We start from the raw sequence: 57671 nt of genomic DNA, 5'->3' as shown, positions 1-57671 counted from the left end.
GAATGCAACCCATCCGCCGCCAACAACTGATCCAGGCCACGCTCACAGCGGTCGATCAGGTCGGTATGGGCGACGCCAGCATTGCTCTGATTGCGCGACTGGCGGGCGTGTCCAACGGCATCATCAGTCACTATTTTCAGGACAAGAACGGCCTGATTGCCGCCACGATGCGGCATCTGATGAACGCCTTGATCCTGAACGTCCGCGAACGTCGGCAGGCGCTGACCGAAGACAGCCCAAGGGCTCATCTGCAAGTGATCATCGAAGGTAACTTCGATGCCAGTCAGGTCAGCGGCCCGGCCATGAAAACCTGGCTGGCCTTCTGGGCGACCAGCATGCATCACCCTTCGCTGCACCGATTGCAGCGTATCAACGACCACCGTTTGTATTCGAATCTGTGCTGTCAGTTCCGCCGTACCTTGCCACTGGAACAGGCACGCAGCGCCGCCCGCGGGCTTGCCGCCCTGATAGACGGGCTGTGGCTGAGAGGCGCGTTGTCAGGCGATGCATTCGACACCGAGCAAGCACAACGGATTGCCTACGAATACATGGATTTTCAACTGGCGAAATCGGCTGGCTGAGAGCTTTCGAAGCCTGCCTGCCGAACGACTGCAAGACCGTGTTGCCCAATGTTTCCGGCACACTGAAATCAGTCATCGCCCCCCCCACTGAATTTGCGAGGACTTTATGGCCCGTTTTGAACTGCAGAAACTTTACATCGATGGCGGTTACGTCGATGCCAGCAACACTGAAACTTTCGATGCCATCAACCCGGCGAACGGCGAAGTACTGGCGCAGATCCAGCGTGCCGGCAAGGAAGACGTCGAGCGCGCAGTCGTTGCTGCTGAAAAAGGCCAGAAGATCTGGGCTGCCATGACCGCCGTCGAGCGTTCGCGCATCCTGCGTCGTGCTGTCGATATCCTGCGTGAGCGCAACGACGAACTGGCTGCGCTGGAAACGCTGGACACCGGCAAGGCCATCTCCGAAACCCGTTACGTGGATATCGTGACCGGCGCTGACGTGCTGGAATACTACGCAGGCCTGGTGCCCGCCATCGAAGGCGAACAGATCCCGCTGCGTGATTCCTCCTTCGTTTACACCCGCCGAGAGCCGCTGGGTGTGGTTGCAGGCATCGGTGCGTGGAACTACCCGATCCAGATCGCCCTGTGGAAATCCGCACCGGCGCTGGCGGCGGGCAACGCGATGATCTTCAAGCCAAGTGAAGTCACCTCGCTGACCACCTTGAAGCTGGCAGAAATCTACACCGAAGCAGGCGTGCCGAACGGCGTATTCAACGTGTTGACCGGCAGCGGCCGTGAAGTCGGCACCTGGATCACCGAGCATCCGCGCATCGAGAAAGTCTCCTTCACCGGCGGCACCGACACCGGCAAGAAAGTCATGGCCAGTGCATCGAGCTCTTCGCTCAAGGAAGTGACCATGGAGCTGGGCGGCAAGTCGCCGCTGATCGTGTTTGACGACGCTGATCTGGACCGTGCTGCCGACATCGCAATGATGGCCAACTTCTACAGCTCCGGCCAGGTCTGCACCAACGGTACGCGCGTGTTTGTACCGAACGCGTTGAAAGCCGAATTCGAAGCGAAAATCCTTGAGCGTGTGAAGCGTATTCGCGCCGGTAACCCGGAAGACGAAAACATCAACTTCGGCCCGCTGGTCAGCTTCGAGCACATGGAAAGCGTGTTGGGTTATATCGCCAAGGGCAAAGAGCAGGGCGCACGCCTGTTGTGCGGCGGTGATCGCTTGACCGGTGGTGTGTTCGACAAGGGCGCTTTCGTTGCGCCAACCGTGTTCACCGACTGCACCGACGAGATGACCATCGTGCGTGAAGAAATCTTCGGCCCGGTGATGAGCATCCTCGGCTACGACACCGAAGAAGAAGTGGTGCACCGCGCCAACGACACCGATTTCGGTCTGGCCGCAGGCATCGTGACCCGTGACCTGAACCGCGCACACCGCGTGATTCATCTGCTGGAAGCCGGTATCTGCTGGATCAACGCCTGGGGCGAATCGGCGGCACAAATGCCGGTCGGCGGTTACAAGCAGTCGGGCGTTGGTCGTGAAAACGGTATCAGCTCGCTGGCGCAGTACACGCGGATCAAGTCGGTACAGATCGAACTGGGCGACTACGCCTCGGTTTTCTAAACACGGTTCAAGTGGCACGCGGCAAACCTCAAGCAGACGCAATCAAAAGCGGCTTGCCGCACCCCATTCTCACAAGTATCGCCTCGCTGCTTCTGCTTGCAGCCGAGGCTTGAGACTTGCAGCTCTATGAGGGAGCCTCTATGACGACTCAATCCGAATACGACTACATCATCATTGGTGCCGGCTCTGCCGGTAACACCCTGGCAGCCCGTCTCACCGAAGACGCAGGCGTCACTGTTCTGCTGCTGGAAGCCGGTGGCCCGGACTATCGTCTGGATTTCCGTACCCAGATGCCAGCCGCACTGGCATTCCCGCTACAGGGACGCCGCTATAACTGGGCCTACGAGACCGAGCCAGAGCCACACATGAACAACCGCCGCATGGAATGCGGTCGTGGTAAAGGCCTGGGCGGTTCGTCGCTGATCAACGGCATGTGCTACATCCGCGGCAACGCGATGGACTATGACGGCTGGGCCAAGGAGCCGGGTCTCGAAGACTGGAGCTACCTCGACTGCCTGCCGTACTTCCGCAAGGCCGAAACCCGCGACATTGGCCCGAATGACTACCACGGTGGTGAAGGTCCGGTCAGCGTGACCACGCCCAAGGCGGGCAACAATCCGCTGTTCCATGCGATGGTCGAAGCGGGCGTGCAAGCCGGTTTCCCGCGCACTGACGACCTCAATGGTTATCAGCAGGAAGGCTTCGGTCCGATGGACCGCACCGTGACGCCTAACGGTCGTCGTGCCAGTACCGCCCGTGGTTATCTGGACGAGGCCAAGAAGCGCTCGACCCTGACCATCGTCACTCACGCGCTGACCGATCGCATTCTGTTCGAAGGCAAGCGTGCCGTCGGCGTGGCGTACCTGGTAGGCGACAGCGACACCCGCATCCAGGCCCGTGCCCGCAAGGAAGTGCTGTTGTGTGGCGGCGCAATCGCTTCGCCGCAGATTCTCCAGCGTTCCGGTGTCGGCCCGGCCGAAGTGCTGAACAAGCTGGATATTCCGGTGGTTCATGACCTGCCGGGCGTTGGCCAGAACCTTCAGGATCACCTGGAGATGTACCTGCAGTACGCCTGCACCCAGCCGGTGTCGCTGTACCCTTCGCTGAAGTGGTGGAACCAGCCTGCCATTGGTGCCGAGTGGATGTTCCTCGGTACGGGTATCGGTGCGAGCAACCAGTTTGAAGCCGGTGGTTTCATTCGCTCCAGCGAAGCGTTCGAATGGCCGAACATTCAGTATCACTTCCTGCCGGTCGCGATTAACTACAACGGTACCAAGGGCGTTCAGGAGCACGGCTTCCAGGCTCACGTTGGCTCCATGCGTTCGCCGAGCCGCGGTCGTGTGCAGGTCAAATCCAAAGACCCGCGCGAGTACCCGAGCATCCTGTTCAACTACATGTCCAGCGAGCAGGACTGGCAGGAGTTCCGTGATGGCATCCGCCTGACTCGCGAGATCATGCAGCAACCGGCTCTGGACCCGTACCGTGGCCGCGAAATCAGCCCTGGTATCGATGTGCAATCTGATGAAGCGCTGGACCAGTTCGTACGTGAGCATGCCGAAACGGCTTACCACCCGTCCTGCTCGTGCAAGATGGGCACCGACGAGATGGCCGTTGTCGATGGTCAGGGCCGTGTGCATGGCCTGCAAAGCCTGCGCGTAGTCGATGCCTCGATCATGCCGATCATCACCACGGGCAACCTGAATGCACCGACAATCATGATCGCCGAGAAAATCGCCGACAAGATCCGCGGTCGTCAGCCCCTGCCTCGCAGCACCGCCGACTACTTCGTTGCAGGCGACAAACCTGCACGTGGCAAGCCGCTGCGCGAAATCAGCCACCAGGCCTGATCTGACGACGGGCGTCCTCCCTGGACGCCTTTCGTTGTGCATGCTCCAGCGTGAATGCATTTCACGGCGGTTCCCGTCGCAAGAGGACGCGGAGCGTCCAGAACGGCATGCCAACGCGGAGCATTGGCACGATAGTTACAAGATTCTCGTTCCTCACGCTCCAGCGTGGGAATGCATTTCCCGACGCTCCGCGTCGCAATGGACGCGGAGCGTCCAGAACGGCATGCCAACGCGGAGCATGGGCACGATAGTTATAAGATTCTCGTTCCTCACGCTCCAGTGAACTGCCCCCAAGAAGTTGGACACCAATCCGACCTCATGGGGTGTTCAAATGGGTAAGTATTCAGAGCAGTTCAAGCTCACTGTCGTCAAAGCGTATCTTGAAGGCAACATGGGCTTTCGTATGGTAGCCCGCCAGTTCTCAATCGATTTCAGTCTGCTTCGACGCTGGGTCGCTAACTACAAGAGTCATGGTCACACCGGCCATCGCAAGCCTGGTCTTCGATACAGCGAAGCTTTCAAGCGCTCAGTGCTTGAACACAGGCGTGAACACAAGCTGTCGCTCCGTCAGGCCGCTGCGCATTTTGGTATCGGGGATCCCGGCCAAATAGTCATTTGGGAAAAGCGGCATTACAGTAGCGGTACAGCCCCGTATGTTCCTGCCAGAAGAAAGCCTGTCGCCATGCCAAAGAAGCCTTATCCCGCCAAACCAGTAACCGCCGACGATACGCAGAAGACGCGCGACCAGTTGATGAGCGAGCTTGAATATCTGCGCATGGAGAACGCTTACCTAAAAAAGTTGGAAGAGCTGAAGGAGCAGAAACGACGGCAACCGAAAAAGCCCTGATCATCAAGCAACTGAGAGGCCGGTTCCCGCTTTGCGCTCTGCTGAGGCTGGCGGGCTTGGCACGCAGCACGTTTTACTACCAGGTTCAGGTGCAATCCAGACCCGATCCCGATGCTGCTTTGAAACAGTTAATCGAAAGCATTTACCACGAGGAGAAAGGCCTTTATGGCGCTCGGCGTATCACGGCGGTCATTCGCAATGCAGGTATTTTGGTCAACAAGAAGGTTGTAGAACGACTGATGGCAGAACTGGGCCTGCGATCAGTGGTGCGCCCCAAAAAATACCGCTCCTATAAGGGCGTAATAGGAACCATTGCGCCGAATTTGCTGGAGCGCAATTTCAGCGCGCAACGCCCGAACCAGAAGTGGGTGACCGATGTGACTGAGTTCAAGGTAGGCAATCGAAAGCTGTATCTCTCACCCGTGATGGACTTGTACAACGGTGAAATCGTGGCGTATGAAGTGTCGACAAGGCCGAGCTTTGAGCTGGTCACCAGCATGCTGGACAAGGCGCTTCAGCAGTTGCAGGACGAGCCGAAGCTTGTGATGCACTCGGACCAGGGCTGGCAGTATCAACACGCGCAGTATCGCCATAAGCTATCGGTACGAGGCGTCAAACAAAGCATGTCCCGTAAGGGCAACTGCCTGGACAATGCGGCAATGGAAAGCTTTTTCGGTACACTGAAATCCGAGTTTTTCTACCTGAAACAGTTTGAAAGCATCGATGAGTTGAAAGCAGGTCTGGATGAGTACATCCACTACTACAACCATGACCGCATCAAGCTGAAGCTCAACGGCCAAAGCCCCGTAAAGTACAGGGCTCAGGCGGCAAGCTAAAACCGTCCAACTTTTGGGGGGCAGTTCACTAGCGTGGGAATGCATTTCCCGACGCTCCGCGTCGCAATGGACGCGGAGCGTCCAGAACGGCATGCCAACGCGGAGCATGGGCACGATAGTTATAAGATTCTCGTTCCTCACGCTCCAGCGTGGGAATGCATTTCCCGACGCTCCGCGTCGCAATGGACGCGGAGCATTGGTACGAGCGCCAACTCGATTCAGACCCTCCTCCCGACAGACGCGAATTGCCACCATCCCTCCGCTCTGCCACAATCGCGAATGATTCTCTTTAGTTAGATCTTTCTCATCGAGGCTATTCGTGTCGTCAGTCCCAAGCACTCATAGCGAGATTGTTGGCGCGCTGTATCGCGATCATCGTGGTTGGCTGCTGGCCTGGCTCAGACGCAATGTCGCCTGTCCGCAGCGTGCTCAGGATTTGAGTCAGGACACGTTCTTGCGTTTGCTCGGGCGTCAGGAATTGCTGACGCCCAGAGAACCGCGAGCTTACCTGGCGGCCGTTGCCAAGGGACTGATGTTCGACTACTTCCGCCGCGCTGCGCTGGAGCAGGCTTATCTCGTGGAGTTGATGCAGGTTCCCGAGGCCGAGCAGCCTTCGCCGGAAGAGCAGTTGCTGATTCTGGAAGATCTCAAAGCGATCGACCGCATGCTGGGCAGTCTCTCCAGCAAGGCACGGGCAGCCTTTCTGTACAGTCGTCTCGACGGCATGAGTCACGCTGAGATTGCCGAGAGGCTGGGCGTTTCGGTCTCGCGCGTCAGGCAATACCTGGCTCAGGCCATGCGTCAGTGCTATGTGGCGCTCTACGGTGAGCCGACATGAACACCAGGCCGGTATCCGCTCATGTTCTGGACGCCGCGATCCAGTGGCAATTGAACATGGATGGCAGCAGCGGCAATGACGCTGAACTTGCTCGCTGGCTGGCCGCCGACGAAGAGCATGCCAGGGCCTGGAGCCAGTTGGGCATGGTCAATCAGCGTTTTTCCTTGCCAGCAGGTCCGGCGCGCAAGGCATTGCAGCAATCGCCCGGTGCCCAGCGGCACAGTTTGCGCAAGCTCGGTGGCGGTCTGGCCGGGGTGTTCATGGCCTTGGGTCTGGCATTGTTCGTCGGCGACCGCTACCTGCCGATAGATTACTGGCTTGCCGACCAGCGCACCGCCACCGGCGAACAGCGTGAAGTACGTCTGGCGGACAACACCCTGATTCGCCTTAACACCCACAGCGCGATTGATGTGCGCTTCGATGCGCAGCAACGTCGGGTGATTCTGCAGGACGGCGAAATACTGGTGCAGACCGGCAATCATGACGATCCGCGGCCCTTCATCGTCGAAACTGCGGATGGAAAGATGCGCGCCCTGGGTACGCGCTTTCTGGTCCGGCGCGAGTCAGACGGAACCCTGCTCAGCGTGCTGCAATCGGCGGTTGCCGCCAATGCGCGCAATGCGTCCGGTGAGCAGGTTCTGCGCGAGGGCCAGCAGGTTCTCCTCACGCGCAATGGCCTTGGCCCGTTGCTCAGCATGCCTTCCGGTGTCGACGCCTGGACGCGCGGCATGCTGGTGGTGGACAACGCCCGGTTGGCGGACATGCTCGCTGAACTGGGTCGCTACCGTACAGGGCATTTGGGTGTCGACTCGACGGTGGCTGATCTGCGTATTACCGGCACATTCCCGCTGGCCGACACTGACCTGGCGCTCAAGGCGTTGTTGCCGACCTTGCCCGTGCAGATCGAACAGCACACCGCGTGGTGGGTCACTGTGCTGGCCAGGGATGAGCAGGCCAGCAGCAATCCGGCAAAACTCTGAAACATACCTCTTCATGCCTGCACCGGATCGCCCTGACACTTTTCCGGTTTCGAGCGGCTTAGTCTTACAAGTCATTTCGGGGGCACGCTCGGTTTTGCGTCCCTTCGCCTGTGGATAAACCATGAAAAGCCAAACCGTGCGCCGCTGGTCCATCGTGCATACCTGGAGCAGCCTGATGTGCACCCTGTTTTTGTTGATGCTCGCGGTTACAGGCCTGCCGTTGATCTTTCATCATGAAATCGATCATCTGCTCGGCGACGCTCCGCATTACCGGGAGATGCCTGCCGACACGCCGCATCTGAACCTGGAGCAACTGGCCAGGGCTGCCGAAGCGCATCGCCCCGGCGAGGTGATGCAGTATTTCGGCTGGGATGACGAAGACCCCAATGGCGTGATGGCCATCACCGCGGCAACCGCAGATACCGAGCCCAACTCATCGCATACCTTCGCCCTTGATGCACGCACCGGTGAAGCGCTGGAAATGCCTTCTGCCAATGGCGGCTTCATGATGGTCATGCTGCGCCTGCACGTAGACATGTACGCCAACCTGCCCGGCAAATTGCTGCTGGCGTTCATGGGTTTGCTGTTTGTGGTGGCGATTGTTTCCGGGACCGTGTTGTATGCGCCGTTCATGCGCAAGCTGGAGTTCGGCCAGGTGCGGGTCAATAAATCCAGGCGTACGCGTTGGCTGGACCTGCACAACCTGATTGGCGTAGTCACATTGACCTGGGCGCTGGTGGTGGGCGTGACGGGGGTGATCAGTGCCTGTGCCGATCTGCTGATTGCCTCCTGGCGCAATGATGCGCTGGCCACCATGATCGCCCCTTACAAGGACGCGCCGCCATTGACCCAGCGCGCCCCGGCGACTCGATTGCTGGAAATTGCTGAATCCGCTGCGCCCGGCATGCAGGCCGATTTCATCGCTTTCCCCGGTACGCGCTTCTCCAGCGAGCATCATTACGCGGTGTTCCTCAAAGGCAACACGCACTTGACTGCGCATCTGGCCACGCCAGTGCTGATCGACGCGCAGACGCTGCAAGTCACGGCCGTGGTCGAGCGTCCCTGGTACATGGATGCATTGGGTATGTCGCAGCCTCTGCATTTCGGTGATTATGGCGGCATGCCGATGAAGATTCTCTGGGCGGTACTGGATGTGCTGACCATCATTGTGCTCGGCAGCGGGGTGTACCTGTGGTGGGTGAGACGGCGTGCCACGCGCTCGGTGAGCGTGATTCGCGCTCAGGCGGCGCAATGAGTTCCAGGCCATCGCGATTCTGGAAGACCTCTGCGATACCCGCCTTGATAGCGCTGCTTATCGGCGTCGGCTTGTTCGCCGCGCTGCTGGGTGATGGCTGGTGGGATACGCTGGCGTGGCTGGGCATGGGGACGGCTGCCCTGTTGAGCATCAAGGGCTTGCTAGTGCGGCGCGGCTGATTGAAACGCTCATTGCAGGCGCGTCACAGGCTGACTAGTCTAGGATCCTGTCTCATTCGAGGAACACCCATGTCAGCGCCCACGATGACGTTGTACTTCAACGCCGCCTCGCCTTTTGCCCGCAAGGTGATGGTGATGCTTCATGAAACCGCTCAGCTCGACCGCGTCGAGTTGCAGACCACAGTGCTGACACCGATCAGCCCGTCTGCCGAGCTCAATGAAGACAACCCGGCCGGTAAACTTCCCGCGCTAAGGCTGGCTGACGGCAACGTCATTCACGACAGCCGGGTGATTCTTGATTATCTCGACCACCAGCACGTGGGCCTGCCACTGATCCCCCGGGAAGGCTCGGCACGCTGGAGGCGCCTGACCCTGGCTTCGCTGGCCGATGCGGTGTTGGATGCAGCGGTAATGATCCGCTACGAAACTGCCTTGCGTCCGCAGGAAAAACACTGGGACCAGTGGCTGGACAACCAGCAGCAGAAGATTGAACGCTCGCTGCATTACTTCGAAAGCGACGCGGTCACCGAGCTCAGCACATCCTTCGATGTCGCATCGATCAGCGTCGCCGCTGCACTTGGATATCTGGATTTCCGCCAGCCGGATCTGAACTGGCGCAGCACTTATCCGCGACTGGCCGCCTGGTATCTGGACGTCAGTCAACGCCCGTCGATGATCGCGACCCTGCCGCCAGTTTGAGTCAATCTGCGCCGCGCCGCACAGTCAAGATAGGACGCGCAGCGTCCTGAACGGCATACCCACGCGGAGCATTGGCACGATGGTGTTCTCGCGTGCGGCTATCGTTCCTCACGCTCCAGCGTGGGAATGCCGTGGGTGACGCTCTGCGTAACAAATCTGTGCCGCGCCACGCCCTCAAGATCGGACGCAGAGCGTCCAGAACGGCATGCGACGCGGAGCGTCGCACGATAGTTGGGGATGAGAGACGCCTCAGCAGTCAGGCTGGTCAGCGGTATAGCGGCGTGCCGGATTAACCGCTGCGTCGAACTCGCGCAGCGCCTTGGCACCGATCAGTAGCGGGAAGTTGAAGTGGCTGCGGTCGACCAGATTGACTTCGACAGTGCGCTTCTTGTTTCCCAGGCACAGTTCCAGGTCTACAACAGGACGCTTGGCAGGGTTGATGCCTTCGTCGTCTTCGTCATCACCTTCTGCACGCCCTTTGATCTTGCTGATCCGCGACACCTTGTGCTCATACACCTTGTTGTCGGCGCCCTTGGTTGCCAGACGGAATCGCACCCAGTCATCGCCATCACGCTGGAACAGCTCGATGTCCTTGGCCGACAGTGAAGCAGTCAGTGCGCCGGTGTCCATCTTGGCCTTGAAAGTCTGGTCTACGTCCAGAACCTTGATGTTCTCATAGCGGCCATACAGCGTCGGTTCAGCAGCCATGACCGGCAGGGCCAGCAACGACAATAGCGCCAGGATCGGTTTCACGTGAGAGGTTCCTCGCAATGGTCAGCGCCTGATTGGCGCGCGTTTTTAGACAGCGAACCTGCAGTAGGTTCGCCAGCAAGAGTGTCAGGCCAGCATAAATGCCCGGACGTGAAACATTTGTAAGCACCTGTGTAATTGGCGTAAAACGCGTGGGTCTTTATTATTGCCGCCCCTGAACCTTCAAGAGTCCGCCATGCGCCGTCTGCTCACCGGCTGTTTTGTTGCTTTGCTGTTACTGATCAATACGCTGGTATTGATAGGTCCGTTATTGGTTTTTGCGTTGCTCAAGCTGCTTTTCAGAGGCCGAATGCGCGATCGCTGTTCAGTCGCCGTTATGTGGATTGCCGAAACCTGGGCCGAGATTGATAAGGTTATCTTCGCAACCTGTGTACCGACGCAATGGGATATTCGTGGCGATGAGGGGTTGCGCAGTGATACTTCGTATCTGGTCATCAGCAATCATCAGTCGTGGGTGGATATTCCTGCGCTGGTCCAGGCACTCAACCGGCGCACACCCTTCTTCAAGTTTTTTTTGAAAAAAGAACTGATCTGGGTGCCCCTGCTGGGTCTGGCGTGGTGGGGGCTGGATTACCCGTTCATGAAGCGCTACAGCAAGGCGTTTCTAGCGAAGCACCCGGAGCTGAAGGGCAAGGATCTGGAGATCACCAAGGCTGCCTGCGAGCTGTTCAAGCGTCAGCCAGTGACCATCGTCAACTATCTGGAAGGCACGCGCTTTACTCCGGGCAAACATGCGACTCAAGCATCGCCCTATACCCATCTGCTCAAGCCCAAGGCCGGTGGCGTCGCATTCGTGCTGGCTGCTATGGGTGAGCAACTGGACGCCATTCTGGATGTCACTGTGGTCTATCCAGGTTCAGGCATTCCCGGGTTCTGGGACATGCTGTGCGGGCGCGTGCCCAAGGTGATCGTCGACATCAAGACCCGCGAAATGGACCCGGCACTGTGGCAGGGCGACTACGAGAACGATCCGGTGTTTCGCGAGAAAATCCAGAGCTGGGTCAACCAGCTCTGGGTGGAGAAAGATGCGCGTATTGCGGCGTTGCGGCTTGAATCAGCTGCCGGTACCCCATAACCCACTCAGGCTCTGCAACGCCGAACCGCTGGCACCTTGCTGCCCGAGGTATTGCAGAATCAGCGGGGCAAACTGGCTGACCATTGTGCTGTCCATGCCCAGTGCCTTGAAGGCGTTATTCACATCACCCATGCTCTGCACGTTGCCCAGTGCGCTGTTGAGCATCGAGTTATCGCCGGACTTGCCACCGAGCAGACTGCCCAGCCCGTTTGCGCCTCCCAGGCTGTCCAGTGCGGAGGTGCCGGACATCTGCTCCAGGCCAGGAACGGATTTGGCCAGTTGCGAGTAATCGGTGCTGGTCAGTTTATTTTTTGCCAGCCCGAGCAATGCGCCTGTTCCGCCAACGGCTTGTTCAGGGGTGACATTGAGCTGGGTGCCAAGGGTATTAAGCAGCCCTGCGACTTCAGGGGCCGCCGTGGCTTTCTGATTGCCACTCGTGGCATTGGAAACCGCATTTGCGGCGTCATTCAGATTGAAGGCAAACACCGGGCTTGCAGCCAGTGCCATCAACGTTACCAAAGCCATACCGCGTGCAGTTTTCATTGCGTCACCCTTATCAAACCTGAACCGCCCATGAGTGGGCGGTAAAGCAGACGGTTTGACTGTGAGCAACAGAGGCTTGTTCCCAACGCGCTGAAGACAGGCAGTTATTTCATTTGCCTGAATCGGCTCTGGCAGACGAGGTGGGCTCCCTAGCATTTCTGCTAGCTGTGCAGCACGAGATCACACGCCCAGAATTACGGTTCTATCATCGATTGCCGAAGGTGATGTTCATGTCTTCTGCCAGCCCTGTGGTGCTCTGCACTTACCATTACGACGCAACGGATCGCTTGGCCGACTGCTCGCCTGCGGGGCAGGGGAGCGCCCGGTTCTTTTATCAGCAGAATCGCTTGGCGACGCAAATTCAGGGGCAGATACAGCACACGCTTCTGCGTACGGACGAGCATTTGCTGGCTCACCTGAGTGTAGAAAACAATCAGAACGATTGTCTGTTACTGGCGACGGACCAACAGCAGTCCGTGATTGCCGCTCAGGGGTTGGAGTTTGCCTACACGCCTTACGGACATCGTCATCCTTCAGGCCCCGCAAGCTTGCCGGGCTTTACCGGCCAGCGAGTTGACCCGGTGACGGGGCACTATTTGTTAGGGAATGGGTATCGGGCGTTTAACCCGGTGTTGATGAGGTTCAACAGCCCGGACAGTCTGAGCCCGTTTGGTGAGGGCGGGGTGAATGCGTATGGGTACTGTGAGGCGGATCCGGTTAATCGGGTTGATCCGGGCGGACATTGGCCAACGTTTTTAGTGAAAATTTTGAAAAGAGCAAGCCGTGTGAAACAGCGTTTACTTGGTCGAAAAGGTAGCCAGGATTCTCTATCTTCCCCGTTGCTTGATCGTTCCGGGTCCACACAGGTAACTACTTCAACTAACTCGGTGAGCTCGCATACGTCTGCACCTGATGTTATCGATGGGTCACAATTTGTTGTCCCACCACCCCGCCCTCCCAAGACAGGACAGCTGAACGGCATTCCGCCGGTCCTTCCTCCCAGAAACGCGCGATCGAGTGTTATCCCACCCAAACCACCCCGTCCTCCCAAAAACATGCCACCACCACCCCTTCCTCCCAAGAACGGGCAGGCCGTTAATTCCCCATCACCCCCTCGTCGAACGATTGTGTCTATAGCAGGTGAAAAAATGGATATTCGTGAAGCCGTTAGAAAGTTGGAACAATGGATCCCGAAAACGTGAATAATTTTCTGGCAAGGGTAAGCAGGTATCGCGCGTTGTAGTTAATTATGTTAACTATTATAAAACGGTCGTTAAAAACTTCGACATGGCAATGGCGCGTTGCACAAGCCGGTCGTTGTGCCAAGTCGATTCGGATAAAGGCCAATCACCCGGTTGGTTAGAGGTTAGGTGGGGGGCTTTTAATCATGAAGGCGATAATAAGGTTGCAGTGCTCAAGTCGTACCCAACAACTTATGCGGATTAATTACAAATTTCTTCGTCACGTCCGCATCAAACTCCACGATGGCGGGCGCTTCGGTCTGAGCGCCGGCATGACTGTGTTCAGCGCCTTTCTGCCTGGCACCTATTAGTTCTGCTAGCTGTGCGGAAGCACGGACTCAGCCCAGACTTGCTGCCCTGGCTGACTTCAAAGGAGTGAAACCATGGCTTCGTCCGGGCAATCCGTGCTCTGTGTCTACCGCTACGATCCATTGGATCGCCTGGCCGATTGTTCGGCTGCGGGGCAGGGCAGCACTCGCCTTTTTTATCAGAAGATACTCTTGGCTACGCAGATTCAGGGGCAGGTCCAGCACACGCTTATGCGCACAGATGAGCATTTGCTGGCGTGCCTGAGTGCAGAAAATAATCAGCGCGACGGCGCGTTGTTGGCGACGGATCAACAGCAGTCAGTGATTGCCGCTCAGGGGTTGGAGTTTGCCTACACGCCTTACGGACATCGTCATCCTTCAGGCCCCGCAAGCCTGCCGGGCTTTACCGGCCAGCGAGTTGACCCGGTGACGGGGCACTATTTGCTGGGGAATGGGTATCGGGCGTTTAACCCGGTGTTGATGAGGTTCAACAGCCCGGACAGTCTGAGCCCGTTTGGTGAGGGTGGGGTGAATGCGTATGGGTATTGTGAGGGGGATCCGGTTAATTGGGTTGACTTGACAGGGAGTACACCAACCTTGATGAAGGGACTTTTAAGAGCTTTTAAAATAATGAAGCCTTCCCGGCGTTTGTCTACGGATGGCGTTATTGGTAGTTCTGTGTTGCGCGGTTCTGACGGGATGAACTTAAGTGCGAGTGCGCCACAGTTAAGTCGCTCTGCAGCGGTGCGACAAGTCAAGTCAGTGAGTGTGTCTGCAAAAAAATTGAATAAACAAGCAGGTCTTGACTATAGAAAATCTGCAAAAGAGTTTAAGGCCAACGATAAGCTTTATAGTCAGTATGTTGAAAGGGCTACACAGCTGAAAAAAGAGGCAAACACTGCGTTAAGTTTGTATGATGAGGATGGTCTCCCTTATGAGTATGATCTGGTTCAACAATACAAGAAATCGCAGAAAAACCTCGCTAACCCTATTCAGGATCTATCGACGCCACCCTCTTACAAATTAGCCCCTAAAATTGCTAGTGCTGAAAAAGAGTTAAGATTAATACGCCAGCAGATGTGAAAGAGCATTCCCCGCTCTTGAATCTGCTGACGTAATTAGTCAATAAACCCATTTGCTGTTAGATGCCTACACAGCACCGAACAACCCATGCGGATCAATCACAAACTTCTTCGGCACGCCCGAATCAAACTCGCCATAACCCCGCGGAGCCTCATCCAGACTGATCACCTCGACACCCACTATGTCGGCGATCTTGATGCGGTCCCACATGATGGCCTGCATCAACTGGCGGTTGTATTTCATGACCGGGGTCTGGCCGGTATGGAAGCTGTGGGATTTGGCCCAGCCCAGGCCGAAGCGAATGCTCAGGCTGCCCATTTTTGCGGCGGCGTCCACGGCTCCCGGGTCTTCGGTGACGTACAGGCCGGGGATGCCGATCTTGCCTGCGACGCGCACCACGCCCATCAACGAGTTGAGAACGGTGGCGGGTGCTTCGGCCTGTGCTCCGGCGTGACCGTGGCCGCGAGCCTCAAAGCCCACCGCGTCGATGGCGCAATCCACTTCAGGCTCGCCGAGCAGGGCAGCGATCTGCTCGTGCAAAGGGGTGTCCTGGGACAGGTCGGCAATTTCGAAGCCCTGAGCCTTGGCATGAACCAGACGCGTCGGGTTGACGTCGCCGACGATCACCACGGCAGCGCCCAGCAAGCGTGCTGACGCCGCCGCAGCCAGGCCGACCGGGCCGGCGCCTGCAACATAAACCGTACTGCCAGGGCCAACCCCGGCAGTCACTGCGCCGTGGTAGCCGGTGGGCAGGATGTCGGACAGGCAGGTCAGGTCGCGGATTTTTTCCATTGCCGCGTCGCGGTCCGGGAGTTTGAGCAGGTTGAAGTCAGCGTAAGGCACCAGCACGTACTCGGCCTGACCGCCGACCCAGTCGCCCATGTCGACGTAGCCGTATGCACCGCCGGGGCGGGCCGGGTTGACCGTCAGGCAGACGCCGGTGTTCTGTTCCTTGCAACTGCGGCAGCGACCGCACGCCACGTTGAACGGCACAGAAACCAGATCACCGACTTTCAGATGTTCCACGTCGCGCCCGGCTTCCAGCACCTCGCCGGTGATTTCATGACCGAGTACCAACCCGGTTTGCGCCGTCGTGCGACCACGCACCATGTGCTGATCAGAGCCGCAGATATTGGTGGAGACCACGCGCAGGATCACGCCGTGTTCGATGCGCTTGCCGCGTGGGTCTTCCATTTTCGGGAAGGGGATTGATTGCACTTCGACCTTGCCAGCGCCGAGATACACTACACCGCGATTACCAGACATACATGTCACCTCGCTTTTATTGTGGTGGAGCAGAGAGAAGCCGTTGCAGCTATAAAACCACCGTCCTGTTGGCGTTGAGAAACACCCGCCGTTCGATGTGATAACCGACCGCACGGGCCAGTGTCAGTCCTTCGATGTCTCGACCTTTGGCAATCAGGTCTTCGGGATAGTGGCTGTGATCAACCACTTCCACGCCTTGAGCAATGATCGGGCCTTCGTCCAGATCGTTGTTGATGTAATGCGCGGTGGCACCCACCAGTTTCACACCCTTGTTGTAAGCCTGATGGTAAGGCTTGGCACCCTTGAAACCGGGCAGCAGCGAGTGGTGGATGTTGATCGCCTTGCCGTCCAGCTTGCGGCACAAATCGGGTGAAAGGACCTGCATGTAGCGGGCAAGAATCACCAGTTCTGCACCAGACTCTTCAATGACCTGCCAGACTTTGGCTTCCTGCGCGGGCTTGTCGTTCGGGTCCAGTGGGAAATGGTAGTACGGAATGCCGTGCCAGCCAGCCAATGGCTCAAGATCCGGGTGATTGGACACCACCGCGACCACGTCCATGGACAGTTGATTGATACGCTGGCGGTAGAGCAGGTCATTGAGGCAGTGATCGGCTTTCGAGACCATGATCACTACTTTTGGCCGGTAGTTGGGCGCCGTGAGTTCGAAGATCATGCCGAACGTTTCACCGCGCGCGCTCAGCCCGGCCCTGAACGCCTGCTCGTCGAAAGCCTCGGGCTGACGAAATTCCACACGGATGAAGAAGCGTCCCGAGAGACGGTCATCGAAGGAGTGATGTTCTGTGACGTAGCAACCCTGCTCGAACAGAAAGCGCGTCACTGCGTCTACCGTACCCAGCATGCTGGGGCAGTCGGCGGTCAAAATCCATGTATCGGGCGCGCGGCTCATTGAATCAATGCTCCAGAGTATTTGTTATCCGCAAATATGACTGACAGTGCCAGCCTGTAGGCTTGGGCAGGACGCAGAGCGTCCGGAACTGCGTTCCCACGCGGAGCGTGGGAACGATAATCCAAGAGTCTTCATTGAGACCGACGCTACGGTTTCAGCCCCGGTTCCCGGCTCTTCACGCCTGAATGCTCAGCCCGTACTCTGCGCTCGCATCCTGCAACCACAGCCACCAGTAATCCGAGAAGCTGCGGCGCACCAGCAGTTCCCAGGTTTCTTCGCCAGTGCGGCGGATCACCAGTTGTGATTTGGCGAACACCGTGCCGACGGCCTTGCCCACCGGGAAGTTGTCCGGGTGCACGTCGTAGCTGGTGGACTTCATCAGCACCTGACGCACTTTCGGCCCGGTCAGTTCAAGTATCGACTGGCCGCCGCTGACGTTGATGATGGAGATATGCAGCCCGGTCAGCGCCTCGCGCAGCTTTTGCTCTGCCGCAAACTCTTCGCCACTCGGCACGATCAGCAGCCATTCATCCGGGCCAAGCCATTGCAGTGAGCTTTCGCCGTTGACCACCAGCATCAGTGCCGCTGGCAGTTCCATGCCCAGCGCCTTGTGCACGCCAGCGGCGAAGGCCTGGTCGTGGGCATCACCGCGAATAGTCAGATGGCCCAACAGCTTTTTCTCGCGCAGGAACACGCCGGGGCTGGCGCGACCCTTGCCGATCAGGCTGTCGAGGTTTGCATGGAACAGCGGCGACTCGGCTTTGACATCGGTGGTCGGGCGCTGCTGGTAAACGTTCGCTGTGGTCATGAATCACCTGCCTTGAATTCTGTGTGCTGCTGATGATCGGCGCTCCGCGTGTTACTCGACATTCTGGCGCTCACCCTTTGGATCGAAGAACACCGAGGAAACGATCTCGGCTTCGATCACGCTGCCGTCTGCCAGAGGCGCGAACACCCGCTCGCCCATACGCGCCAGGCCGCCTTTGACCACGCCCATCGCGAACGAATAGCCCAGCGAGTTGTGTGCATAGCTGGAGGTCACGTGACCGACCATGCTCATCGGGATGGTCTGTTTGGTGTCGAACACCAGTTGCGCACCCTCTGGCAGCCATTTGGTCGGGTCGACAGGCTTGAGGCCGACCAGTTGCTTGCGTTGTTCGCGTACACAGTCTTCGCGATTCATACCGCGCCAGCCGATCCAGGAGAATGGCTTGGTCCGGCCGACACACCAGCCCATGTTCAGGTCGTCCGGGGTCATCGAGCCGTCGGTGTCCTGACCGACGATGATGAAGCCCTTTTCGGCGCGCAGTACGTGCATGGTTTCAGTGCCGTAAGGCGTCAGGTTGTACTGTTTGCCTGCCTCGGCGATCTTTTCCAGAACGCCCATGGCGTAATCGGCCTGAATGTTGACCTCGTAAGACAGCTCACCGGTAAACGAGATACGGAATACGCGTGCCGGCACACCGGCGACCAGACCTTCCTTCCAGGTCATGAACGGGAAGGCTTCACGGCCCAGATCGATATCGGTGACTTCGCTGAGCAGCTTGCGGCTGTTGGGGCCGGACAGCGTCAGGGTCGCCCAGTGATCGGTCACTGAGGTGAAATACACTTTCAGGTCCGGCCATTCGGTCTGCTGATAGATTTCCAGCCATTGCAGGACGCGTGCAGCGCCGCCTGTGGTGGTAGTCATCAGGAAGTGGTTGTCGGCAAGGCAGGCAGTCACGCCGTCATCGAAGACCATGCCGTCTTCCTTGCACATCAGGCCGTAGCGAGCCTTGCCCACGTCCAGTTTGGTCCACGCGTTGGTGTAGATGCGGTTGAGGAATTCGCGGGCATCCGGGCCTTGAATGTCGATCTTGCCCAGCGTCGAAGCGTCCAGCAGACCCACGCTGTCGCGCACAGCCTTGCATTCGCGAGCGACGGCTGCGGGCAGGTCTTCACCGTTTTTCGGAAAGTACCACGGCCGTTTCCACTGGCCGACGTCTTCGAATTCGGCACCGTTTTTGACATGCCAGGCGTGCAGCGCAGTGAAACGCACGGGTTCGAAGATGTGTTTGCAATGACGCCCGGCTATCGCGCCGAACGTGACCGGCGTGTAGTTGGGGCGGAACATGGTGGTGCCCATTTCCGGGATCGACACGTTCAACGAACGCGCGGCGATGGCCAGACCGTTGACGTTGCCCAGCTTGCCCTGATCGGTACCGAAACCCAGCGCGGTGTAGCGTTTTACGTGCTCGACCGACTCGAAACCTTCGCGGGTCGCCAGCTCGATGGCGGCAGCGGTCACGTCGTTCTGCAGATCGACGAATTGCTTGGGTGCCCGAGCGGTGCCTTTCTCGTGCGGCACCTGAAACAGCGCCAGCGTCGGCTCTTCCGTACGGCTGAGGGCTTTGGGCATCACGCCTTCAACAACCTTGAAGCCTGCTTCACTGGCAGCGCGCACGCCGCCTTCGAAACCATCGGCCAGACTGTCAGCCAGACTGTAGACGCCGTTGACGCCGCCTACGCAGATACGTTTCTGCGGTGCTTCGCCCGGTACAAACCCGAGGATGTCCTCACGCCATACCGGCTTGCCACCCAAGTGCGAGGCCAAGTGCACAATCGGGCTGTAGCCGCCGGAACTGGCCACCAGATCGCATTCAAGCCATTCGCCGGGGCTGGTGACGGTGTGCGCCTTGACGTCGATGGCGGCGACGCGGGCAGCTGTCACGCGTTTGCTGCCACGCGCTTCAATCACTGCGCTGCCGGTCAGGATGCGAATGCCTTTGGCACGGGCTTCCTCAACCAGCGGGCCGCGCGGGTTGTGCCGCGCATCGGCAATCGCAACCACATGCAGGCTGGCGTCGAGCCAGTCCAGCGCAACGCGGTAGGCATGGTCGTTGTTCGTGGACAGCACCAGTTTTTTTCCCGGCGCTACGCCGTAACGCCGGACATAGGTCGAAACGGCGCCGGCCAGCATGTTTCCCGGCACATCGTTGTTGCCGTAAACCAGCGGGCGCTCGTGAGTGCCGGCAGCCAGCACCACACGCTTGGCGCGTACCCGGTGCATGCGTTGGCGAACCATGCCGATAGGGGCGCGATCACCGAGGTGATCGGTCAGACGTTCGTGAATGGTCAGGAAATTGTGATCGTGGTAGCCGTTGACCGTGGCGCGCGGCAGCAATGTCACGTTGCGCAGGCTTTTCAGCTCGGCGACCACCGTAGCCACCCATTCGGCAGCGGGTTTGCCATCGAGACTTTCACGGCTGTCGAGCAGGCTGCCGCCGAACTCTTCCTGTTCATCCGCAACGATCACCCGGGCACCACTGCGGCCCGCAGCCAGCGCGGCGGCCAGACCGGCAGGGCCTGCGCCGACGATCAGCACGTCACAGTGCTGGTTCATCGCGTCGTAGCTGTCCGGATCGTTCTCGGTCGGCGAGCGCCCCAGGCCCGCTGCCTTGCGGATGTACTTCTCGTAAGTCATCCAGAACGATTGCGGGTACATGAAGGTTTTGTAGTAGAAGCCCGGTGGCATCAGCTTGCCGCCAACCTTGCCCAGAATGCCCATGACGTCGGTGTTCACGCTTGGCCAGCCGTTGGTGCTGGTGGCTACCAGTCCCGCATAGAGCGCTTGTTGCGTGGCGCGCACGTTGGGGATTTGCGTCGCTTCGGTCGCGCCGATCTGCAACACGGCGTTTGGCTCTTCCGAACCCGCTGCGAAGATGCCGCGCGGGCGGGAATATTTGAAGCTGCGGCCGATGATATCGACGCCGTTGGCCAGCAGGGCAGAGGCCAGCGAGTCGCCTTCAAAGCCCTGATAGGTCTGGCCGTTGAAGGTGAAGTTGAGCACCTTGCTGCGATTGATACGGCCGCCGTTGGGCAGGCGCTGGGTCTGGCTCATACCTTGTCTCCCTGATCCGTGAACTGCGGCTTCGTACCAATCGGATAGGTTTCGAGAATCTCGTAGGTCACGGTATTGCGCGTCATGTTGAAGTACTGGCGGCAACCGGCAGCGTGTATCCACAGCTCGTGGTGCAGGCCGCGGGGGTTATCGCGAAAGAACATGTAGTCGCCCCATTGCTCATCGGTGCAGGCACCGGGGTCCAGCGGGCGCGGGATATGCGCCTGACCGGACGGGTGGAATTCCTCTTCGGAGCGCAGTTCGCCACAGTGAGGACAGAAGATATGCAGCATGGTCGGGTTCTCCTGTTAGTGGGCTACGGCTGCAGCGCCGTGTTCGTCGATGAGCGCGCCGTTGTGGAAACGGTCGATGGAGAACGGTTTGGCCAGCGGGTGCATTTCGCCTTTGGCCAGACTGGCGGCAAACACGTTGCCCGAGCCCGGCGTGGCCTTGAAGCCGCCTGTGCCCCAGCCGCAGTTGAAGAACATGTTCGGCACCGGCGTCTTGGAAATGATCGGGCAGGCGTCCGGCGTGGTGTCGACGATGCCGCCCCACTGACGGTTCATGCGCACACGCGACAGTACCGGGAACATCTCGACGATGGCCTGAATAGTGTGTTCGATAACCGGGTATGAGCCACGCTGGCCGTAACCGACCCAGCTGTCGATACCGGCACCGATCACCAGGTCGCCCTTGTCGGACTGACTGATGTAGCCGTGCACGGCGTTGGACATGATGACGCTGTCGATAATCGGCTTGATCGGCTCGGAGACCAGTGCCTGCAAAGGGTGTGACTCGATCGGCAGACGAAAGCCCGCCAGTTTGGCCATGTGCCCGGAGTTACCGGCGGTTACCACGCCGACACGTTTGGCACCGATGAAACCCTTGTTTGTTTCGACGCCGATGCACACGCCGTTTTCCTTGCGAAAGCCGATGACTTCGGTCTGCTGGATAAGGTCCACGCCCAAGGCGTCGGCGGCACGCGCGAAGCCCCAGGCCACTGCGTCGTGACGGGCCACGCCGCCACGGCGTTGAACGGTTGCGCCGATGATCGGGTAACGGGTGTTTTTCGAGCAGTCCAGGTATGGGATTTCCTCAGCGACCTGCTTGCCGTTGAGCAGTTCGCCATCTACACCGTTCAGGCGGTTGGCGCTGACACGCCGCTCGGAGTCGCGCATGTCCTGCAAGGTGTGGCACAGGTTGTAGACGCCGCGCTGGGAAAACATGACGTTGTAGTTCAGGTCCTGAGACAGGCCTTCCCACAGTTTCATCGCGTGCTCATAAAGGTGGGCCGACTCGTCCCACAGGTAGTTGGAGCGTACGATGGTGGTGTTACGTGCGGTGTTGCCGCCGCCCAGCCAGCCTTTCTCGACCACGGCCACATTGGTGATGCCGTGCTCCTTGGCCAGATAGTAGGCAGTCGCCAGACCGTGCCCGCCACCGCCGACGATGACCACGTCGTAGACCTTTTTCGGGGTCGGCGTGCGCCACATGCGCTGCCAGTTTTCGTGATGGCTGAGGGAATGCTTGAGAAGGCCGAAGCCTGAGTAATGCTGCATGTAAGGCTACTCCTGACTCAGCGATAAACCGGGAAATCGGCGCACAGAGCTGCTACCTGGCTGGCGACGTTGGCCTCGACATCGGCATCACCGAGGTTATCGAGAATGTCGCAGATCCAGCCCGCCAGCTCGACGCATTGGGTCACCTTGAAGCCGCGGGTGGTGACGGCCGGCGTGCCGATGCGCAGGCCGGAGGTCACGAACGGCGACTGCGGGTCGTTGGGCACCGAGTTCTTGTTGACCGTGATGTGCGCACGGCCCAGAGCGGCGTCGGCGTCCTTGCCGGTCAGGCCCTGACGAATCAGGCTGACCAGAAACAAATGGTTGTCGGTCCCGCCTGAAACCACATCAAAACCGCGGTCGATGAATACCTGCGCCATCGCTTGCGCGTTGTCGATGACCTGCTGTTGATAAGCCTTGAAACCTGGCTCCATCGCTTCCTTGAAGCACACGGCCTTGGCGGCGATAACGTGCATCAGCGGGCCGCCCTGACCGCCCGGGAAGACGGCGGAATTGAATTTCTTCTCCAGCTCTTCGTTGGCCTTGGCGAGAATCAGACCGCCGCGTGGGCCACGCAGTGTCTTGTGCGTAGTGGTGGTGACCACATCGGCATACGGCAGCGGGTTCGGATACAGACCGGCAGCCACCAGACCTGCAACGTGCGCCATGTCGACGAACAGGTAGGCACCTACCTTGTCGGCGATTTCACGAAAACGCGGAAAATCCAGCGTCTTGGAATAGGCCGAGAAACCGGCAATGATCATTTTCGGCTGGCATTCGACGGCGATACGTTCGACTTCGTCGTAATCGATCAGCCCGGTGGTGGTGTCGATGCCGTACTGCACGGCGTTGTAGAGTTTGCCCGAGAAGCTGACCTTGGCACCGTGGGTCAGATGACCGCCGTGCGCCAGGCTCATGCCCAATACAGTGTCGCCTGCTTGCAGCAACGCCAGATAGACCGCTGCGTTGGCCTGGCTGCCGGAGTGTGGCTGGACGTTGGCGTAATCGGCGCCGAACAGCTGTTTGGCGCGCTCGATGGCCAGTTGCTCGACCTTGTCGACGTGCTCGCAGCCGCCGTAGTAACGCTTGCCGGGATAGCCCTCTGCGTACTTGTTGGTCAGGCCGCTGCCCTGCGCCTGCATCACGCGCTTGCTGGTGTAGTTCTCCGAGGCGATCAGCTCGATATGGTCTTCCTGACGCTGCTCCTCGGCGTTCATTGCCGACAACAGTGCGTCGTCATAACCCTGGATCTGGTCTTGCTTGCTGAACATCGCGGATCTCCCAGCGGCGGCGCGGCGCCTGACTTGTCGTTAGGGCCGAACAGAGCCCTCTGAGAGCGATGGTAGGGCCGGACCGAAGTCGCCAAATGCCTATGGACGCCACACAAAGGTGCGTTTACGACATGGGGGCCAAGGGAACGGAAATAGCAGAAGAGGCGTTGCGCGGTGACGAGGCCGTAAACGAAAAAGCCCGCTCCCGGCTGGATTGATTCCAGCGCAGGGGAGCGGGCTTGTCGGTTTCAGGCGCTAACGTTCAGGCCTTAGCCGTGGTTTTTGCCCAGCAGCGCGTGATACAGCTCGGTATCCCCGAGAATGCCGACCACTTTATTGCCATCCTGCAGGACCAGCTTGTTGCCGGTCTGGTAGCGGATCTGCAATGCGTCGCGCATGCCGATGTTGGAGTGCACCAGGGTAGGGCGACGGTCCAGCGTGCCGACGTCCTGGCCGGGGGTCCAGTTCTGCAGATCGAGGGGCGTGGCACCTTGCCGTGCGCCCTTGATCACATTGCCTTCGGCCAGGTCGAGCCATGAGTCGCCGCTCGGGTCCAGACACACCGAGCCGTTGACGTGCGTGCACTCATCGACCGTGCGCATCAGGCTGCGACCACACAGCACGTTCAGTGGGTTGGTATGCGCAACGAAGGTACGAACGTATTCATCTGCCGGGTTGAGGACGATCTGTTCCGGCACGCTGTACTGAACGATGCGGCCGTCTTTCATGATGGCGATCCGGCTGCCGAGCTTCAGGGCTTCATCCAGGTCGTGGCTGACGAACACAATGGTCTTGCTCAGCTTGGTTTGCAGGGCGAGCAGTTCGTCCTGCAAACCCTGGCGGATCAGCGGGTCGAGCGCCGAAAACGGCTCGTCCATCAACAGGATGTCGGCATCCATTGCCAGTGCGCGGGCCAGCCCCACTCGCTGCTGCATGCCGCCGGACAGCTCGTCCGGTTTCTTGTTGCGCCACTGGGTCAGGCCCACCAGCTCGAGCTTTTCATCGACCAGCTTGCGTCGTTCCTTTTCCGGGCGACCCTGCATTTCCAGGCCGAAGCTGATGTTCTCGCGTACTGTCAGCCAAGGCATCAGGGCGAACTTCTGAAAGACCATCGCAATGCGTTTGGTGCGCATCATTTTCAGCTCGGCCGCGCTGCAGTTGGCGATGTTGATCTGCGAGCCTTCATGCTCGACGAACAACGAGCCACGGCTGACGGTATTGAGACCGTTGATGCAGCGCAACAGGCTGGATTTACCCGAGCCGGACAAGCCCATCAACACGCAGATTTCGCCTTTCTCGATGTCCAGACTGGCGTTCTCGACGCCGACGATCTGCCCGGTTTTCTTCAGAATCTGGTCACGCGTGAGGCCTTCATCCAGCAGCTTGAGGGCTTCACGCGGGTCCTTGGAGAAGATGACGTCTACCTTGTCGAATTTGATGATACTCATGCGTCGGACCCTACCTTGGCTTCGGGTTGTTTGCAGATACGGTCGAGCATGATGGCCAGCAATACGATTGCCAGACCGGCTTCGAAACCGAGCGCGATGTCGGCCGTGTTCAGCGCGTTGACCACTGGCTTGCCCAGGCCGTCGGCGCCGACCAGGGCCGCGATGACCACCATCGACAACGACAGCATGATGCACTGGGTAATCCCGGCAGCGATGCTGGGCATGGCGTAGGGCAGTTCGATGCGGGTCAGCAACTGGCGGCGCGACGAGCCGAAGGCCTTGCCTGCGTCCAGCAATTCCTGGGGTACATCGCGGATGCCCAGATACGTCAGGCGAATCGGTGCAGCAATGGCGAAGACCACGGTCGAGATCAGGCCGGGCACCACGCCCAGACCGAACAGCGTAAGGGTCGGGATCAGATAGACGAACGTGGGAACAGTCTGCATCAGATCGAGCAACGGCCGGATGATGGTGTAGAACAGCGGCTTGTGCGCGGCAATGATGCCCAGCGGCACGCCGATGACAACACAGACCAGCGTGGCGAAGAGCACCTGCGCCAGGGTTTCCATGGTTTCCTGCCAGTAGTGCAGGTTGAGGATCAGCAGAAACGAAAGGATGACGAAAACCGTCAGGCCCCACTTGCGCTGGATGAAGTGCGCGAGGGCGGCGATAAGGCCGATCAGTACGAATGGATTGAACCAGGTCAGCGCGAAAGTGAACCCGTGGATCATCATTTCCAGTGTCGAGGCAATCGCGTCGAAGTAGTCGGCGCCGTTGGCCGTCAACCAATCGACAAATGCGGCGATGTACTCGCCCAGAGGGATTTTATGGTCAGTCAGCATGATTTCGGGTGTCCGCTTGCGGAAGGTGAAGAGGGCAGCAGGCGGGTCAGCCCCGCCTGCTGTCGGCTTACTGGGTCAACTTGGCTTTGGCTGCCTCCAGGCCTGGCTTGCCATCGACGGTGGTCACGCCGGCGAGCCAGGTGTCGAGTACTTGCGGGTTTTTCTTGATCCACGCCTTGGCGGCGGCATCAGGCTTCATTTTGTCGTCCAGCACGTTGCCCATCAGGGTGCTTTCCATGTCCAGTGTGAAGGACAGGTTCTTGAGCAACTGACCTACGTTGCTGCATTCCTGACTGTAGCCTTTGCGGGTGTTGGTGTAGATGGTCGCCTGGCCATAGTTGGGGCCGAAGAAGTCATCACCGCCAGTCAGATATTTCATCTTGAAACGCGTGTTCATCGGATGCGGTTCCCAGCCGAGGAACACGACGTCGTTTTTGCGTTTCACGGCGCGGTCAACCTGCGAAAGCATTGCGGCTTCGCTCGACTCTACAACCTTGAAGCCTGCGTCCTTCAGGCCGAAGGCGTTCTTGTCGATCATGCTCTGGATCAGGCGATTGCCGTCGTTGCCGGGCTCGATGCCGTAGATCTTGCCGCCCAGCTCCTTCTTGAATTTGACGATGTCGGCGAAGTCATGCAGGCCTTTGTCGTAGAGCGCTTCCGGGACGGCCAGGGTGTACTTGGCGTTCTCCAGGTTGGCACGCACGGTTTCGACGGTCCCGGCTTCGCGGTAAGGCTTGATGTCGTTTTCCATGGTCGGCATCCAGTTGCCGAGGAACACGTCCATGTTCTTGCCGTCGGCCAGCGACTTGTAGGTCACCGGTACGGAAATCATGGTGGTCTTGGTCTTGTAGCCCAGTGACTCGAGTACAGCGCTGGTGACCGCAGTGGTAACGGTGATATCGGTCCAGCCTACGTCGGAGAAGTTGACCGTATGACAGGCCTCTGGCTCGGCTGCCTGAGCAAGCACCGGCATACAGAGCGTAGCGGCCAACAGCAACGATTTGGAACCTTTCATGGGTGGAGACTCCTGTGAGTTTCTTCTAGTCATCAGCAGGTGAACGCTGACGCGGCTTATGGGTTGGCGAGGCTTTTCGCGAAGCTCCATCACTGCGCCGGGCGATCGAGTCGGAACCGATCATGTAACAGGGAAAATCAAACGCCTACAGGGGGCGTCGTATCCAGTGCAGGAGGCGTCGTATCCAGTGCGCGCAAGGTCGCTTACAGATTCGTTGCATCGTACACACGCCCGGTTGCAGTGTTGGAACTGCTGAAAAGCGGCCAGTACGTTACACAGTCGCTGCGCAGGTCGGCAGCGGTCGGTTGGCAGGTCGGTGCCTGCGCGAACGCGGTCTTTTGGAGGGGGGTAACGCCGACAAGTTCATTATCGGGTCAGCCCATGCGGTCGTGACGCCAGGTCTGACCATCACTTTTGATGGCTGCGCGGTTTTTGATCACACGTCTCGGTGGCCGCCACCTTTTAGCGCGAAAACCTGCTGACGACCTGATTTTTCAGGGCGTGCCTTGAGTAGCACTCGTGGCACCTTGGGGCCCCATGGCGTTTCCCAGTGTGCTACCGAATTGCTCATCAGGAGTACGGCTAGCGCGCCTTGGCGTCGCAAACAGACACTCGGGTCGCTGCCGGATAGACACTTCGCGACGTCGTTTTCAGGTGTTATTGAATGGCTGATCAATTTCCGGCATGGGATTTGCGATGTCATCACAAAGCCCATCAATGACGAGGGCTATAAGAAGAGCCTGTCCTGGGGCCAACCTATGCCATATGTGAGGAGATAGTGTGATGACATCGTTCAATCAAGGGGCTCAACCTCAGAACCGCGCGCCACAATCCATCGGCTTTCTGCTGCTGGATAACTTCACCCTGATCTCCCTCGCATCGGCGGTAGAACCTCTTCGCATGGCCAATCAGCTGTCGGGCCGCGAGCTGTATCGCTGGACCACGTTGAGCGTGGACGGCGGTCAGGTGTGGGCCAGTGACGGTTTGCAGATCACACCGGATGCCGCCATGCACAAGGCCCCGGCACTCGACACCGTCATCGTCTGTGGTGGTGTCGGCATTCAGCGCACCGTGACGCGTGAACACGTGAGCTGGCTGCAGAGCCAGGCGCGTCAGTCACGTCGCCTCGGCGCGGTGTGCACCGGCAGTTGGGCGCTGGCGTGTGCCGGCTTGCTGGATGGCTTCGATTGCAGTGTGCATTGGGAGTGTCTGGCTTCAATGCAGGAAGCCTTTCCACGCGTGTCGATGAGCACCCGGCTGTTCACCCTGGACCGCAACCGCTTCACCAGTTCGGGTGGCACCGCACCACTGGACATGATGCTGCACCTGATCAGTCGCGATCATGGTCGTGAATTGTCGGCCGCGATTTCCGAGATGTTCGTCTACGAACGCATTCGCAACGAACAGGATCATCAGCGCGTGCCGCTCAAGCACATGCTGGGTACCAATCAGCCAAAGCTGCAGGAAATTGTGGCGCTGATGGAGGCCAACCTCGAAGAGCCGATCGACCTTGACGAGCTGGCGGTGTATGTCGCTGTATCACGCAGGCAACTGGAGCGACTGTTCCAGAAATACCTGCACTGCTCGCCGTCGCGCTACTACCTGAAACTGCGCCTGATCCGCGCCCGGCAACTGCTCAAGCAGACACCGATGTCGATCATCGAAGTGGCGTCGGTGTGCGGCTTCGTATCGACGCCACACTTCTCAAAATGCTACCGCGAATACTTCGGCATTCCGCCGCGTGACGAGCGCGTAGGTTCCAACACCGCACAGCAGGTCGCCATGATGCCGATCCCGCAGGCAATGGTGCTCGCCCCGTTGTCCGGACCGATGTCAGCGTTGAGTCAAGCGCGTAATGAGTCGACGTTTGCGAGCGTGAGGCTTTAGTCGCCCTACGTCACAAGAGGACGCGAAGCGTCCAGAACGGCATGCGACGCGGAGCGCCGCACGATAGTCGAGATGATCGTTCCGCACGCTCCAGCGTGGGAATGCAGTTCTCGACGCTCTGCGTCGCCAAGAGGACGCTAAGCGTCCAGAAAGGCATGCGACGCGGAGCGCCGCACGATAGTTGCGATGATCGTTCCCACGCTCCAGCGTGGTAATGCAGTTCGCGACGCTCTGCGTCGCCAAGAGGACGCGGAGCGTCCAGAAAGGCATACGACGCGGAGCGCCGCACGATAGTTGCGATGATCGTTCCCACGCTCTGCGTGGTAATGCAGTTCGCGACGCTCTGCGTCGCCAAGAGGACGCGAAGCGTCCAGAACGGCATGCGACGCGGAGCGCCGCACGATAGTTGCGATGATAGTCCCCACGCTCCAGCGTGGTAATGCAGTTCGCGACGCTCTGCGTCGCCAAGAGGACGCGGAGCGTCCAGAAAGGCATACGACGCGGAGCGCCGCACGATAGTGGCGATGATCGTTCCCACGCTCCAGCGTGGTAATGCAGTTCGCGACGCTCTGCGTCGCCAAGAGGACGCAGAGCGTCCAGAACGGCATGCGACGCGGAGCGCCGCACGATAGTTGCGATGATCGTTCCGCACGCTCCAGCGTGGTAATGCAGTTCGCGACGCTCTGCGTCGCCAAGAGGACGCAGAGCGTCCAGAACGGCATGCGACGCGGAGCGCCGCACGATAGTTGCGATGATCGTTCCCACGCTCCAGCGTGGTAATGCAGTTCTCGACGCTCTGCGTCGCCAAGAGGACGCGGAGCGTCTAGAAAGACATACGACGCGGAGCGCCGCACGATAGTTGCGATGATCGTTCCCACGCTCCAGCGTGGTAATGCAGTTCTCGACGCTCTGCGTCGCCAAGAGGACGCTAAGCGTCCAGAAAGGCATGCGACGCGGAGCGCCGCACGATAGTTGCGATGATCGTTCCCACGCTCCAGCGTGGTAATGCAGTTCGCGACGCTCTGCGTCGCCAAGAGGACGCGAAGCGTCCAGAACGGCATGCGACGCGGAGCGCCGCACGATAGTTGCGATGATAGTCCCCACGCTCCAGCGTGGTAATGCAGTTCTCGACGCTCTGCGTCGCCAAGAGGACGCGGAGCGTCCGGAACGGCATGCGACGCGGAGCGCCGCACGATAGTCGGGATTCAGCGTGGTAATGCAGCTCTCGACGCTCTGCGTCGCAAGAGGACGCGGAGCGCCGGGACGCTAGTTGAGTTTTCGCGTGTTTAAAGCGCGAAGCGCGACACCATGCTGTTGAGGTCCACGGCCAGGCGTGACAGCTCGGTGCTGGCCGCGCTGGTCTGGTTGGCGCCGGTGGTGGATTGTGCGGACAGGTCGCGGATGTTGACCAGATTGCGGTCCACTTCGCGAGCGACTTGCGCCTGCTCTTCGGCAGCACTGGCGATGACCATGTTGCGTTCGTTGATCTCTTCGACCGCGACGTTGATAGTGTTCAGCGCCAAGCCTGCGCCCTTGGCGATGTTCAAGGTCGATTCGGCGCGTTCTGTGCTGTTGCGCATCGAGCTCACCGCCTGCTCCGTACCGCTCTGAATGCTACCGATCATGCGTTCGATTTCACTGGTCGATTGCTGAGTACGGTGCGCCAGGGCGCGGACTTCGTCGGCGACTACAGCAAAGCCACGCCCGGCCTCACCGGCGCGTGCAGCCTCAATGGCGGCGTTGAGGGCGAGCAGGTTGGTTTGGTCTGCCAGGCCGCGAATCACATCCAGCACCTTGCCGATATCACGCGATTCACTGGCCAGGTTGATGATCAGTTCAGCAGTATCTTTCACATCGCCGCTCATGCGTTCGATGGCGCTGACGGTTTCCTGAACCAGATCACGACCGTCGCCAGCAGATGTCGCAGCATTGCGCGACGCTTGGGACGTGCTGACGGCATTGCGTGCGACTTCTTCCACGGCGCTGGTCATCTCGTTGACCGCGGTTGCCGCCTGCTCGATTTCGTTGTTCTGCTGCACCAGCCCGCATGCACTTTCGTCGGTGACAGCATTGAGCTCTTCAGCAGCCGAGGCCAGTTGCGTGGCCGAACCGGAAATGCCCTGCAACGTGTCGCGCAGCTTGTCCTGCATGGTTTTCATGGCCAGCAGCAAACGACCTGCTTCATCGGTGCCGTCGATCTCGATCGGCCGGGTCAGGTTGCCCTGCGCGATGGTCTCCGCTGCATGCAGAGCTGTGGCAATCGGCGTGGTAATACTTTTGATCAGCATCCAGGCAAACACGATGGTCAGCAGGGTGGCAGCGATCAACAGTCCGATGACCAGATTGAATGCCGAGTCGTACTCGCTGGACGCATCCTTCTTCACCTGGTTCAACTGAGCCGTGTTGAACTCCACCAGTTTGCTCAGCACAACGTTCATCTGGTCAGAGTTGTTGAGCATTTCGTTATTGAGCAGGCCCTGCAACTCATCGATCTTGTTGGCGCGGGTCAGGGTCTTCAGGCGCTCTTCAAGCTGGCGATATTGTCCCAGCAGTTGTACGTACTGGCTGTAGAGATTGCGCTCATCGGGATCGCTGATGAGCTTCTCGTAAATCGCCTGAGCGTCAGTGATCTGCTTGTTGCGCATCGCCATCAAATCGATGGTTTTCTGCTGGGTTTCCGGGTCGCGGTTGACCAGCAATCGGTAGGACAGAACGCGCAACCGGATGCTGACTTCAGCAAATCGGTCAAGGCTCTTGATGCTCGGCACATTGTTGTCGGCCAGCACTTCAGTGGCGCCACGGATCTTGCTCATCTGTGACAGTGCAAATACACCCAGAATCAACATGAGTGTGCCGATTGTGGCAAATCCAAGAAACGCTCGGGGCGCGATGTTCATATTTCGCAGGGACATAGAAAGCTTCCAGGGTCAGGTACGCGATCCATGCGATTGAAAGACGGAGATAGAGCCGTGAATGGGGGGCCTATCGGTCATGCGACTAACGTCTTGAGTCAGTAGGCACTAAATATTGACGACTTATTACTGACGGTTATCTTTGGATATGGCTGACATTCGCACAAACCCTTGAAAAGACTGGGTTGAGGGGGATTAGGGTGATGTCAGTTTGCCCATTGGCTGTGCGCATTTGTCGCAGTTCGGGGCGGTCTGACGAACAGCAGGAACCGGATTCCGAATACGTAGTCACAAGCCCCCTACGCGTCTACGTTATGGACATGTCAACGTCATGACAGATCAGTATCAAAGCCTGAGCGCTGGCATGCGCAGCGACTTTTCTTTATCGTACGCGCCCGTTGAAATTTGCTCGAGAAATCAAAATGTTGGAAGCCTCCCTTAGCCAATTGGAACAACTTGTCGGTGATCTGGTGCAACAGAACCAGGCCCTTCAAGACACAAATGCACAGCTCGGTGCCGAGCTGGCAAAAGCCAAGGACGAGAACGAGAACTTGCAACTGAGCCTGATGGAGCAGGAAGAGAAGCAGGGCAGCACCGCCGCCCGTATCCAGGCACTGGTTGACCGCGCGACCAGCGCAAGTGCTGTTGGCGCATGAACGTCGATGGCAACGGTGTAACCGTTCTCACCATTCTGGGTAATGAGTACTCGGTCAAAGCCCCGGCCGGTGAAGACCTGACCCTCATGAAAGCCGCCGCGATGCTCAACGCGTCGCTGGCCGACACCAAGCGCAAATACCCGACGTTGATCGGTGACCGTCTGCTGGTTCTGGCAGCGCTGAACCTCTGTTCGCAGCAAATCGAGCTTGAGCAATTGCACAAGGTCGAGCTCAAGCGTTACCGCGAGCAGGTGGACGCGACGGTGGATGTAATCGCCAAGACCATTTCCCAGAGCTGAGCGCAGGTCGCAGTCAAAACGAGTGCGATTGTTTACGTCTGCGCCATTGCCCAAGGCGCTCTTCCAGTAGCCGCGGGCTGTCGATCTGCTGACGACGTGCGTGGCTGAACAGGATCAGCGCCAGTTCTGCGGTGACCAGTGCATCAGCGCTGGCGTTGTGACGCTCTTCGGCATGCAGGCCAAAAAACTGCGTCCAGTCGTCCAGCCCTGCGTGACGCAGATTGGCTTGCTCGCAGAGCATCGGGGCGATTTCGGCGGCATCGAAAAACGGATGCTGCAAGCGGTAGTCCAGGCTTTCTTTCAGCGCGCGCGACAGCATGTGCTGATCGAACGGCGCATGAAAACCTAGAATCGGGCTTTCGCCGACGAACTCCATGAAGTCCAGCAACGCCTCGGCCGGCTCGCTGCCCGCGGCAATCGCACTCGGCGCCAAGCCATGAATAAGCACGGCCGGGCTGACCTTGTGATCGACGCGCAACAGCGTGCGCTCGAACTGCTGGCCCAGATCGATGGCACCGTCTTCAATCACGACCGCGCCGATGGACAGCACTTGATCGCGGTTCATGTTCAGGCCACTGGTTTCAAGGTCCAGCACTACCCAGCGCTGTTGGCGCAGCGGCTTGTCGCTGAGGTTCGCGCAGACCGGCAGCTTTTTGAGGCGATCCAGTTGATGCGCTTGCAAGGGTGTCTTTTTCGCGCGCGGCTTGAGCCATTCGAATAGGTTCATAGTTGGTAACGCAGGGTCAGGCTGGTTTGCAGTCGCTGCGCCTGGCGAAACGATTCGCGCAGAATGCGTCTGTCCAGATGGTTGAGCGTGTCAGGGTCGATGCGATTGGAGTAGGGAAGGTTCTGGCGGCTTTGCAGTTGATGTTGCTGCATGCGGGTCTGCTGAATGAAGTGGTAAGCCTCTTCATACGCAGCGCCATCCAGCGGGTCGATGACTTCACGTTCGACCAGTTGGCGCAGGCGTTCCTGGGTATTGTTGACACCGACACCGTTGGCCAGCGCCAACAGGCGCGCCCCGTCGACAAAGGGCGTCAGGCCTTCGGTCTTGAGGTCCAGGGTGTCTTTTTCGCTGCCTTTGCGCGCCAGCACGAAATCCTTGAAACGGCCCACCGGCGGCCTTTGACGCAGAGCGTTCTCGGCCATCATGCGCTGGAACAGCTTGTTGTCTGCCACCTGATCAAGAATGCCGCGGCGCAGTTGCTCGCCGCCACTTTCATCGCCCCAGACCACGCGCAGATCGAAATAGATACTCGATGCCAGCAGGTTCTCCGGAGTTGCTTCGCGGATAAAGGCTGCAAAGCGCTTTGACCATTCGAGCCGGGACAGGCACAGGTCGGGGTTACCGGCCATGATGTTGCCCTTGCACAGGGTAAAACCGCACTGCGCCAGGCTTTGATTGATGCGCTCGGCAATCGGTAGCAGTAACGTGCGGATCTGCTCTGCTTCTGCCGCATCGCTGGCTTCAAACAGAATGCCGTTGTCCTGATCGGTATGCAGCGTCTGTTCGCGACGGCCTTCGCTGCCAAAGCACAGCCAGCTGAATGCAATGCCGGGGTCGCCTTTTTCTGCAAGCGTCAGCTCGATCACGCGGCACACGGTGTGGTCATTGAGCAGGGTGATGATCTGGGTTATCTGGGTCGAAGAGGCGCCGTGGGCCAGCATGCGGTCGACCAACTGGACGATATCGCCTCTCAAACCGGCGAGCGCTTCGATACGCGGTGCATTGCGGATGGTCCGCGCCAGGTGGACCAGGTCGACCCGTTGCAAGGAAAACAAATCGCGCTCCGACACCACGCCACACAATCGCCCGTCTCTGACCAGGCACACGTGGGCGATGTGACGTCCGGTCATGGCGATAGCCGCGTCGAATGCGCTGGCGTCCGGGCTCAGATGGAACGGTGACAGGCTCATGGTGTGTCTGACCGGCGCGCTGAAATCGGCATTCACATCGGCAACCGCTTCACGCAGGTCGCGCAGGGTAAAAATCCCCAGCGGGGCCTGCTGCTCGTCGACAATCACGATGCTGCCTACCTGCTGTTCATGCATCAGTTTCACCGCGTCGCGCATGGGTGTTTCAGGGCTGCACATCACCGGGTGACGCATGGCCAGTTCGCCGAGACGTGTATTCAGTGAATACTGCGTGCCCAGGGTTTCAACGGCGCGCTGCTGAACCTGCTGATTGACCTGATCCAGCAGGCTGCTGACACCGCGCAGGGCAAAGTCGCGAAACGTTGTGGAAAGCGCGAACAGCTTGATGAACGCCTGCTTGTTCAATTGCAGGCAGAAGGTGTCCTCGGCAGCCAGGTGTTCGGTACGAGTGGCACGCTCGCCCAGCAGGGCCGCAAGTGGAAAACACTCGCCAGTGGTGATTTCAAATGTTGTTTCTGTGCCGCCTTTGGCAGAATGCGGACGTTCACCGACGATTCGCCCCTGCTTGACGATGTAAAAGTGCTCTACCGGGCCATCGCCAGGCTTGATGATGCTTTCATCCGCGGCATAGAACCGGAGCTGACACTGCTCTACGAGGTACGCCAGATGCGCGTTTTCCATCTGGTTGAAAGGCGGGAATTTTTGCAGAAACTGCATGGTGCCGTGTATGTTCTGTAGCACGGCTGTCTTGCCTGCCTGGGTGAAAGCATCTGCCTTGCTCATGGCCTGTTCCGCGTTCTTGTTATTGGTGCTCATGGTCGGCCGCTTGCAGCCAGGTGCCCATTGGACGTAAGTCTTACGCTTGAACCGAGTGACAGTGCCGTGCCTGCTGCGGCGTAACTGATTTGACGAACGCAATGGATTGCGAGCGAAGACTGGCCAGGATGCCGACGAAATGCATCGCAGATTTATCCATATCTGCTGTCGGATTAGTTCAGGGAATGATGAGATTGCAATGATTGATCACGATATTTTGAGCGACGAAGAGCGTAATGCCCTCCATGAGGTCATGCTCACGCCCGCCCGTGACGCACCGCAACGAGTTCTGATCGTCGATGACGACAGCGACGCGCGAGAGCTGCTGGCCGAAATTCTGAGCCTCAATGACATCAGTTGCATGACCGCACCCGGTGGCGACAGCGCGCTTGAAATGATCCAGACGCGTCAGTCCATCGGACTGCTGATCACCGATTTGCGCATGGCGCCTTTCGACGGGCTGGACCTGATCCGCAAGGTAAGGGAGTCGGATCGCGCCGAACTGCCGATCATTATCGTCTCCGGCGATGCCAACGTGCGCGATGCCATCGATGCCATGCACTTGAACGTGGTGGACTTCCTGCTCAAGCCGCTTAACACCAAGCAACTGGTGAAGCTGGTGAAGCGGGAGTTGGGGATAAGTTGAAACGGTGAGCCTTTGCGGATTGCTCATCCGGCAAGGACAAGCACCCGCAATGGCTCAGACGACTCGTTACAGACCTTTACTAGCCTTGAACTCACGACGGCGACGGTGCAATACCGGCTCGGTATAGCCGTTAGGCTGCCGCGTGCCTTCGATCACCAGTTCTACGGCTGCCTGGAAGGCAATGTTGCTGTCGAAGTCTGGTGCCAGTGGGCGATACAGCGGGTCGTTGGCGTTCTGGCGATCCACAACGGGTGCCATGCGCTTCAAGCTTTCCAGCACCTGAGCTTCGGTGACAACGCCATGACGCAGCCAGTTGGCCATGTGCTGGCTTGAGATGCGCAGCGTTGCGCGGTCTTCCATCAGACCGATGTCGTTGATGTCCGGTACTTTCGAGCAACCCACGCCCTGATCGATCCAGCGCACTACATAGCCAAGAATGCCCTGTGCGTTGTTGTCCAGTTCGTTCTGGATTTCTTCGGGCGTCCAGTCGGTGTTCGGCGCCAGGGGAATGGTCAGAATGTCATCCACCGATGCCTGCTCGCGCTGAACCAGTTCGGCCTGGCGAGCGAACACATCGACCTTGTGATAATGCAGGGCGTGCAGCGCGGCCGCTGTAGGCGAGGGCACCCAGGCCGTGTTTGCGCCAGCCAGCGGGTGGGCAATTTTCTGTTCCAGCATGGCAGCCATCAGGTCGGGCATGGCCCACATGCCTTTGCCGATCTGCGCACGACCTTGCAAGCCGCATTTCAGGCCGATGTCGACGTTGGAGTTCTCGTAGGCAGCGATCCACTTCTCGGCTTTCATCTGCGCCTTGCGCACCACCGGGCCTGCTTCCATGGAGGTATGGATTTCGTCACCGGTGCGGTCGAGGAAGCCGGTGTTGATGAACACCACGCGCTCGCTGGCTGCCTGAATACAGGCTTTGAGGTTGACCGTGGTACGGCGTTCCTCGTCCATGATCCCGACCTTCAAGGTGTTACGCGGCAAACCCAGTACCTGCTCGATGCGCCCGAACAGTTCGTTGGTGAATGCAGCTTCCTCCGGGCCGTGCATCTTCGGTTTGACGATGTACATCGAGCCGCTGCGGCTGTTGCTGCGCGAGGTGTTGCCGTTGAGGTTATGGATGGCTGCAAGGCTGGTCAGCAGGCCATCGAGAATGCCTTCCGGCACTTCATTGCCATGCTTGTCGAGTATCGCGTCGATGGTCATCAAGTGACCTACGTTGCGAATGAACAGCAGCGAACGACCGTGCAGCGTGGCTTCGCCGCCTTGTGGCGTGGTGTAGACCCGGTCCGGGTTCATGGTGCGGGTGAAGGTCTCGCCGCCTTTGGACACCGATTCCGCCAGATCGCCTTTCATCAGGCCCAGCCAGTTACGGTAGACGACCACTTTGTCGTCGGCATCGACGGCCGCAATGGAGTCTTCGCAGTCCATGATGGTGGTCAGCGCGGCTTCCATGAGGATGTCTTTCACGCCTGCCGCATCGGTTTGGCCAACCGGGCTGGAAGCGTCGATCTGCAATTCGAAATGCAGCCCATTGTGCCTGAACAGCACGGCGAACGGCGCTGAGGCATCACCCTGGAAACCCACCAGTTGTGCATCGTCGCGCAGGCCGGTGTTGCTGCCGCCCTTGAGGCTGATGACCAGTCTGCCGTCGATCAACTTGTAAGCAGTCGAATCAACGTGCGAGCCAGCCGCCAAAGGGGCAGCCTGATCGAGGAACGCGCGGGCGAAGGCGATCACCTTGTCGCCACGCACCTTGTTGTAGCCCTTGCCTTTCTCCGCGCCACCTTCTTCGCTGATGGCATCGGTGCCATAGAGCGCGTCATACAGCGAGCCCCAGCGGGCATTGGACGCATTGAGCGCAAACCGTGCGTTCATCACCGGCACGACCAGTTGCGGTCCGGCCATGGTGGCTATTTCTTCATCGACGTTTTGCGTGGTGATCTGGAAGTCCGCTGCTTCTGGCAGCAGGTAGCCGATCTCCTGAAGGAAGGCTTTGTAAGCCGAGGCGTCGTGAGCCTGTCCGGCACGCGATTGGTGCCACGTGTCGATCTGCGCCTGCAATTCATCTCGTTTGGCGAGCAGTGCCTTGTTCTTTGGCGCAAGGTCGTGGATCAGTTGGTCCGCACCGGCCCAGAACGCAGTGGCGTCGATGCCGGTTCCGGGTGTGGCTTCGTTCTGCACGAAGTCGAACAGGACTCTGGCGACTTGCAGGTCACCGACTTGAACGTACTCAGTCATTGCACTTGCCTCACTCTGCTCAGCAGGGTCGAGCACACTCGGGGAGCGCTCTGTTATTGATCTTGGTGTCATGTAGTGCGAGATTTCGGATACTACATGAGCCGCCGTCGCGTGAAAACGTCGCTGAATATGTCACTAAACGACTGGATATTCATATCGGGTCACGATGATATTCATTGTGCTCCCAAAAGCGCTCGGGATTGTTCCATAAAGCGTGGTAAACGGTACACGATTTACCGCGCACGGGCTGCCCTCGGGTCTGTCTATACTCGTGCGACCGACGCCGTTTTCAAATCACCTGCACAGAGAGAGGAATTGACCGTGGATCATCTCGTCGTAACGCTGGTTGCTCCCGACAAACCGGGTCAGGTCGAACGTATCGCGCAGTGCATTGCCGAGCAGGGCGGTAACTGGCTGGAAAGCCGCATGTCGCGCATGGCCGGGCAGTTTGCCGGGATCCTCAAGGTGGGTGTCGAGCCGGAAAAGTACGATGACCTGATCAAGGCGTTGAACGCACTGTCAGCCCACGGCATTCGCATGCTGTTGGCTGAAAGCGTGATCGAGACAACTGCCCCGACCCAGTTGATCAGCATGCAACTGGTCGGTAACGACCGTCCCGGCATTGTGCGCGACATCACCCGCTTGCTGGCCGGGCAGGGCGTTAACGTCGAACACTTGATCACCGACGTTTCCCCTGCGCCCATGAGCAGCGAGTTGCTGTTTCACGCCGATGCCGTGCTGGGCTTACCGCTGGGCTTGTCGCTGGATGACCTGCAGGCAGGGCTTGAGACCCTGGCTGATGATCTGATGGTGGAGTTGGTGTTGGGTACCGAGGACTAGATCCGCTTTCAGGTTATCCAAGTTAACCGTGCACCTGCCTGTGGATAACCTGGGGGAATAGCCTTGCGCGCCACGTTAGCCGTGGCTTGGCGAAAGTTGATCAAAAAACCAACAGTTTCAAGGGCTTGTGCACAGATAAGGTTAGCCTGCCTGTGGATAACCCTTGGAGAACGTCTTGCAGGCCACGGGGAGCGTGGCCTGCAAGGGTTTGTGTGTTTTTTGATCAGCTGCGACCGCGGGATTTCAGCCAGATATCCACACTGTAGATTGCCAGCCCCGCCCAGATAAAGGCGAAGGTGATGATGGTGCTGGTGGTCAGATGCTCGTCATACAGCAGTACGGCCAGCAGCAGGACCAGCGTGGGCGCAAGGTATTGCAGGAAGCCCAGGGTGGTGAAGGGCAGGTGGCGGGCTGCGGCGTTGAAGCACACCAGCGGGATCAGCGTTACCGGGCCTGCGGCTGCGAGCCAGAGGGCCTGGGTGGTGGTCCAGAATTGTGCTTGTGCGCTGATGGCTGTCGGGTTGAGTGCCAGCCAGATCAATGCCAGTGGCACCAGCATCCAGGTTTCCACCACCAGGCCAGGGAGGGCGGCAACCGGGGCTTTTTTACGGATCAGGCCGTAGAAAGCGAAGGTCAATGGCAGCGCCAGTGACACCCAAGGCAGGCTGCCCACGTGCCAGACCTGTTGGGCGACACCAATGGCGGCGAAAGCGACCGCCAGCATTTGCAGGCGCCTGAGCCGTTCGCCCAGTAACAACATGCCCAGCAGTACGTTGACCAGCGGGTTGATGTAATAGCCGAGACTGGCTTCAAGCATGCGGCCGTTGTTCACGGCCCACACGTAGACGATCCAGTTGGCCGCGATCAGCGTGCCGCTCAGTGCCAGCACGGCCAGTCGCTGTGGGTTGTTGCGCAGGTCACGCCACCAGCCGGGATGCTTCCAGAACATCAGCACAATCGAGCCGAAGAGGGCTGACCAGAGCACACGATGGATGATGATCTCGATGGCCGGAACGGCGGAGATAGCCTTGAAGTAGATGGGGAACAGGCCCCAGATGATGTAAGCACTCAGGCCCAGAATGTATCCACGGCGTGGATTGGCAGCTTGCATGGAGCGTCCCTTTAATACAGAAATTTCCGGTTTTATTGTGGGGTGATGCGGTTGATGGTTTTGATCGTACTCACGCTGGAGCGCTCGATGTTATACACAGGTTCGGCTGATTCACGACATCTGTGCCGCGCCGCTTGCTCAGGATCGGACGCGGAACGCCGCACGATAGTTGAGATTATCGTTCCTCACGCTCCAGCGTGGGAATGCCTTGGGTGACGCTCCGCGTCACAGATTTGCGCCGCACCGGACATTCAGGATCGGACGCGGAGCGTCCAGAACTGCATGCGACGCGGAGCGCCGCACGATAATCTGTGTTGTCGATCCTCACTCCGGCACCGGAATGCCTTGGGTGACGCTCCGCGTCACAGATTGGCGCCGCACGATAACCTGGGGCTCATCAGGTCAAAACAGTTTCAACGGCTCTTCATTCAGCGCTGACATCTGCTCACGCAGGGCCAGGATATGGTCGCCCCAGTAACGCTCGGTGCCGAACCATGGAAAGCTGTGCGGGAACGCAGGGTCGTCCCAGCGACGGGCGAGCCAGGCGCTGTAGTGCATCAGGCGCAGGGCACGCAGTGGTTCGATCAGGGCCAGCTCGCGTGGATCGAAATCATGAAATTCGTTGTAGCCGTCCATCAGTTCCGACAACTGACCGAGCCGTTCCTGACGATCACCGGCCAGCATCATCCAGATGTCCTGAACGGCAGGGCCAAGGCGGCAGTCGTCCAGGTCGACGATGTGGAACATCTCGTCGCGGCACATCATGTTGCCGGGGTGGCAGTCGCCGTGCATGCGAATGTTGGTGTGCGGCGTGGCGGCGTAAACGTCTTCGACACGCTTGAGCAGATCGCGGGCTACCGACTCGTAAGCCGGAAGCAGGCTGCGCGGGATGCAGTCGTTTTCCAGCAGGTAATTGACCGACGCATGGCCGAAGTTCTTCACGCCCAGTGCCTCGCGGTGCGCGAACGGTTTGGTCGAGCCGACCGCATGGATACGCCCCAGTAACTGGCCCAGGCGATACAACTGATCCAGATTGCCCGGCTCCGGCGCGCGTCCGCCCCGGCGCGGGAATAGCGTGAAACGAAAACCGGCATGTTCGAACAGGGTTTCGCCGTTATGCACCATGGGCGCGACGACGGGCACTTCGACCTCGACCAGCTCGTAAGTGAAGCTGTGTTCTTCAAGGATGGCTTCGTTGGTCCAGCGTTGTGGACGATAGAACTTGGCGATCAGCGGCTGACCGTCTTCGATACCGACCTGATACACGCGGTTTTCGTAACTGTTGAGCGCCAGGATGCGGGCATCGCTGAGAAAACCGATGCTTTCGACAGCATCCAGGACCAGATCGGGAGTAAGTGTTGCAAACGGGTGAGCCATGACTACTCCTGCGCGCAGCAGGTTGCCGCGTCGGACCGCTGATGGTAACGCAGACCGGTCCCGGTTCGCTAAACCCCTTCAGTTTAAAGTGCCCAAGGGTCGAGTTGTCACCAAACGGTCATCCTCCGGTCGCTGTTTAGCCATGTTCGCCACTTAGAGTTGCCGCCAATGAGATCGATCTCAAGCGAGCGACCATGACTGATTTGAAAGAAGTTGCACGACTGGCCGGGGTTTCCCGGGCCACCGCTGCACGTGCCTTCGCAAACCCTGAGGTGGTGCGAGCCGAGACCCGCGAGCGAGTATTCGTCGCTGCCCGTGAACTTGGCTTTCGCCCCAATCGGTTGGGCAGACAGTTACGTCTGCAAACCACCAATCTGATTGGCGTCATCGTGCCAAACCTGCTCAACCCGGTGTTCGCCGAGCAGTTTCAGGCCATGGAGCGAGCGGCGCGGGCGAGGGGCTACAACCTGTTGCTGGCGACCACCGACTACAGCGCCGAGCGTGAAAGCGCCGTGGTTGAAGAATTGCTGCGCCAGCGGGTCGACGGGCTGGTGCTGACCGTAACCGACGCCGAGCACAACCGTGTGCTGGAGAGCCTGGCCATCGAGGACACGCCGTTCGTGCTGGCTTATCACCAGACCGACAATGAGGATTACAGCGCTGTGTCTGTGGATAACCGCGCAGGCATGGCGCTGGCGACGCGGTATCTGATCGACGCCGGCCACCGGCGTATCGCCATGGTCGCAGGCCCGGTCATGCAGTCCGACCGCGCCCGTCTGCGTTACGAAGGCTATCGCGATGCCATGAGCGAGCATGGGCTTGAGACGCGGCCGGTGATTGAAATGCCCGCCCATACCAACGCCGATTTCGCCGCGCTCGAACCGCTGTTACGTGGACCGACCGCGCCCAGCGCGCTGGTCTGTTCCAACGATCTATTGGCCATCAGCCTGATTGCCGAATTGCGTCGCAACGGCTGGGGCGTTCCCGAGCGCCTTTCGGTCATCGGCTTCGATGGCATCACGCTGGGCACGCAGATGCACCCGACGCTGTGCAGTGTGGTTCAGCCGATTGGCGAACTGGCGGACATCGTCATCGACCAGTTGCTGTCGCGAATTGCCGGCGCGGCACCGGTTTCTCATTGTCTGCCGTGCCATATCCGGCCCGGCGAAAGCACCCAGCCCTACCAGGAGATGCTTCATGCTCAGCCTCAGTAAAACCCTCGCGGCACTGCTGTTATGTGGTGCGGCCAGCCTCGCCCAGGCCGCCGAAACCGCCATCTGCTACAACTGCCCGCCCGAATGGGCTGACTGGGGAACGCAGCTCAAGGCGATTGCCGACAGCACCGGTGTACAAGTGCCCCTGGACAACAAGAACTCAGGGCAGGCGCTGGCGCAGATCGTCTCCGAGCAGGCCGCGCCGGTCGCAGACGTGGTGTATTACGGCGTGACCTTCGGTCTGCAAGCGCAGAAGGCCGGCGTGGTCGATACCTACAAACCCAAACACTGGGACGACATTCCCGCAGGTCTGAAAGACCCTGAAGGGCACTGGTTCGCCATTCATTCCGGCACGCTGGGCATCATGGTCAACGTCGACGCGCTGGGCGGTCTGCCGGTGCCGCAAAGCTGGGCGGATCTGCTCAAGCCCGAGTACAAGGGCATGGTCGGCTACCTCGACCCCTCCAGTGCATTCGTCGGTTACGTGTCCGCCGTTGCGATCAATCAGGCCATGGGCGGCACACTGGACAACTTCGGCCCGGCCATCGACTACTTCCAGAAGCTGGCGAAGAACTCGCCCATCGTGCCCAAACAAACCGCGTATGCCCGCGTACTGTCCGGTGAGCTGCCGATTCTGGTCGACTACGACTTCAACGCCTATCGCGCCCGTTACAAGGACAAGGCCAACGTTGCTTTCGTGATTCCCAAGGAAGGCACCATCGGCGTTCCGTACGTGATGAGCATGGTTGCCAAGGCACCGCACCGCGCCAATGCCGAGAAGGTGCTGGATTTCGTCCTGTCTGACGAGGGCCAGGCGCTGTGGGCCAAGGCTTATCTGCGTCCAGTGCGCTGGAAGATGCCTGCCGACGTGGCCGCGCAGTTCCTGCCCGACAGCGATTACGCTCGTGCCGGCGTGGTGGATTACCAGCACATGGCCGCCGTGCAGGAAGCCTTTGCTGCCCGTTATCTGCGTGAGGTGAAGTAATGTCAGCCTCGCCGGGACACGCGCTGGCTCTGCACAAGGGCGGATTTATGAGGCTGCGGCTGCGCCCGACCGCTGCGCTGGCGCTTGCTCCGGCGCTGGCGGTATTGCTGGCATTCTGGCTGCTGCCGCTGACCCGCCTGATCCTGCTCGGCGCGCAAGGCGCTGACGGCAATGGCAGCGGTTACTGGCAGGTGTTGAGCAGTGCTCAATACCTCGGCAGCCTGGTGCAGACCTGTCTGTTGGCACTGGTGGTCACTCTTGCAGCGTTGCTGGTTGGCGGTATCAGCGGTGTGTTTCTGGCCCGTAACCAGTTTTTTGGGCGCTCTGCGCTGGTGGCGCTGCTGACCTTTCCGCTGGCGTTTCCTGGCGTAGTGGTGGGCTTTCTGGTGATTCTGCTGGCCGGTCGCCAAGGTATCTTCGCGGCACTCGGGCTGGAGCTGACTGGCGAACGCTGGATATTCGCCTATTCGCTGACCGGTTTGTTCATTGGCTACCTGTATTTCTCGATTCCGCGCGTGATCCTCACCGTCATGGCCGCTTGCGAAAGCCTGGACCGCAGCCTCGAAGAAGCTGCGCATTCGCTGGGTGCGGGTCATTGGCGGGTGGTGTGCGATGTGATCGTTCCGGGGCTGGCACCCGCGCTGGTGTCCTGCGGTGCGATCTGTTTCGCCACGTCGATGGGCGCATTCGGTACGGCATTTACGCTTGGTACACGCCTGAACGTCACGCCGGTGGCGATCTACAACGTGTTCACCAATTACGCCAACTTCACCGTAGCCGCCGCGCTGTCGGTGATCCTCGGGCTGGTGACGTGGGCGGTGTTGTTACTGGCTCGTCGCATGGTCGGGACATCAGGGGTTGCCCTTTGAAACGCTCTCCATTGTTTGCTGCGCAGCTGGTGTTCACGTTGCTGGTTTGTGCGTTCATGCTGGTCCCGGTAGTGCTCTCGCTGCTTGCCGGGCTGACCCGCAATTATTTTCTGGGCCTGTCGAGCGGTTTGACCTTCGACTGGCTGGTGCAGGTCTGGCAGGCCTATTCACCGACCGTCTGGTTGTCGCTGCAACTGGCTGTGGCGTGCGCGATCTGCGTATGCCTGGTTGGCGTTCCTGCGGCGTATGCGCTGGTACGCATGAACAATCGCTTCAGCCGGGCCTTTGAAGAACTGATGGTTCTCCCCGTCGCCATGCCCGGCCTGGCCAGCGCCCTGGCGTTGCTGCTGACCTACGGCCAGTTCGGCAGCTTTCGCAGCAGCTGGTTGTTCATTCTGGTGGGCCATGTGTTGTTCACATTGCCGTTTCTGGTGCGCCCGGTCATGGCGGTCATGCAGCGTCAACAGTTGCCGGTGCTTGAAGAGGCTGCCGCCAGTCTGGGCGCTGGCCCGATCAAGCGCTTTTTCAGCGTAGTAGTACCGAACTGCCGGGCCGGAATTCTGGCCGGTGTGCTGATGGTTGTGACCCTGTCGCTGGGCGAGTTCAACCTGACATGGATGCTGCACACGCCGATGACCAAGACCCTGCCGGTCGGTCTGGCCGACAGCTACGCCTCAGCCCGACTGGAAGTCGCCAGCGCCTACACCCTTCTTTTTCTGTTGCTGATTGTGCCGCTGCTGATTGCGTTGCAGGCCATCAGTGCGCGTCTTGCCCGTGGAGAGAGCCGATGAGCGGAACCACCATTCGCCTGAAAGGCTGCCGCAAGGCATTTGCCGACGGCACCGTTGCTGTACAGGATCTGCACTTGACCATCGAGCCTGGCGAAACGCTGGCGATTCTCGGTCCGTCCGGTTGCGGCAAGACCACCACCTTGCGTCTGATCGCCGGGCTGGAGCGGCCGGACGTCGGTCAGGTGTTGTTCGATGATCAGGACGTGACACGTCTGCCTATCGAGCGGCGTGACGTCGGGATGGTGTTTCAGAACTATGCGCTGTTCCCGAATCTCGACGTCGCCGGCAACATTGTTTACGGCCTGAAGATTCGCGGCCTGTCGCCTGTCGAACGAAGCAAGCGTTGTGATGAGTTGCTGGAACTGGTTGGCCTGACCGGTCACGGCAATCGTCGTGTCAACGAACTCTCCGGCGGTCAGCGTCAACGGGTCGCGTTGGCCAGAGCGCTGGCACCGCGTCCTCGGGTGCTATTGCTCGACGAACCGCTGGCGGCACTGGATGCGCAGCTGCGTGAGCGCTTGCGCAGCGAGCTCGACCAGTTGTTACGTGGGTTGGGCATCACCTCGGTGTTCGTCACCCACGATCAGGGCGAAGCCATGGCCTTGGGCGACCGGATTCTGGTCATGGAAAAAGGCTGCGTGTCGCAGTTGGCAACGCCCAGAGAAATCTATCAGCAGCCGGCCAATGCGTTTGTCGCAGGGTTTGTCGGCAACCTCAACGCGTTCAGCGTGGTCGAGCGCACACCTGCCGGTCTCAAGGTAAGCGGCGGCGAGCTGCCATGGAGTGGCGCTGATCTGCCGGGCACGGTGTATTGCCGCCCGGAGCATCTGCGTTTGATGCCGGAGCGCGGGCACCTTCAGGGTCGCCTGGTCGGGCAGTTTTTTCAGGGGGCGCAAAGCCGCTTGCTGGTCGATGTCGGTGGTCCGCAACCACTGTTGGTAGACAGCACCGACAACGTTATTCACGCCGCCAACGCTGCCATCGCCCTGAGTGTTGAGCCGCAGGCGCTGTTCACCCTGCATTCGTAACATCGTTTCCGTAGAGAGCTTATTTTGAATCGTCCGTTTCTTATTGCCCAGATCAGTGATTTGCACCTCAAAGCCGACGGGCGCCTGACCTATGGCGTGGTCGATACCCTGGGTGCATTGCGCCGCGCAGTCGAACACATCAACGCCAGCAAGCAGCGCCCAGACATCGTGGTGATCAGTGGTGATCTGGTCGACTTCGGGCGTGAGGACGAATACGCCGTGCTCAAGCCTGAGCTGGAACGCCTGCACATGCCGTTCTATCTGGTGCCCGGCAATCATGATGATCGACACAACCTGCTGGCGGCGTTTGCCGAACAGGTGTACCTGCCATTGTCGGCCAGCGGACCTCTGGACTGGGTTGTGGAAAAGTACCCGGTGCGGCTGATCGGTATGGACACGACCATTCCCGGCGAACATGGCGGGCAACTGGATTACTGTCAGCTGGACTGGTTGCACGCGCAGCTGTCACGTCGTCCTTATGTGCCGACGGTGATCATCCTGCACCATCCACCGTTCATTTCCGGCATAGGGCACATGGACCGCGAACCCTTCGGCAACGCGTCGGCGCTGGAGCGTGTGATTGCCCAGCATCCGCAAGTGGAGCGTTTGTTGTGCGGGCATTTGCATCGCCCCATGCAGCGGCGTTTTGGTGGCAGCGTGGCAAGCATCTGCCCTGGCACCTCACACCAGATCGTGCTGGACCTCGACGACGCCGCGCCTGCCCATTTCAACCTGGAACCGGCCGGCTACGTGCTGCATCGCTGGCATTCGGAACAGGGGTTTGTCAGTCATAACGCCGTGTTCGGCGACTATGAAGGGCCATACCCGTTCTACGATGTGAACGGGTTGATTGATTGATTGTTCATTCGCTATCGCTCCCACGCTCTGCGTGGTAGCGCTGTTCTGGACGCTCTGCGTCCTCTTGTGACGCAGAGCGTAGGCACGCTTATCGTCTGTCAGGCGCCGATAACGCCGCCATCTTCCCGGGTAATCACCATCACCGATGAGCGCGGTTTGCCGTCTGGCAAATGCTCGGGGAACGTGGAGCCACCGTTTTCACCGGGATGCTGGATGCCGATGAACATCGTCTTATAGTCCGGCGCAAAGCTGATGCCGGTGATTTCGCAACCGATCGGCCCGACCAGAAAGCGACGAATTTCGCCGCTGGCAGGGTCGGCGCAGAGCATCTGGTTGTTGCCCATGCCTGCAAAATCGCCCTTGTTGCTTGAGTCGCCATCGGTCTGAATCCACAGCCTGCCGGCTTCATCAAAGCTCAGGCCGTCGGGGCTATTGAACATGTTCTGCGCGTTGATATTGCTCGACCCGGCTTGCGGCGTACCGGCATGCACAGTCGGGTTACCGGCGACCACGAACAGGTCCCAGTCGAAGGTCATCGCTGAAGGATTGCTGTCTTCTTCGCTCCAGCGCAGGATCTGCCCGTACTGGTTCTTGGCGCGCGGATTCGGCCCGCCTACAGGCTGACCCTCTTCGCCGCGTTTGACGTTATTGGTCAGTGTGCAATAGACCTGACCGTCCTTGGGACTGACTACGATCCACTCCGGGCGGTCCATGCGCGTGGCTTTTACAACGCTGGCCGCCAGGCGCGCGTGAATCAGCACTTCTGCCTGATTATTGAAACCGGCAGCCGCGTCCAGGCCATTCTTGCCATGAGTCAGTTCGACCCACTGGCCCTTGCCTTTTGGATGATCCGGATTGCTGTCGCCTGCATCGAACTGCGCCACGTACAAGGTGCCGTGGTCAAGCAGGTTACGGTTGGCTTTGGGGTTCTGATGATCGATCTTGTCGCGGCTGATGAACTTGTAGATGAACTCGCCACGCTCGTCGTCGCCCATGTACACCACGGCGCGGCCACCCTTGGTTTGGGTGAACGCCGCGTTCTCATGTTTGAAGCGACCGAGTGCGGTGCGTTTGACCGGTGTGGACTTGGGATCGAACGGATCGATCTCGACCACCCAGCCATGACGGTTGACCTCATTGGGGTTTTTCGCAACGTCGAAGCGTGGGTCGTGCGGGTGCCAGTTGATCTCCTTGCTGGCGGCAACCACGCCATAGCGCTTCATGCCGGCGTCGAACTTCTGCTCAGCGTTGCTGCTGCCGAAGCAATCAGTGAAGTTCTCTTCGCAGGTCAGGTAAGTGCCCCACGGCGTCTGGCCGCTGGAGCAGTTCTGAAATGTGCCGAGCGCCTGGGTGCCGGTCTTGTCGGCGTCCGTTTTGAGCCAGTCGTGCCCGGCTGCCGGACCACTCAGGCTGATCGGCGTGTTGCCGTGAATGCGACGGTTGTAGCGCGAGTCCTGAACGAACTGCCATTTACCATTGTGCTGCTGCACTTCGATCACGGAAACGCCTTCTGCAGCCAGTGCCTTTTGCACTTCTTCAGCTGATTGCGGCTCTTTGCCGTGATCGAAAAGGTAACGGTAGTTGGTGTATTCGTTGTTGATCGCCATCAGTGCGCGATCCTTGTGGCCTGGCATCGGGAACAGGCACATGCCGTCGTTGTTGTCGCCGAACTGCACTTCCTGAGCCTGGGCTGTGCCCTTGCCGCTCGGGTCGAAAGCCGGGCCGCCTGCCTGCAAAGGCTGGCCCCAGCTGATCAGAACCGATGAGGTGTAGCCTTGCGGCAGGCTGATGCTGTCGGCGGTGGCGGCAGGGATGCTCTGGAAGCCCAACAATGTGCCGGACGCTGCGCTGATGCTGTTCGCGAGAACCGTGCGGCTCAACAGGTTGCCACCCAGAAACATCGCTGCGCCGCACAGGGCACCTGCGCTGATGAAGCCGCGGCGGGTGAGGCCGACCTTGTCTGTGCCGACCAGGTTTTCCAGATCGGTGGTTTGATTTTCTTCTAATAGTTTCATTATCACGGCTCCCTCGAATATGGCAGCCACCTTAGTGCGCGCATATGACGGAATTGTGTCGCGGTAATGACTTGCCGACGCTTACATCGGTATACCCAGCAACACCAGTGAAGCGGCAAATCTTGCCTGCACCGTGGCACCGGTTTTCAGCTGCTGTGCATGCAGGTGCTCAGGTGTCGCCAGGGCGCACAGCGTCTGGCCGCCGGGGAGTAAGATGCGTACTTCGCTTGGGCCATCTTCGGCGTCGGTCACGCTGTCGATTCGGCCGATCAGGCAATTGTTTCCATTTGTTTCTTCGCCGTTGTCTGCATGCAGTTCCAGCCAGCCGGCCTTGATCAGTGCAACCACCTCCGTGCCGTTTTCCAGCTGCAGACGCAGGGTGCTGTCATGGGTGACCTGTGCTTCGATAAACACCTCACCAGCCAATTGCAGGCGAACCTGATCGTTGTGCCCATGACGGGTGATGCTGACGATCCGCCCCAGCAACTGGTTGCGTGCGCTGGTGCGCAAGGTCAGACGATTGAGCAGGTCAAGGTCGCTGCTGTCTTCGGTCGCTTCCAGCACCTGCGCCTGCAATGCCTGCACCCGCTGATAAAGACGCAGCACTCGCTCGCCCTCTACCGACAGCTTTGCGCCGCCACCGCCACGTCCGCCGACACTGCGTTCTACCAGCGGGCTTTGCGCCAGATTGTTCAGCTCATCAATGGCATCCCAGGCAGCCTTGTAGCTCAAGCCTGCGCTTTTCGCGGCACGGGTGATCGAGCCCTGTTCGGCAATGTGCTGCAACAGCGCGATACGTTGCGGGCGGTGAACCATGTGTTGCGTCAGCAGGGTGGGTAGCGACATGGCGATCTGCGATGGTCGAGTAGGAGAGGGCAGTATGATCGCTCTCGTGCATGACGTCGAAACCGGACGCGGAGCGTCCCGCGATATTATTTCAATTGACTATCGTGCCAATGCTCCGCGTTGGCATGCCGTTCGTGACGCTCTGCGTCACAATTCTGCGCCGCACTGCACGCTCAGGATCGGAAGTGGAGCGTGGAAGCGATGAGCGTCTTGAGGTTCCTGAGCATAGCGCCCAATCAATCGCCCGGCTTCGGCGTTCTGGCCAGGCAATACACGTCCACTCTTTGTGCGCCGGCCTTGTTAAGGAGTCGCGCAATGACCTCTGCCGTCGAACCGGTGGTCAGAACATCATCGACCAGTGCCAGGTGCTTGCCCTGCACCCATTCGGGATCAACCAGGGTGAAGGCGTCGCGCAGGTTGCGTTTGCGTGCCTTGGCGTCCAGCCCCTGTTGCGCTGCTGTCTCCCGGCTGCGCAACACATGGTGTTCGTCAACGGGCAGTTGCAACTGTTTACCCAGCCACCCGGCCAGCATCGCCGCCTGGTTATAGCCGCGCTGGCGTAGGCGTTTGTTGGCGAGAGGAACTGGAATCAGGTAATCGGGACGTGGCAGGTCTTCCTCGAAACGGTGTTGTAGAAACTGCCCACACAGTTCGGCCAGCAGGCGTCCCATCGGCCATTTACCGTTATGTTTGAAACGGGTGATCAGGCTGTCCACCGGGAAGTCGTACAGCCACGGCGCGATCACCTGAGCAAATCCGGGAGGGCGCTTGCAGCATTGCGCGCAGCTCATGCCGGAGATGGGTAACGGCAGCGCACAGCAGTCGCACTGGCTGCCCAGCCACGGCAACTCGGCTTCGCACGGCACGCAGACAGGCATGGGCACCTCGCTGCGCTCATCGCATAACAAGCAGATTTGTTTGTTTTTTAACCAGATGTAAACCTCGTATTGGCGGTTGGGTTGACAGCGCATGGCTCTTCCTTAAATATGCCCGACATCCGTGTAGCGCATGGTGCCTTTACGCCCTCGCGCATTGCCCAGAAACACCAAGGAGCCGCCCGATGAGCGCCAGCACCACCGCCACTTTGCGTCACGACTGGACTTTAGCCGAGGTCAGGGCGCTGTTCGTACAGCCATTCAATGACCTGCTGTTTCAGGCGCAAACGGTGCACCGCGCTCATTTCGACGCCAACCGTGTGCAGGTTTCCACGCTGCTGTCGATCAAGACCGGCGCGTGCCCGGAAGACTGCAAGTACTGTCCGCAGTCCGGTCACTACAACACCGGCCTCGAGAAAGAAAAACTGCTGGAAGTGCAGAAGGTGCTTGAGGAAGCTGCGCGTGCCAAGGCCATTGGTTCGACCCGTTTCTGCATGGGCGCGGCCTGGAAGCATCCTTCCGCCAAGGACATGCCTTACGTGCTGGAGATGGTCAAAGGCGTGAAAGCCATGGGCATGGAAACCTGCATGACCCTGGGCCGTCTCGATCAGGAGCAGACCGAAGCGCTGGCCACTGCGGGCCTGGATTACTACAACCATAACCTGGACACTTCGCCGGAGTTCTACGGCAGCATCATCACCACCCGTACGTACAGCGAGCGCCTGCAAACCCTGGCCTACGTGCGCGATGCCGGGATGAAGATCTGCTCTGGCGGTATTCTGGGCATGGGCGAGTCCCTCGACGACCGCGCCGGGCTGCTGATCCAGCTGGCAAACCTGCCGGAGCACCCGGAGTCGGTGCCGATCAACATGCTGGTCAAGGTTGCCGGTACGCCGCTGGAAAACGCTGAAGACGTCGACCCGTTCGACTTCATCCGCATGCTCGCGGTGGCACGTATTCTCATGCCGCAGTCCCATGTGCGTTTGTCTGCCGGGCGTGAAGCGATGAACGAGCAGATGCAGGCGCTGGCATTCTTCGCCGGTGCCAACTCGATTTTCTATGGCGACAAGCTGCTGACCACCGCCAACCCGCAAGCCGACAAGGACATGCTGTTGTTCTCGCGTCTGGGCATCAAGCCCGAAGCGGGCGAAGGCCATGCCGACGAAGTGCATCAGGCTGCCATCGAACAGGCGCTGGTCGAACAGCAAAGCAGTTCGATGTTCTACGACGCTGCCTCTGCCTGACCCCTTGAACGGGCCGGCCTGCTCCGGCCCGTTTTGAACTGCCATCTTTCGGACCGGGGCCTGCATGTCTTTCGATCTCCGCACGCGCCTCGACGCACGTCGCGCCGAACATCTCTACCGTCAGCGCCCTTTGCTGCAAAGCCCGCAAGGCCCGCAGGTGGTTGTCGACGGTCAGCCATTGCTGGCGTTCTGCAACAACGATTACATGGGCCTGGCCAACCATCCGGAAGTGATCGCCGCCTGGCAGGCGGGAGCCGAGCGCTGGGGCGTGGGTGGCGGGGCGTCGCATCTGGTGATCGGCCACAGCACGCCGCACCACGAACTGGAAGAAGCGCTGGCCGAGCTGACCGGTCGTCCTCGTGCCCTGTTGTTCTCCAATGGCTACATGGCCAACCTCGGCGCGGTGACAGCCTTGGTGGGGCAGGGCGATACAGTTCTGGAAGACCGCCTCAATCATGCCTCGCTGCTGGATGCCGGTCTGCTCAGCGGCGCACGGTTCTCGCGCTATCTGCACAACGATGTGACCAGCCTGACAAGCCGCCTGGAGAAATCCGTGGGCGATACGCTGGTGGTCACTGACGGCGTGTTCAGCATGGATGGCGACATCGCTGACTTGCCTGCGCTGGCGCAAGCTGCGAAGGCCAAGGGTGCCTGGCTGATGGTGGATGACGCCCACGGCTTCGGGCCGCTGGGTGCAAACGGTGCCGGAATCGTCGAGCACTTCGGCCTGAGCATGGAGGATGTGCCGGTACTGGTCGGCACCCTCGGTAAATCGTTCGGCACCTCTGGAGCATTCGTGGCCGGCAGTGAAGAGTTGATCGAAACCTTGATCCAGTTCGCCCGGCCCTACATTTACACCACCAGCCAGCCACCTGCGCTGGCCTGCGCGACCTTGAAAAGCCTGCAATTGCTGCGTAACGAACATTGGCGTCGCGAGCATCTGGCGAGCATGATCCAGCAGTTTCGTCAGGGTGCCGAGCAGATCGGCCTGCAATTGATGGACAGCTTTACGCCGATCCAGCCAATCATGATCGGCGATGCCGGACGGGCTCTGCGTCTGTCGCAGTTGCTACGTGAGCGTGGCTTGCTGGTGACGGCGATTCGTCCGCCGACCGTGCCTGCGGGCAGTGCCCGATTGCGCGTAACGTTGTCTGCCGCGCACAGCGAGGCCGACGTACAGCTATTATTAGAGGCTCTGGAGCAGTGCTACCCGCTGCTGGATGCAAGTGAATCCATGGAGCCCGTCCATGCGTGATCGTTTGATTCTACTGCCGGGCTGGGGCTTGGGCGTTTCGCCGCTGGAGCCGCTTGCCGCCGCGTTGCGCGGGCTTGACGAGCATTTGCGGGTCGAAATCGAGCCGTTGCCGGACATCGACAGCTGCGACCTGCCTGACTGGCTCGACGAACTGGATGCCAACCTGCCGGATAACGTCTGGCTGGGCGGCTGGTCGCTGGGCGGCATGCTTGCCGCCGAGCTTGCAGCACGGCGTGGCGAAGGTTGCTGCGGGCTGCTGACCCTGGCCAGTAATGCCTGTTTCGTCACCCAGGGCGCGTGGCCGAATGCGATGCCCGCGCAGGATTTCGATGCGTTTCTGGCTGGCTGTTCCGCTGACCCTGACGCGACCCTCAAGCGTTTCAGCCTGTTATGTACGCAAGGCGCAGAAGACTCACGCGGTCTCGCCCGGTTGCTCAAGGCTGGCGCGCCGCACAGCTCCAAAACCGCTTTGGTCGATGGCCTGAAGATACTCCAGCAACTCGATACACGTGGCGCGCTGCAAACCTATCGCGGCCCGCAACTGCACCTGTTTGCCGGACTCGATGCATTCGTGCCGGCTGAAGCAGCAAGTGATCTGCTGGCCTTGTTGCCGGATGTCGAGGTCGGTCTGATCGAACAGGCCAGCCATGCATTCCTTGTGGAAAATCCCCATGGAGTAGCCGCTGCGATCCACGCCTTTCTGCACGAGTTGGACGATGACTGATCTTTCTATGCCCAAGCCGCCCTCTGTCCTGCCTGACAAACGGCAGGTCGCCGCGTCCTTTTCCCGGGCCGCGGGCAGCTATGACAGCGTGGCCGAACTACAGCGCAGCGTCGGCAGCGAGCTGCTGTCGCGTCTGCCTGCGCAGTTCAGTCCGACTCGCTGGCTGGATCTGGGGAGCGGCACTGGCTATTTCAGCCGGGCACTGGATCAAGTTTTCAGTGGCAGCGAAGGTATTGCACTGGATATCGCCCAAGGCATGTTGCGGCATGCGCAGCCATTGGGTGGTGCACAGCACTTTGTGGCAGGTGATGCCGAGCACCTGCCACTGCGTGATCAGAGTTGCGGGCTGATTTTCTCCAGCCTCGCCGTGCAGTGGTGTGCGGATTTCGCCGCGGTGCTCCGTGAGGCTCACCGGGTATTGCAACCAGGCGGTGTGTTTGCCTTCGCCAGCCTGTGTGTCGGCACGCTGTACGAGTTGCGCGACAGCTGGCAGGCAGTCGACGGCCAGGTGCATGTGAACCGCTTTCGTCACGAAGATGATTATCGTCAGTTGTGCACCGCCAGCGGTTTACAGGTGCGCAGCCTGGACGTGTGCCCGCAGGTGTTGCATTACCCCGATGTGCGCAGCCTGACGCATGAACTGAAAGCGCTCGGGGCGCACAACCTCAACCCTGGGCGGCCCAGTGGCCTGACCGGACGCGAGCGGATCAAGGGCATGGTTCAGGCCTACGAAGCCTTCCGTCAGGAAGCCGGTCTGCCCGCTACCTATCAAGTGGTGTACGCAGTGCTTGAAAAAGCCTGACGGCTCCACGTTATAAGGAAGATTACCGAGATGAGCGCTGCTTATTTCATCACCGGAACCGATACCGATGCTGGCAAGACCACGGTAGCTGCCGGTTTGCTGCATGCCGCCCGCTTGAAGGGCTTGAGCACCGCAGCGGGCAAGCCTGTGGCATCCGGTTGCGTAGTGACTGCACAGGGACTGCGCAATTCCGACGCGCTGGCGTTACAGGCCGAGTGCTCTGTCGAGCTGGATTACGATGAAGTCAATCCGCTGGCTTTCGAACCGGCCATTGCGCCGCATCTGGCCGCGCGCGAGGCAGGTGTCGTGTTGACGGTCGACTCGTTGCTGAAGCCGATGCAGCATATTCTGGATAAACAGGCCGACTTCACCTTGATCGAAGGCGCAGGCGGCTGGCGCGTGCCCTTGGCCGGGCAGAGTAACCTGTCCGATCTGGCCATTGCGCTGGATCTACCGATCATTCTGGTGGTGGGCGTGCGTCTGGGCAGTATAAATCATGCGCTGCTGACTGCCGAAGCCATCGCCCGGGACGGTCTGCACCTGGCAGGCTGGGTGGCCAACGTCATAGACGCAAACACCTCACGGCTTGAAGAAAACCTCGCCACGCTGGTCGAGCGTCTGCCTGCACCCTGTCTTGGACGCGTGCCACGATTGAATGTGGCGAGTGCCGAAAATGTGGCGCAATACCTTGAATTGGGGCAACTGCGCTGACAGTGTCGCTATCTTGCTGGCAGGCAACGTTGTTTTGGTTTTTTCAAGAGTCAGGCTATCATGCGGCCTAGTGCCATTAGTCTATTTGTCGAGTATTTCTGCGCAAATGCTGGTTCAATGACACGTGTTCGTTTTTTGAACTGAGGATCGGCTTATGCAAATCACCATGAACAACACCCTCTACCCGGGCCTGAGCGCTATGCAGGTCGGGCAAGGTCGTGTGGATCAGGCGGCCACCCAGATCGCCAGCTCCAACATCGAAGTGTCGGGCAGAAGTCAGTCTTCTGACTTTCAGCTCGAAAACCTGCGCTCTGTTGATCGCAGCCAGCGTTCTGACCTGTCTGCCAATATTGTCGAGCTCAACGCCGGCAAGACTCAGGTCGAAGCCGGGGTTGCGGTTCAAAAGGCCAGCGACGAAGCGCTTGGCACTCTGATCGACACTTACGCTTAACATCCTGTGTTCTAAAGCTTCGTGTAACGCCCACGCCGTGCCACACCTGCACGGCGTCGTTTGCTGAATTGCCCGCCATCACCCTCCTGTATCGCCCCCGTAACACCTTCCGCCCTCGACTAAACTTGCGCTTACGTTTTTCCTGCGCCTGATCCTTTTGCCTGCGCGGTCTGTAGAGCAGGGTGGACGAATGGTGCGCGCTTCGCTATTGACAAGGTTTAGGCGTAAACGTATGTTTCAAACACCTGTTTGACCGCAAGGCATACGAGATTGTCTGGTGCTTGAGGCTATGCTTTCAGCGACCGCCCGGTCATTCGTTCCAGGATTCATCAGCAGAGGTTTATCGCTATGCCTGACTACAAGGCCCCCTTGCGTGATATTCGTTTCGTCCGTGATGAGCTGCTCGGTTATGAAGCGCACTATCAAAGTCTGCCAGCCTGTCATGACGCCACCCCCGACATGGTCGACGCCATTCTCGAAGAGGGTGCCAAGTTCTGCGAGCAGGTTCTGGCACCGCTGAACCGGGTGGGCGATACCGAGGGCTGCACCTGGAGCGAGTCGGGCGTGAAGACTCCGACCGGTTTCAAACAGGCTTACAAGCAATTTGTCGAGGGCGGCTGGCCGAGTCTGGCGCATGACGTTGCGCATGGCGGCCAGGGCTTGCCCGAGTCGCTGGGTCTGGCGGTGAGCGAGATGGTCGGCGAAGCGAACTGGTCGTGGGGCATGTACCCTGGCCTGTCGCATGGTGCGATGAACACCATTTCCGAGCACGGCACCCCCGAGCAGCAGGACGCCTACCTGACCAAGCTGGTCTCCGGCGAATGGACCGGCACCATGTGCCTGACCGAATCTCACTGCGGCACTGACCTGGGCATGCTGCGCACCAGGGCTGAACCTCAGGCTGACGGGACTTACAAGGTTACCGGCACCAAGATTTTCATTTCCGCCGGCGAACACGACATGGCCGATAACATCGTCCACATCGTGCTGGCGCGCCTGCCGGACGCACCGGCTGGCACCAAAGGCATTTCGCTGTTCATCGTGCCCAAGTTCCTCTCAGCGGCTGATGGCAGCATCGGTGAGCGCAACGCGGTTAACTGTGGCTCCATCGAACACAAGATGGGCATCCACGGCAACGCTACCTGCGTGATGAACTTCGACGGCGCTACCGGCTACCTGATCGGCCCGGCGAACAAGGGCCTGAACTGCATGTTCACGTTCATGAACACCGCGCGTCTGGGCACTGCACTGCAAGGTCTGGCGCATGCCGAACTGGCTTTCCAGGGTGGCCTGCAATATGCCCGTGACCGTCTGCAGATGCGTTCGCTGACCGGCCCTAAAGCACCGGACAAGGCCGCTGACCCGATCATCGTCCATCCAGATGTGCGCCGCATGCTGTTGACCATGAAGGCCTTTGCCGAAGGCACGCGTGCCATGGTGTATTTCACGGCCAAACAGGTCGATATCGTCAAGTACAGCGAAGACCCGGA

General features: G+C 59.4%; 51 protein-coding genes and 1 pseudogene (2 of these 52 only partly in view). 30 read left to right on the top strand and 22 right to left on the bottom strand.

All coding sequences use genetic code 11. The features are described 5' to 3' along the window. The 9 genes from betI to KP808_RS23500 all read left to right on the top strand — a co-directional run. Nucleotides 1–581, top strand: partial view of a transcriptional regulator BetI gene (betI, locus tag KP808_RS23540; protein WP_057403222.1) — the 3' portion only. 13 nt of this gene lie to the left of the window's left edge; 581 of the gene's 594 nt are visible here — the last part of the coding sequence; the start codon falls outside the window, past its left edge; it ends in the stop codon at nucleotides 579–581. 106 nt (nucleotides 582–687) lie between these two features. Then, nucleotides 688–2160 carry a betaine-aldehyde dehydrogenase gene (betB, locus tag KP808_RS23535; protein ID WP_230017027.1) on the top strand — a complete coding sequence of 491 codons (1473 nt, stop codon included), beginning with the start codon at nucleotides 688–690 and terminating at the stop codon, nucleotides 2158–2160. 140 nt (nucleotides 2161–2300) lie between these two features. Continuing rightward, nucleotides 2301–4007 (top strand): choline dehydrogenase, encoded by a 1707-nt coding sequence (gene betA / locus KP808_RS23530; protein ID WP_005758134.1) that lies wholly within the window; start codon nucleotides 2301–2303, stop codon nucleotides 4005–4007. A 331-nt stretch (nucleotides 4008–4338) separates the two neighbouring features. Continuing rightward, a protein-coding gene (locus KP808_RS23525; protein WP_122259038.1) for an IS3 family transposase occupies nucleotides 4339–5690 on the top strand; the annotation gives its coding sequence in 2 pieces (ribosomal slippage) (nucleotides 4339–4798 and nucleotides 4798–5690; 1353 coding nt in all). 319 nt (nucleotides 5691–6009) lie between these two features. Beyond that, complete coding sequence (locus tag KP808_RS23520) at nucleotides 6010–6528, top strand: RNA polymerase sigma factor (protein WP_122259550.1); 519 nt, start codon at nucleotides 6010–6012, stop codon at nucleotides 6526–6528. Next, a complete protein-coding gene (locus KP808_RS23515; RefSeq protein ID WP_122259551.1) occupies nucleotides 6525–7508 on the top strand; it encodes a FecR domain-containing protein in 984 nt (327 codons plus the stop codon). Before KP808_RS23520 ends, KP808_RS23515 begins: the two co-directional genes overlap by 4 nt. A 121-nt stretch (nucleotides 7509–7629) precedes the next feature. Further along, entirely contained in the window at nucleotides 7630–8763 is a 1134-nt protein-coding gene (locus KP808_RS23510; protein ID WP_058408307.1) for a PepSY-associated TM helix domain-containing protein, read from the top strand. Further along, entirely contained in the window at nucleotides 8760–8942 is a 183-nt protein-coding gene (locus tag KP808_RS23505; protein ID WP_230017026.1) for a hypothetical protein, read from the top strand. Before KP808_RS23510 ends, KP808_RS23505 begins: the two co-directional genes overlap by 4 nt. Before the next feature lie 69 nt (nucleotides 8943–9011). Next, nucleotides 9012–9641: a glutathione S-transferase family protein gene (locus tag KP808_RS23500; RefSeq protein ID WP_230017025.1), complete on the top strand. Its 630-nt coding sequence runs from the start codon at nucleotides 9012–9014 to the stop codon at nucleotides 9639–9641. A gap of 249 nt (nucleotides 9642–9890) precedes the next feature. Here KP808_RS23500 and rloA2 read toward each other — a convergent pair whose 3' ends face one another. After that, complete coding sequence (rloA2, locus tag KP808_RS23495; RefSeq protein ID WP_002555611.1) at nucleotides 9891–10394, bottom strand: retropepsin-like aspartic peptidase RloA2; 504 nt, start codon at nucleotides 10392–10394, stop codon at nucleotides 9891–9893. A 193-nt stretch (nucleotides 10395–10587) separates the two neighbouring features. Between rloA2 and KP808_RS23490 the strand changes: the two genes are divergently transcribed. Continuing rightward, entirely contained in the window at nucleotides 10588–11487 is a 900-nt protein-coding gene (locus KP808_RS23490) for an acyltransferase (RefSeq protein WP_058401201.1), read from the top strand. On the opposite strand, the gene KP808_RS23485 is transcribed toward KP808_RS23490, so the two are convergent. Beyond that, nucleotides 11467–12030, bottom strand: a complete 564-nt coding sequence (locus tag KP808_RS23485; protein WP_058401202.1) for a DUF2780 domain-containing protein — start codon at nucleotides 12028–12030, stop codon at nucleotides 11467–11469. The two genes, KP808_RS23490 and KP808_RS23485, sit on opposite strands and share 21 nt — an antisense overlap. A 230-nt stretch (nucleotides 12031–12260) precedes the next feature. On the opposite strand from KP808_RS23485, the gene KP808_RS23480 reads away from it, so the two are divergent. Together KP808_RS23480 and KP808_RS23475 are read left to right on the top strand one after the other, a co-directional pair. Continuing rightward, on the top strand, nucleotides 12261–13232 hold the full coding sequence (locus KP808_RS23480) for an RHS repeat-associated core domain-containing protein (RefSeq protein ID WP_230017024.1): 972 nt from the start codon (nucleotides 12261–12263) through the stop codon (nucleotides 13230–13232). A gap of 422 nt (nucleotides 13233–13654) precedes the next feature. Further along, nucleotides 13655–14662: an RHS repeat-associated core domain-containing protein gene (locus tag KP808_RS23475; protein WP_230017023.1), complete on the top strand. Its 1008-nt coding sequence runs from the start codon at nucleotides 13655–13657 to the stop codon at nucleotides 14660–14662. Between the two features lie 66 nt (nucleotides 14663–14728). Here the strand turns inward: KP808_RS23475 and fdhA are convergent, their stop codons facing one another. The 10 genes from fdhA to KP808_RS23425 all read right to left on the bottom strand — a co-directional run bounded on the left by fdhA (nucleotide 14729) and on the right by KP808_RS23425 (nucleotide 26850). Continuing rightward, a complete protein-coding gene (gene fdhA / locus KP808_RS23470) occupies nucleotides 14729–15928 on the bottom strand; it encodes a formaldehyde dehydrogenase, glutathione-independent (protein WP_058408302.1) in 1200 nt (399 codons plus the stop codon). A gap of 49 nt (nucleotides 15929–15977) precedes the next feature. After that, nucleotides 15978–16835: a formyltetrahydrofolate deformylase gene (gene purU, locus KP808_RS23465; RefSeq protein ID WP_003432560.1), complete on the bottom strand. Its 858-nt coding sequence runs from the start codon at nucleotides 16833–16835 to the stop codon at nucleotides 15978–15980. A 175-nt stretch (nucleotides 16836–17010) separates the two neighbouring features. Further along, nucleotides 17011–17643 carry a sarcosine oxidase subunit gamma gene (locus KP808_RS23460; RefSeq protein WP_230017022.1) on the bottom strand — a complete coding sequence of 211 codons (633 nt, stop codon included), beginning with the start codon at nucleotides 17641–17643 and terminating at the stop codon, nucleotides 17011–17013. 51 nt (nucleotides 17644–17694) lie between these two features. Beyond that, complete coding sequence (locus KP808_RS23455; RefSeq protein WP_230017021.1) at nucleotides 17695–20715, bottom strand: sarcosine oxidase subunit alpha; 3021 nt, start codon at nucleotides 20713–20715, stop codon at nucleotides 17695–17697. Next, nucleotides 20712–21008: a sarcosine oxidase subunit delta gene (locus tag KP808_RS23450; RefSeq protein ID WP_002555603.1), complete on the bottom strand. Its 297-nt coding sequence runs from the start codon at nucleotides 21006–21008 to the stop codon at nucleotides 20712–20714. The genes KP808_RS23455 and KP808_RS23450 overlap by 4 nt, the downstream gene beginning before the upstream one ends. Nucleotides 21009–21023: 15 nt before the next feature. Beyond that, nucleotides 21024–22274, bottom strand: coding sequence for a sarcosine oxidase subunit beta family protein (locus KP808_RS23445; RefSeq protein ID WP_002555602.1), 1251 nt, complete (start codon nucleotides 22272–22274; stop codon nucleotides 21024–21026). A gap of 17 nt (nucleotides 22275–22291) precedes the next feature. Further along, nucleotides 22292–23545, bottom strand: coding sequence for a serine hydroxymethyltransferase (glyA, locus tag KP808_RS23440; RefSeq protein ID WP_004655925.1), 1254 nt, complete (start codon nucleotides 23543–23545; stop codon nucleotides 22292–22294). A 269-nt stretch (nucleotides 23546–23814) separates the two neighbouring features. Then, the gene (gene choV, locus KP808_RS23435) at nucleotides 23815–24993 is read right to left on the bottom strand and encodes a choline ABC transporter ATP-binding protein (protein ID WP_230017020.1); all 1179 of its coding nucleotides are present in this window, start codon (nucleotides 24991–24993) and stop codon (nucleotides 23815–23817) included. Then, nucleotides 24990–25838: a choline ABC transporter permease subunit gene (gene choW, locus KP808_RS23430; protein WP_170846044.1), complete on the bottom strand. Its 849-nt coding sequence runs from the start codon at nucleotides 25836–25838 to the stop codon at nucleotides 24990–24992. Before choW ends, choV begins: the two co-directional genes overlap by 4 nt. Nucleotides 25839–25902: 64 nt before the next feature. Continuing rightward, nucleotides 25903–26850: a choline ABC transporter substrate-binding protein gene (locus tag KP808_RS23425; protein ID WP_058401207.1), complete on the bottom strand. Its 948-nt coding sequence runs from the start codon at nucleotides 26848–26850 to the stop codon at nucleotides 25903–25905. Between the two features lie 783 nt (nucleotides 26851–27633). Here KP808_RS23425 and gbdR point away from each other — a divergent pair. Next, nucleotides 27634–28737 (top strand): choline metabolism transcriptional regulator GbdR, encoded by a 1104-nt coding sequence (gene gbdR / locus KP808_RS23420; RefSeq protein WP_002555597.1) that lies wholly within the window; start codon nucleotides 27634–27636, stop codon nucleotides 28735–28737. A 1286-nt stretch (nucleotides 28738–30023) separates the two neighbouring features. On the opposite strand, the gene KP808_RS23415 is transcribed toward gbdR, so the two are convergent. Both KP808_RS23415 and KP808_RS26260 read right to left on the bottom strand, forming a co-directional pair. Continuing rightward, nucleotides 30024–31154: a methyl-accepting chemotaxis protein gene (locus KP808_RS23415; protein WP_407692688.1), complete on the bottom strand. Its 1131-nt coding sequence runs from the start codon at nucleotides 31152–31154 to the stop codon at nucleotides 30024–30026. Continuing rightward, nucleotides 31155–31583, bottom strand: a pseudogene (locus KP808_RS26260) (MCP four helix bundle domain-containing protein); the annotation flags it as partial. Nucleotides 31584–32071: 488 nt separating this feature from the next. Here KP808_RS26260 and KP808_RS23410 point away from each other — a divergent pair. Continuing rightward, on the top strand, nucleotides 32072–32305 hold the full coding sequence (locus tag KP808_RS23410) for a hypothetical protein (RefSeq protein ID WP_002555595.1): 234 nt from the start codon (nucleotides 32072–32074) through the stop codon (nucleotides 32303–32305). Then, the gene (locus tag KP808_RS23405) at nucleotides 32302–32604 is read left to right on the top strand and encodes a cell division protein ZapA (protein WP_005735052.1); all 303 of its coding nucleotides are present in this window, start codon (nucleotides 32302–32304) and stop codon (nucleotides 32602–32604) included. Before KP808_RS23410 ends, KP808_RS23405 begins: the two co-directional genes overlap by 4 nt. A 13-nt stretch (nucleotides 32605–32617) precedes the next feature. On the opposite strand, the gene KP808_RS23400 is transcribed toward KP808_RS23405, so the two are convergent. Together KP808_RS23400 and KP808_RS23395 are read right to left on the bottom strand one after the other, a co-directional pair. Next, complete coding sequence (locus KP808_RS23400; RefSeq protein WP_058401032.1) at nucleotides 32618–33331, bottom strand: 3'-5' exonuclease; 714 nt, start codon at nucleotides 33329–33331, stop codon at nucleotides 32618–32620. Continuing rightward, nucleotides 33328–35262 carry a putative nucleotidyltransferase substrate binding domain-containing protein gene (locus KP808_RS23395; RefSeq protein WP_058401036.1) on the bottom strand — a complete coding sequence of 645 codons (1935 nt, stop codon included), beginning with the start codon at nucleotides 35260–35262 and terminating at the stop codon, nucleotides 33328–33330. The genes KP808_RS23400 and KP808_RS23395 overlap by 4 nt, the downstream gene beginning before the upstream one ends. A gap of 232 nt (nucleotides 35263–35494) precedes the next feature. Here KP808_RS23395 and KP808_RS23390 point away from each other — a divergent pair, with 232 nt between their 5' ends. Next, complete coding sequence (locus tag KP808_RS23390; RefSeq protein WP_057403209.1) at nucleotides 35495–35941, top strand: response regulator; 447 nt, start codon at nucleotides 35495–35497, stop codon at nucleotides 35939–35941. A gap of 66 nt (nucleotides 35942–36007) precedes the next feature. Here the strand turns inward: KP808_RS23390 and KP808_RS23385 are convergent, their stop codons facing one another. Then, on the bottom strand, nucleotides 36008–38185 hold the full coding sequence (locus KP808_RS23385; protein ID WP_219170426.1) for a malate synthase G: 2178 nt from the start codon (nucleotides 38183–38185) through the stop codon (nucleotides 36008–36010). A gap of 321 nt (nucleotides 38186–38506) precedes the next feature. On the opposite strand from KP808_RS23385, the gene KP808_RS23380 reads away from it, so the two are divergent. Further along, complete coding sequence (locus KP808_RS23380) at nucleotides 38507–39025, top strand: glycine cleavage system protein R (protein ID WP_230017018.1); 519 nt, start codon at nucleotides 38507–38509, stop codon at nucleotides 39023–39025. 223 nt (nucleotides 39026–39248) lie between these two features. Here the strand turns inward: KP808_RS23380 and rarD are convergent, their stop codons facing one another. Both rarD and KP808_RS23370 read right to left on the bottom strand, forming a co-directional pair. Next, entirely contained in the window at nucleotides 39249–40136 is an 888-nt protein-coding gene (rarD, locus tag KP808_RS23375) for an EamA family transporter RarD (protein WP_230017017.1), read from the bottom strand. Between the two features lie 402 nt (nucleotides 40137–40538). Then, nucleotides 40539–41513 (bottom strand): serine/threonine protein kinase, encoded by a 975-nt coding sequence (locus KP808_RS23370; protein WP_058409553.1) that lies wholly within the window; start codon nucleotides 41511–41513, stop codon nucleotides 40539–40541. Between the two features lie 194 nt (nucleotides 41514–41707). On the opposite strand from KP808_RS23370, the gene KP808_RS23365 reads away from it, so the two are divergent. From KP808_RS23365 to KP808_RS23340, 6 genes are read left to right on the top strand one after another with little or no spacing between them, the layout of a single operon-like run. Further along, nucleotides 41708–42727 (top strand): LacI family DNA-binding transcriptional regulator, encoded by a 1020-nt coding sequence (locus tag KP808_RS23365; RefSeq protein ID WP_058409552.1) that lies wholly within the window; start codon nucleotides 41708–41710, stop codon nucleotides 42725–42727. Continuing rightward, entirely contained in the window at nucleotides 42711–43712 is a 1002-nt protein-coding gene (locus KP808_RS23360) for an ABC transporter substrate-binding protein (RefSeq protein WP_230017016.1), read from the top strand. The genes KP808_RS23365 and KP808_RS23360 overlap by 17 nt, the downstream gene beginning before the upstream one ends. Then, nucleotides 43712–44581, top strand: a complete 870-nt coding sequence (locus KP808_RS23355) for an ABC transporter permease (protein ID WP_122280280.1) — start codon at nucleotides 43712–43714, stop codon at nucleotides 44579–44581. Before KP808_RS23360 ends, KP808_RS23355 begins: the two co-directional genes overlap by 1 nt. Then, on the top strand, nucleotides 44578–45372 hold the full coding sequence (locus KP808_RS23350) for an ABC transporter permease (RefSeq protein WP_219170422.1): 795 nt from the start codon (nucleotides 44578–44580) through the stop codon (nucleotides 45370–45372). The genes KP808_RS23355 and KP808_RS23350 overlap by 4 nt, the downstream gene beginning before the upstream one ends. Then, nucleotides 45369–46400 carry an ABC transporter ATP-binding protein gene (locus tag KP808_RS23345; protein WP_058401024.1) on the top strand — a complete coding sequence of 344 codons (1032 nt, stop codon included), beginning with the start codon at nucleotides 45369–45371 and terminating at the stop codon, nucleotides 46398–46400. Before KP808_RS23350 ends, KP808_RS23345 begins: the two co-directional genes overlap by 4 nt. 24 nt (nucleotides 46401–46424) lie before the next feature. After that, nucleotides 46425–47258: a phosphodiesterase gene (locus KP808_RS23340; RefSeq protein WP_230017015.1), complete on the top strand. Its 834-nt coding sequence runs from the start codon at nucleotides 46425–46427 to the stop codon at nucleotides 47256–47258. A gap of 98 nt (nucleotides 47259–47356) precedes the next feature. Here the strand turns inward: KP808_RS23340 and KP808_RS23335 are convergent, their stop codons facing one another. The 3 genes from KP808_RS23335 to KP808_RS23325 all read right to left on the bottom strand — a co-directional run bounded on the left by KP808_RS23335 (nucleotide 47357) and on the right by KP808_RS23325 (nucleotide 51090). Further along, nucleotides 47357–49273, bottom strand: a complete 1917-nt coding sequence (locus KP808_RS23335; RefSeq protein ID WP_230017014.1) for a PhoX family protein — start codon at nucleotides 49271–49273, stop codon at nucleotides 47357–47359. Nucleotides 49274–49354: 81 nt separating this feature from the next. Beyond that, nucleotides 49355–50119 (bottom strand): TOBE domain-containing protein, encoded by a 765-nt coding sequence (locus tag KP808_RS23330; RefSeq protein ID WP_230017013.1) that lies wholly within the window; start codon nucleotides 50117–50119, stop codon nucleotides 49355–49357. Nucleotides 50120–50355: 236 nt separating this feature from the next. Beyond that, entirely contained in the window at nucleotides 50356–51090 is a 735-nt protein-coding gene (locus tag KP808_RS23325) for a ComF family protein (RefSeq protein ID WP_122280277.1), read from the bottom strand. 89 nt (nucleotides 51091–51179) lie between these two features. Between KP808_RS23325 and bioB the strand changes: the two genes are divergently transcribed. The 7 genes from bioB to KP808_RS23290 form a co-directional block, all read left to right on the top strand. Next, a complete protein-coding gene (bioB, locus tag KP808_RS23320) occupies nucleotides 51180–52238 on the top strand; it encodes a biotin synthase BioB (RefSeq protein ID WP_002555574.1) in 1059 nt (352 codons plus the stop codon). 64 nt (nucleotides 52239–52302) lie between these two features. Continuing rightward, nucleotides 52303–53493 (top strand): 8-amino-7-oxononanoate synthase, encoded by a 1191-nt coding sequence (gene bioF, locus KP808_RS23315; RefSeq protein ID WP_230017012.1) that lies wholly within the window; start codon nucleotides 52303–52305, stop codon nucleotides 53491–53493. After that, complete coding sequence (locus KP808_RS23310; protein ID WP_122280275.1) at nucleotides 53486–54217, top strand: alpha/beta fold hydrolase; 732 nt, start codon at nucleotides 53486–53488, stop codon at nucleotides 54215–54217. Before bioF ends, KP808_RS23310 begins: the two co-directional genes overlap by 8 nt. Further along, nucleotides 54210–55019, top strand: coding sequence for a malonyl-ACP O-methyltransferase BioC (gene bioC, locus KP808_RS23305; RefSeq protein WP_230017011.1), 810 nt, complete (start codon nucleotides 54210–54212; stop codon nucleotides 55017–55019). Before KP808_RS23310 ends, bioC begins: the two co-directional genes overlap by 8 nt. A gap of 30 nt (nucleotides 55020–55049) precedes the next feature. After that, nucleotides 55050–55730, top strand: a complete 681-nt coding sequence (gene bioD, locus KP808_RS23300) for a dethiobiotin synthase (RefSeq protein ID WP_230017010.1) — start codon at nucleotides 55050–55052, stop codon at nucleotides 55728–55730. A gap of 154 nt (nucleotides 55731–55884) precedes the next feature. Next, nucleotides 55885–56181 (top strand): hypothetical protein, encoded by a 297-nt coding sequence (locus KP808_RS23295; protein WP_054985662.1) that lies wholly within the window; start codon nucleotides 55885–55887, stop codon nucleotides 56179–56181. 348 nt (nucleotides 56182–56529) lie between these two features. Then, nucleotides 56530–57671 carry the 5' portion of a phenylacyl-CoA dehydrogenase gene (locus KP808_RS23290; RefSeq protein WP_230017009.1) on the top strand. Its footprint extends 664 nt past the window's final position, so 1142 of the gene's 1806 nt are visible here — the first part of the coding sequence; it begins with the start codon at nucleotides 56530–56532; its stop codon lies off the right edge, out of view.

The organism is Pseudomonas savastanoi, assembly GCF_020917325.1.
GTDB lineage: Bacteria > Pseudomonadota > Gammaproteobacteria > Pseudomonadales > Pseudomonadaceae > Aquipseudomonas > Aquipseudomonas amygdali.
Note: the sequence above shows the minus strand (reverse complement) of the source record. Positions and strands in the feature narration are given on the sequence as shown.

Excerpts from the sequence above, each read along its gene's own strand:
- KP808_RS23330 (WP_230017013.1), bottom strand. The coding sequence starts at position 50,119 with ATGTCGCTACCCACCCTGCTGACGCAACACATGGTTCACCGCCCGCAA.
- KP808_RS23325 (WP_122280277.1), bottom strand. The coding sequence starts at position 51,090 with ATGCGCTGTCAACCCAACCGCCAATACGAGGTTTACATCTGGTTAAAA.
- fdhA (WP_058408302.1), bottom strand. The coding sequence starts at position 15,928 with ATGTCTGGTAATCGCGGTGTAGTGTATCTCGGCGCTGGCAAGGTCGAA.
- KP808_RS23515 (WP_122259551.1), top strand. The coding sequence starts at position 6,525 with ATGAACACCAGGCCGGTATCCGCTCATGTTCTGGACGCCGCGATCCAG.
- KP808_RS23355 (WP_122280280.1), top strand. The coding sequence starts at position 43,712 with ATGTCAGCCTCGCCGGGACACGCGCTGGCTCTGCACAAGGGCGGATTT.
- KP808_RS23360 (WP_230017016.1), top strand. The coding sequence starts at position 42,711 with ATGCTCAGCCTCAGTAAAACCCTCGCGGCACTGCTGTTATGTGGTGCG.
- KP808_RS23405 (WP_005735052.1), top strand. The coding sequence starts at position 32,302 with ATGAACGTCGATGGCAACGGTGTAACCGTTCTCACCATTCTGGGTAAT.
- KP808_RS23500 (WP_230017025.1), top strand. The coding sequence starts at position 9,012 with ATGTCAGCGCCCACGATGACGTTGTACTTCAACGCCGCCTCGCCTTTT.
- KP808_RS23480 (WP_230017024.1), top strand. The coding sequence starts at position 12,261 with ATGTCTTCTGCCAGCCCTGTGGTGCTCTGCACTTACCATTACGACGCA.
- KP808_RS23475 (WP_230017023.1), top strand. The coding sequence starts at position 13,655 with ATGGCTTCGTCCGGGCAATCCGTGCTCTGTGTCTACCGCTACGATCCA.
- KP808_RS23310 (WP_122280275.1), top strand. The coding sequence starts at position 53,486 with ATGCGTGATCGTTTGATTCTACTGCCGGGCTGGGGCTTGGGCGTTTCG.
- KP808_RS23345 (WP_058401024.1), top strand. The coding sequence starts at position 45,369 with ATGAGCGGAACCACCATTCGCCTGAAAGGCTGCCGCAAGGCATTTGCC.
- KP808_RS23295 (WP_054985662.1), top strand. The coding sequence starts at position 55,885 with ATGCAAATCACCATGAACAACACCCTCTACCCGGGCCTGAGCGCTATG.
- betA (WP_005758134.1), top strand. The coding sequence starts at position 2,301 with ATGACGACTCAATCCGAATACGACTACATCATCATTGGTGCCGGCTCT.
- KP808_RS23490 (WP_058401201.1), top strand. The coding sequence starts at position 10,588 with ATGCGCCGTCTGCTCACCGGCTGTTTTGTTGCTTTGCTGTTACTGATC.
- KP808_RS23370 (WP_058409553.1), bottom strand. The coding sequence starts at position 41,513 with ATGGCTCACCCGTTTGCAACACTTACTCCCGATCTGGTCCTGGATGCT.
- KP808_RS23390 (WP_057403209.1), top strand. The coding sequence starts at position 35,495 with ATGATTGATCACGATATTTTGAGCGACGAAGAGCGTAATGCCCTCCAT.
- KP808_RS23385 (WP_219170426.1), bottom strand. The coding sequence starts at position 38,185 with ATGACTGAGTACGTTCAAGTCGGTGACCTGCAAGTCGCCAGAGTCCTG.
- KP808_RS23510 (WP_058408307.1), top strand. The coding sequence starts at position 7,630 with ATGAAAAGCCAAACCGTGCGCCGCTGGTCCATCGTGCATACCTGGAGC.
- KP808_RS23365 (WP_058409552.1), top strand. The coding sequence starts at position 41,708 with ATGACTGATTTGAAAGAAGTTGCACGACTGGCCGGGGTTTCCCGGGCC.
- rarD (WP_230017017.1), bottom strand. The coding sequence starts at position 40,136 with ATGCAAGCTGCCAATCCACGCCGTGGATACATTCTGGGCCTGAGTGCT.
- bioD (WP_230017010.1), top strand. The coding sequence starts at position 55,050 with ATGAGCGCTGCTTATTTCATCACCGGAACCGATACCGATGCTGGCAAG.
- choV (WP_230017020.1), bottom strand. The coding sequence starts at position 24,993 with ATGAGTATCATCAAATTCGACAAGGTAGACGTCATCTTCTCCAAGGAC.
- KP808_RS23395 (WP_058401036.1), bottom strand. The coding sequence starts at position 35,262 with ATGAGCAAGGCAGATGCTTTCACCCAGGCAGGCAAGACAGCCGTGCTA.
- KP808_RS23455 (WP_230017021.1), bottom strand. The coding sequence starts at position 20,715 with ATGAGCCAGACCCAGCGCCTGCCCAACGGCGGCCGTATCAATCGCAGC.
- KP808_RS23450 (WP_002555603.1), bottom strand. The coding sequence starts at position 21,008 with ATGCTGCATATCTTCTGTCCTCACTGTGGCGAACTGCGCTCCGAAGAG.
- glyA (WP_004655925.1), bottom strand. The coding sequence starts at position 23,545 with ATGTTCAGCAAGCAAGACCAGATCCAGGGTTATGACGACGCACTGTTG.
- bioF (WP_230017012.1), top strand. The coding sequence starts at position 52,303 with ATGTCTTTCGATCTCCGCACGCGCCTCGACGCACGTCGCGCCGAACAT.
- KP808_RS23460 (WP_230017022.1), bottom strand. The coding sequence starts at position 17,643 with ATGACCACAGCGAACGTTTACCAGCAGCGCCCGACCACCGATGTCAAA.
- KP808_RS23400 (WP_058401032.1), bottom strand. The coding sequence starts at position 33,331 with ATGAACCTATTCGAATGGCTCAAGCCGCGCGCGAAAAAGACACCCTTG.
- KP808_RS23505 (WP_230017026.1), top strand. The coding sequence starts at position 8,760 with ATGAGTTCCAGGCCATCGCGATTCTGGAAGACCTCTGCGATACCCGCC.
- bioB (WP_002555574.1), top strand. The coding sequence starts at position 51,180 with ATGAGCGCCAGCACCACCGCCACTTTGCGTCACGACTGGACTTTAGCC.
- KP808_RS23335 (WP_230017014.1), bottom strand. The coding sequence starts at position 49,273 with ATGAAACTATTAGAAGAAAATCAAACCACCGATCTGGAAAACCTGGTC.
- KP808_RS23485 (WP_058401202.1), bottom strand. The coding sequence starts at position 12,030 with ATGAAAACTGCACGCGGTATGGCTTTGGTAACGTTGATGGCACTGGCT.
- purU (WP_003432560.1), bottom strand. The coding sequence starts at position 16,835 with ATGAGCCGCGCGCCCGATACATGGATTTTGACCGCCGACTGCCCCAGC.
- KP808_RS23410 (WP_002555595.1), top strand. The coding sequence starts at position 32,072 with ATGTTGGAAGCCTCCCTTAGCCAATTGGAACAACTTGTCGGTGATCTG.
- betB (WP_230017027.1), top strand. The coding sequence starts at position 688 with ATGGCCCGTTTTGAACTGCAGAAACTTTACATCGATGGCGGTTACGTC.
- KP808_RS23445 (WP_002555602.1), bottom strand. The coding sequence starts at position 22,274 with ATGCAGCATTACTCAGGCTTCGGCCTTCTCAAGCATTCCCTCAGCCAT.
- gbdR (WP_002555597.1), top strand. The coding sequence starts at position 27,634 with ATGACATCGTTCAATCAAGGGGCTCAACCTCAGAACCGCGCGCCACAA.
- bioC (WP_230017011.1), top strand. The coding sequence starts at position 54,210 with ATGACTGATCTTTCTATGCCCAAGCCGCCCTCTGTCCTGCCTGACAAA.
- KP808_RS23425 (WP_058401207.1), bottom strand. The coding sequence starts at position 26,850 with ATGAAAGGTTCCAAATCGTTGCTGTTGGCCGCTACGCTCTGTATGCCG.